The 52,889-nt window shown below is 66.4% G+C and carries 51 protein-coding genes (1 of these 51 cut by a window edge); 33 read left to right on the top strand and 18 right to left on the bottom strand.

Annotated features, from left to right (window positions below):
* Positions 1-108: 108 nt before the first annotated feature.
* Both ACT6UX_RS12155 and atzF read right to left on the bottom strand, forming a co-directional pair.
* Positions 109-861 carry an SDR family oxidoreductase gene (locus tag ACT6UX_RS12155; protein WP_444775408.1) on the bottom strand — a complete coding sequence of 251 codons (753 nt, stop codon included), beginning with the start codon at positions 859-861 and terminating at the stop codon, positions 109-111.
* Positions 862-928: 67 nt separating this feature from the next.
* Complete coding sequence (gene atzF / locus ACT6UX_RS12150) at positions 929-2,704, bottom strand: allophanate hydrolase (protein WP_444775407.1); 1,776 nt, start codon at positions 2,702-2,704, stop codon at positions 929-931.
* Between the two features lie 281 nt (positions 2,705-2,985).
* On the opposite strand from atzF, the gene ACT6UX_RS12145 reads away from it, so the two are divergent.
* From ACT6UX_RS12145 to ACT6UX_RS12120, 6 genes are all read left to right on the top strand, one after another.
* Positions 2,986-3,174: an AtzG-like protein gene (locus ACT6UX_RS12145; RefSeq protein ID WP_444775406.1), complete on the top strand. Its 189-nt coding sequence runs from the start codon at positions 2,986-2,988 to the stop codon at positions 3,172-3,174.
* Positions 3,171-4,553: an AtzE family amidohydrolase gene (locus ACT6UX_RS12140; RefSeq protein WP_444775405.1), complete on the top strand. Its 1,383-nt coding sequence runs from the start codon at positions 3,171-3,173 to the stop codon at positions 4,551-4,553. Before ACT6UX_RS12145 ends, ACT6UX_RS12140 begins: the two co-directional genes overlap by 4 nt.
* Before the next feature lie 9 nt (positions 4,554-4,562).
* A complete protein-coding gene (gene hpxZ / locus ACT6UX_RS12135) occupies positions 4,563-4,961 on the top strand; it encodes an oxalurate catabolism protein HpxZ (protein ID WP_444775404.1) in 399 nt (132 codons plus the stop codon).
* A gap of 87 nt (positions 4,962-5,048) precedes the next feature.
* Entirely contained in the window at positions 5,049-6,143 is a 1,095-nt protein-coding gene (locus ACT6UX_RS12130) for a tetratricopeptide repeat protein (RefSeq protein ID WP_444775403.1), read from the top strand.
* Between the two features lie 14 nt (positions 6,144-6,157).
* Complete coding sequence (locus tag ACT6UX_RS12125; protein ID WP_444775402.1) at positions 6,158-7,138, top strand: NAD(P)-dependent oxidoreductase; 981 nt, start codon at positions 6,158-6,160, stop codon at positions 7,136-7,138.
* A gap of 31 nt (positions 7,139-7,169) precedes the next feature.
* The gene (locus ACT6UX_RS12120) at positions 7,170-7,352 is read left to right on the top strand and encodes a hypothetical protein (protein ID WP_444775401.1); all 183 of its coding nucleotides are present in this window, start codon (positions 7,170-7,172) and stop codon (positions 7,350-7,352) included.
* A gap of 26 nt (positions 7,353-7,378) precedes the next feature.
* Here ACT6UX_RS12120 and ACT6UX_RS12115 read toward each other — a convergent pair whose 3' ends face one another.
* Positions 7,379-8,410: a C-terminal binding protein gene (locus tag ACT6UX_RS12115; RefSeq protein WP_444775400.1), complete on the bottom strand. Its 1,032-nt coding sequence runs from the start codon at positions 8,408-8,410 to the stop codon at positions 7,379-7,381.
* A gap of 71 nt (positions 8,411-8,481) precedes the next feature.
* On the opposite strand from ACT6UX_RS12115, the gene ACT6UX_RS12110 reads away from it, so the two are divergent.
* The 5 genes from ACT6UX_RS12110 to ACT6UX_RS12090 all read left to right on the top strand — a co-directional run bounded on the left by ACT6UX_RS12110 (position 8,482) and on the right by ACT6UX_RS12090 (position 14,262).
* Positions 8,482-10,014 carry an alkaline phosphatase family protein gene (locus tag ACT6UX_RS12110; RefSeq protein ID WP_444775399.1) on the top strand — a complete coding sequence of 511 codons (1,533 nt, stop codon included), beginning with the start codon at positions 8,482-8,484 and terminating at the stop codon, positions 10,012-10,014.
* A gap of 21 nt (positions 10,015-10,035) precedes the next feature.
* Positions 10,036-10,737 (top strand): protocatechuate 3,4-dioxygenase subunit beta, encoded by a 702-nt coding sequence (pcaH, locus tag ACT6UX_RS12105; RefSeq protein ID WP_444775398.1) that lies wholly within the window; start codon positions 10,036-10,038, stop codon positions 10,735-10,737.
* Entirely contained in the window at positions 10,734-11,297 is a 564-nt protein-coding gene (gene pcaG, locus ACT6UX_RS12100; RefSeq protein ID WP_444775397.1) for a protocatechuate 3,4-dioxygenase subunit alpha, read from the top strand. Before pcaH ends, pcaG begins: the two co-directional genes overlap by 4 nt.
* 4 nt (positions 11,298-11,301) lie before the next feature.
* Positions 11,302-12,603: a 3-carboxy-cis,cis-muconate cycloisomerase gene (pcaB, locus tag ACT6UX_RS12095; protein ID WP_444775396.1), complete on the top strand. Its 1,302-nt coding sequence runs from the start codon at positions 11,302-11,304 to the stop codon at positions 12,601-12,603.
* A gap of 75 nt (positions 12,604-12,678) precedes the next feature.
* Positions 12,679-14,262 carry an ABC transporter substrate-binding protein gene (locus ACT6UX_RS12090; protein WP_444775395.1) on the top strand — a complete coding sequence of 528 codons (1,584 nt, stop codon included), beginning with the start codon at positions 12,679-12,681 and terminating at the stop codon, positions 14,260-14,262.
* Positions 14,263-14,398: 136 nt separating this feature from the next.
* Here the strand turns inward: ACT6UX_RS12090 and greB are convergent, their stop codons facing one another.
* Positions 14,399-14,950, bottom strand: coding sequence for a transcription elongation factor GreB (greB, locus tag ACT6UX_RS12085; RefSeq protein ID WP_444775394.1), 552 nt, complete (start codon positions 14,948-14,950; stop codon positions 14,399-14,401).
* Between the two features lie 30 nt (positions 14,951-14,980).
* Between greB and ACT6UX_RS12080 the strand changes: the two genes are divergently transcribed.
* From ACT6UX_RS12080 to urtE, 13 genes are all read left to right on the top strand, one after another.
* Positions 14,981-15,799, top strand: coding sequence for an urease accessory protein UreD (locus tag ACT6UX_RS12080; RefSeq protein WP_444775393.1), 819 nt, complete (start codon positions 14,981-14,983; stop codon positions 15,797-15,799).
* Positions 15,800-15,851: 52 nt separating this feature from the next.
* Positions 15,852-16,154, top strand: coding sequence for an urease subunit gamma (locus ACT6UX_RS12075; RefSeq protein ID WP_444775392.1), 303 nt, complete (start codon positions 15,852-15,854; stop codon positions 16,152-16,154).
* Positions 16,155-16,166: 12 nt separating this feature from the next.
* Positions 16,167-18,212: an urease subunit alpha gene (gene ureC, locus ACT6UX_RS12070; protein ID WP_444775391.1), complete on the top strand. Its 2,046-nt coding sequence runs from the start codon at positions 16,167-16,169 to the stop codon at positions 18,210-18,212.
* 2 nt (positions 18,213-18,214) lie between these two features.
* Positions 18,215-18,703 carry an urease accessory protein UreE gene (locus ACT6UX_RS12065; RefSeq protein ID WP_444775390.1) on the top strand — a complete coding sequence of 163 codons (489 nt, stop codon included), beginning with the start codon at positions 18,215-18,217 and terminating at the stop codon, positions 18,701-18,703.
* Entirely contained in the window at positions 18,696-19,379 is a 684-nt protein-coding gene (locus ACT6UX_RS12060) for an urease accessory protein UreF (RefSeq protein ID WP_444775389.1), read from the top strand. The genes ACT6UX_RS12065 and ACT6UX_RS12060 overlap by 8 nt, the downstream gene beginning before the upstream one ends.
* A gap of 8 nt (positions 19,380-19,387) precedes the next feature.
* Positions 19,388-19,804 carry a DUF3995 domain-containing protein gene (locus ACT6UX_RS12055; RefSeq protein WP_444775388.1) on the top strand — a complete coding sequence of 139 codons (417 nt, stop codon included), beginning with the start codon at positions 19,388-19,390 and terminating at the stop codon, positions 19,802-19,804.
* Positions 19,801-20,445 carry an urease accessory protein UreG gene (ureG, locus tag ACT6UX_RS12050; RefSeq protein ID WP_444775387.1) on the top strand — a complete coding sequence of 215 codons (645 nt, stop codon included), beginning with the start codon at positions 19,801-19,803 and terminating at the stop codon, positions 20,443-20,445. Before ACT6UX_RS12055 ends, ureG begins: the two co-directional genes overlap by 4 nt.
* Positions 20,442-21,014, top strand: a complete 573-nt coding sequence (locus ACT6UX_RS12045; RefSeq protein ID WP_444775386.1) for a HupE/UreJ family protein — start codon at positions 20,442-20,444, stop codon at positions 21,012-21,014. The genes ureG and ACT6UX_RS12045 overlap by 4 nt, the downstream gene beginning before the upstream one ends.
* 141 nt (positions 21,015-21,155) lie before the next feature.
* Positions 21,156-22,412 (top strand): urea ABC transporter substrate-binding protein, encoded by a 1,257-nt coding sequence (gene urtA / locus ACT6UX_RS12040; protein WP_444775482.1) that lies wholly within the window; start codon positions 21,156-21,158, stop codon positions 22,410-22,412.
* 76 nt (positions 22,413-22,488) lie between these two features.
* Positions 22,489-24,102: an urea ABC transporter permease subunit UrtB gene (gene urtB, locus ACT6UX_RS12035; protein WP_444775385.1), complete on the top strand. Its 1,614-nt coding sequence runs from the start codon at positions 22,489-22,491 to the stop codon at positions 24,100-24,102.
* Positions 24,099-25,217: an urea ABC transporter permease subunit UrtC gene (urtC, locus tag ACT6UX_RS12030; protein ID WP_444775384.1), complete on the top strand. Its 1,119-nt coding sequence runs from the start codon at positions 24,099-24,101 to the stop codon at positions 25,215-25,217. The genes urtB and urtC overlap by 4 nt, the downstream gene beginning before the upstream one ends.
* Positions 25,218-25,228: 11 nt before the next feature.
* Positions 25,229-25,975 carry an urea ABC transporter ATP-binding protein UrtD gene (gene urtD / locus ACT6UX_RS12025; protein ID WP_444775481.1) on the top strand — a complete coding sequence of 249 codons (747 nt, stop codon included), beginning with the start codon at positions 25,229-25,231 and terminating at the stop codon, positions 25,973-25,975.
* A gap of 2 nt (positions 25,976-25,977) precedes the next feature.
* The gene (urtE, locus tag ACT6UX_RS12020) at positions 25,978-26,673 is read left to right on the top strand and encodes an urea ABC transporter ATP-binding subunit UrtE (protein ID WP_444775383.1); all 696 of its coding nucleotides are present in this window, start codon (positions 25,978-25,980) and stop codon (positions 26,671-26,673) included.
* Positions 26,674-26,730: 57 nt separating this feature from the next.
* On the opposite strand, the gene ACT6UX_RS12015 is transcribed toward urtE, so the two are convergent.
* On the bottom strand, positions 26,731-28,437 hold the full coding sequence (locus ACT6UX_RS12015; protein WP_444775382.1) for an N-acyl-D-amino-acid deacylase family protein: 1,707 nt from the start codon (positions 28,435-28,437) through the stop codon (positions 26,731-26,733).
* 79 nt (positions 28,438-28,516) lie between these two features.
* Between ACT6UX_RS12015 and ACT6UX_RS12010 the strand changes: the two genes are divergently transcribed.
* From ACT6UX_RS12010 to ACT6UX_RS11995, 4 genes are read left to right on the top strand one after another with little or no spacing between them, the layout of a single operon-like run.
* Positions 28,517-29,638: an NADH:flavin oxidoreductase/NADH oxidase gene (locus tag ACT6UX_RS12010; RefSeq protein WP_444775381.1), complete on the top strand. Its 1,122-nt coding sequence runs from the start codon at positions 28,517-28,519 to the stop codon at positions 29,636-29,638.
* A gap of 30 nt (positions 29,639-29,668) precedes the next feature.
* Positions 29,669-30,883, top strand: a complete 1,215-nt coding sequence (locus ACT6UX_RS12005) for a CoA transferase (RefSeq protein ID WP_444775380.1) — start codon at positions 29,669-29,671, stop codon at positions 30,881-30,883.
* The gene (locus ACT6UX_RS12000; RefSeq protein ID WP_444775379.1) at positions 30,870-32,048 is read left to right on the top strand and encodes a 3-hydroxybenzoate 6-monooxygenase; all 1,179 of its coding nucleotides are present in this window, start codon (positions 30,870-30,872) and stop codon (positions 32,046-32,048) included. Before ACT6UX_RS12005 ends, ACT6UX_RS12000 begins: the two co-directional genes overlap by 14 nt.
* Before the next feature lie 39 nt (positions 32,049-32,087).
* Complete coding sequence (locus ACT6UX_RS11995; RefSeq protein WP_444775378.1) at positions 32,088-32,597, top strand: anthrone oxygenase family protein; 510 nt, start codon at positions 32,088-32,090, stop codon at positions 32,595-32,597.
* A 25-nt stretch (positions 32,598-32,622) separates the two neighbouring features.
* On the opposite strand, the gene alsS is transcribed toward ACT6UX_RS11995, so the two are convergent.
* Positions 32,623-34,281, bottom strand: coding sequence for an acetolactate synthase AlsS (gene alsS / locus ACT6UX_RS11990; RefSeq protein WP_444775377.1), 1,659 nt, complete (start codon positions 34,279-34,281; stop codon positions 32,623-32,625).
* A gap of 87 nt (positions 34,282-34,368) precedes the next feature.
* Here alsS and budA point away from each other — a divergent pair, with 87 nt between their 5' ends.
* Positions 34,369-35,205, top strand: a complete 837-nt coding sequence (budA, locus tag ACT6UX_RS11985; RefSeq protein ID WP_444775376.1) for an acetolactate decarboxylase — start codon at positions 34,369-34,371, stop codon at positions 35,203-35,205.
* Positions 35,206-35,286: 81 nt separating this feature from the next.
* A complete protein-coding gene (gene panE / locus ACT6UX_RS11980) occupies positions 35,287-36,219 on the top strand; it encodes a 2-dehydropantoate 2-reductase (RefSeq protein WP_444775375.1) in 933 nt (310 codons plus the stop codon).
* 37 nt (positions 36,220-36,256) lie between these two features.
* On the opposite strand, the gene ACT6UX_RS11975 is transcribed toward panE, so the two are convergent.
* The gene (locus ACT6UX_RS11975; protein ID WP_444775374.1) at positions 36,257-36,619 is read right to left on the bottom strand and encodes a hypothetical protein; all 363 of its coding nucleotides are present in this window, start codon (positions 36,617-36,619) and stop codon (positions 36,257-36,259) included.
* 262 nt (positions 36,620-36,881) lie between these two features.
* Between ACT6UX_RS11975 and ACT6UX_RS11970 the strand changes: the two genes are divergently transcribed.
* Positions 36,882-37,601, top strand: coding sequence for a retropepsin-like aspartic protease family protein (locus ACT6UX_RS11970; protein ID WP_444775373.1), 720 nt, complete (start codon positions 36,882-36,884; stop codon positions 37,599-37,601).
* 18 nt (positions 37,602-37,619) lie between these two features.
* On the opposite strand, the gene ACT6UX_RS11965 is transcribed toward ACT6UX_RS11970, so the two are convergent.
* The 5 genes from ACT6UX_RS11965 to ACT6UX_RS11945 form a co-directional block, all read right to left on the bottom strand.
* Positions 37,620-38,582, bottom strand: a complete 963-nt coding sequence (locus ACT6UX_RS11965) for a Bug family tripartite tricarboxylate transporter substrate binding protein (RefSeq protein WP_444775372.1) — start codon at positions 38,580-38,582, stop codon at positions 37,620-37,622.
* A gap of 115 nt (positions 38,583-38,697) precedes the next feature.
* Entirely contained in the window at positions 38,698-40,434 is a 1,737-nt protein-coding gene (locus ACT6UX_RS11960) for a hydantoinase B/oxoprolinase family protein (RefSeq protein ID WP_444775371.1), read from the bottom strand.
* Positions 40,431-42,521: a hydantoinase/oxoprolinase family protein gene (locus ACT6UX_RS11955; protein WP_444775370.1), complete on the bottom strand. Its 2,091-nt coding sequence runs from the start codon at positions 42,519-42,521 to the stop codon at positions 40,431-40,433. Before ACT6UX_RS11955 ends, ACT6UX_RS11960 begins: the two co-directional genes overlap by 4 nt.
* Positions 42,518-43,657 carry a CaiB/BaiF CoA transferase family protein gene (locus ACT6UX_RS11950; protein ID WP_444775369.1) on the bottom strand — a complete coding sequence of 380 codons (1,140 nt, stop codon included), beginning with the start codon at positions 43,655-43,657 and terminating at the stop codon, positions 42,518-42,520. The genes ACT6UX_RS11955 and ACT6UX_RS11950 overlap by 4 nt, the downstream gene beginning before the upstream one ends.
* 103 nt (positions 43,658-43,760) lie before the next feature.
* Positions 43,761-44,531, bottom strand: a complete 771-nt coding sequence (locus tag ACT6UX_RS11945) for a ferredoxin--NADP reductase (protein ID WP_444775368.1) — start codon at positions 44,529-44,531, stop codon at positions 43,761-43,763.
* 183 nt (positions 44,532-44,714) lie between these two features.
* On the opposite strand from ACT6UX_RS11945, the gene ACT6UX_RS11940 reads away from it, so the two are divergent.
* Positions 44,715-45,449 carry a DUF1194 domain-containing protein gene (locus ACT6UX_RS11940; RefSeq protein WP_444775367.1) on the top strand — a complete coding sequence of 245 codons (735 nt, stop codon included), beginning with the start codon at positions 44,715-44,717 and terminating at the stop codon, positions 45,447-45,449.
* Here the strand turns inward: ACT6UX_RS11940 and ACT6UX_RS11935 are convergent, their stop codons facing one another.
* The 6 genes from ACT6UX_RS11935 to psrA all read right to left on the bottom strand — a co-directional run bounded on the left by ACT6UX_RS11935 (position 45,450) and on the right by psrA (position 51,975).
* Entirely contained in the window at positions 45,450-46,451 is a 1,002-nt protein-coding gene (locus ACT6UX_RS11935) for a Bug family tripartite tricarboxylate transporter substrate binding protein (RefSeq protein WP_444775366.1), read from the bottom strand.
* Between the two features lie 150 nt (positions 46,452-46,601).
* Positions 46,602-48,194, bottom strand: coding sequence for an ABC transporter substrate-binding protein (locus tag ACT6UX_RS11930; protein ID WP_444775365.1), 1,593 nt, complete (start codon positions 48,192-48,194; stop codon positions 46,602-46,604).
* Positions 48,195-48,281: 87 nt separating this feature from the next.
* Positions 48,282-49,076, bottom strand: coding sequence for a phosphonate ABC transporter, permease protein PhnE (gene phnE / locus ACT6UX_RS11925; RefSeq protein WP_444775364.1), 795 nt, complete (start codon positions 49,074-49,076; stop codon positions 48,282-48,284).
* Positions 49,077-49,079: 3 nt separating this feature from the next.
* On the bottom strand, positions 49,080-49,907 hold the full coding sequence (gene phnC, locus ACT6UX_RS11920) for a phosphonate ABC transporter ATP-binding protein (RefSeq protein ID WP_444775363.1): 828 nt from the start codon (positions 49,905-49,907) through the stop codon (positions 49,080-49,082).
* A gap of 30 nt (positions 49,908-49,937) precedes the next feature.
* On the bottom strand, positions 49,938-50,828 hold the full coding sequence (gene phnD / locus ACT6UX_RS11915) for a phosphonate ABC transporter substrate-binding protein (protein WP_444775362.1): 891 nt from the start codon (positions 50,826-50,828) through the stop codon (positions 49,938-49,940).
* A gap of 34 nt (positions 50,829-50,862) precedes the next feature.
* Complete coding sequence (psrA, locus tag ACT6UX_RS11910; RefSeq protein ID WP_444775361.1) at positions 50,863-51,975, bottom strand: iron-containing alcohol dehydrogenase PsrA; 1,113 nt, start codon at positions 51,973-51,975, stop codon at positions 50,863-50,865.
* Between the two features lie 117 nt (positions 51,976-52,092).
* Between psrA and ACT6UX_RS11905 the strand changes: the two genes are divergently transcribed.
* Positions 52,093-52,889, top strand: the 5' portion of a protein-coding gene (locus tag ACT6UX_RS11905) for a LysR substrate-binding domain-containing protein (protein WP_444775360.1). It continues 115 nt past the right edge of the window; the window shows 797 of its 912 coding nt (coding positions 1-797); it begins with the start codon at positions 52,093-52,095; its stop codon lies beyond the right edge, outside the window.

Raw genomic sequence — 52,889 nt, 5'->3', positions numbered from 1 at the left:
TGGGTAACAAAGCCCTCTTCTATCTATATTTGGCGCGCGCAACTCCTGTGGCTCTATTTTGCTTTTCCGCACCTGGTGTGCCGCGCTCCGTTGAAAAATTCTCGCGACTTAACCTCTTCCTACAAACGGCATCTTCGTGGCCATCACGGTCATGAACTGCACGTTGGCGTCGAGCGGCAGGCTGTCCATGTAGACGATGGCGTTGGCCACCGCGGAGACGTCCATGCGCGGCTCGGCGATGGTCGTGCCGTTGGGCTGCAGCACGCCCTTGGTCATGCGGTCGGTCATCGGCGATACGGCGTTGCCGATGTCGATCTGACCGCAGGCGATGTCGTAGGCGCGGCCGTCGAGCGACGTCGACTTGGTGAGGCCGGTGATGGCGTGCTTGGTCGACGTATAGGCCACCGAGAAGGGCCGTGGCGCGTGCGCCGAGATCGAGCCGTTGTTGATGATGCGGCCGCCGCGTGGCGTCTGGTCCTTCATGATCTTGATGGCTTCCTGGGTGCACAGGAACGGTCCGGTCAGGTTCGCCGCCAGGACGTTCAACCACGTCTCGTAGGGCAGCTCTTCGAGCGGCACGGGCGGGGCGCCGCCACCGGCATTGTTGAACACGAGATCGAGACGTCCCCAGGTCGCTTTCACCCTGGCGAACAGCGCCACGATGTCGTCGCGCTTGCTGACGTCGGTCGGCACGGCGAGCGCGTTCGGCGCATTGTTGCCGGCCATCGAGGCCGTCTCGTCCAGCGCATCCTTGCGGCGGCCCGCCAGCGCGACCTTGTAGCCGTTGTTTAGCAGGGCGAGCGCAGAGGCGCGGCCGATGCCGCTGCCCGCGCCGGTGACGACTGCGATTTTTCCACTCATGGGTTCGTTTCCTCCTCGAAGGAGCGGACCCTAGCAGACCGGCGCCCCGCTATTGAAGCGCGGTACGTTACGGCAGCGTCTGGATGTAGGCCCGCCAGCCGCCCAGCGACGTGATGTCCTTCGCGCCCTGCGTTGCGTGCGCCTCGCAGAGGAATCCGAGAACGTCAGTGCCGTCGGCCAGGCTCACCGTGCCGAGGCCGAGCGGGGCGGGGATGCGGCGCAGCAGGTCGCCGATCCGCTCGGCCGGCAGGCTCCAGACCTCCAGTTCGATCGCACCGCCGCCGTCGCTGACGCGCACCAGTCCTGGACGGTGGGGCGGGCCGCCCGGCAGGGCATAGAAGCGATAGGCCGGGGCGGTCCTGCCGGCACTCTGCAGGCGCCCGCCCAGTTCCAGAAGCTGGCGGTTCAGCGGAAGGCCGCTCATATGCGCACCGACCACGGCGATCGGGATACGATCCTCCGCAACGACGGGATCCTTCTCGGGCTGGGGCAGCCGGCTCATCGTCTTGCCGAGCGGCAAGGGCACCGTGCGTTGCCAGCGGGCGCCGAAGGCCAGCAGGGCGCGCTCGGCATTCGCAGGGGCGATCAGGGTGATGCCGAACGGCATGCCGTCGGGCCGGGAGCCCGCCGGCACGGCGAGCGCCGACAGGCCGAAGAAGTTCACGAAGTTGGTGTAGTGGCCGAGATGCGAGTTGTAGAGCACCGGCTCGCGTTCGAGGTCGGCCAGCGTGTAGACCGTGCCGGCGGTGGGCACGACGAGGAAATCGAGGTCTTTCATTTGCGCGAAGGCGCGCGCCTTGAGGTCGGCGAGGCGGTACTGGCCTTCGAAGGCATCGACGGCGCTGTACTCGAGGCCGCTGAGCACGATCTGTCGTGTCGTCGGCCAGACGCCCGCCGTGTCGTCGGCGCCCTCCATGAAGGCACCGACCGCCGCGGTGCGCTCGGCGACCCAGGGGCCGTTGTAAAGAAGCTGTGCGGCATCGCGGAACGGGGCGTAGTCGATCTCGACCGGCGTGCCGCCCAGTCCCTTCAGCCGCTCGATCGATTGTGCGTAGAGCGCGGCGTAGGCGGTATCGCCGAAGAACTCCGCGTCCTTCGGGGCAAGGATGCCGAAGCGGAAGGTCCGCCCGATGGCCGGTGTGATCCTCGGCTCGGCAACGACCGCGAGCACGGCGTCGGCATCGGCACACGAGAGCGCGAATACCGAGGTGCAGTCGAGCGAGCGGCAGGCCGGCACCATGCCTTCGTTGCTGAGCAGGCCCGGCGTCGGCTTGAGCCCGACGATGTTGTTGAAGCCGGCCGGCACGCGGCCCGATCCCGCCGTGTCGGTGCCCAGCGAGAAGCTGACGAGGCCGGACGAGACCGCAACCGCCGATCCCGAACTCGATCCGCCCGGGACGTACGAGGCGTCGAAGGGATTGCGCGGTACGCCATAGGGCGAGCGCACGCCCACCAGGCCGGTGGCGAACTGATCGAGGTTGGTCTTGCCGATCACGATCGCGCCGGCGTCGACGAGGCGCCGCACGACTTCGGCCGAGGTCTTGGCTTCGTAGGCAAAGCCCGGACAGGCCGCCGTCGTCACCATGCCGGCCACATCGAGATTGTCCTTCACCGCGAAGGGCACGCCATAGAGCGGCAGCTGCTCGATCTCGTCGCGCCGCGCGTCGAGCGCGGCAGCTTGTGCGCGCAGGTCGGCGTCGGAAGCGCGCGAGATCCAGACCTTGTCGTCGCCTGCCTTGGCGATGCGGTTCAGCACCTCGTCGATGGTCTGCCGTACGTCGAGCGTACCGGCGCGATAAGCGCCGAGCAGCGCGTGAACCCCGAGGTCGAGAAAAGCTGTCATGTGAGGGTTTTAGACAACCCATGCATTGAATGCAGCCTCCAGATTCGCGCAGGCATTGGCACGGTCCTTGCCTCCTTGGCCGAGCGGGAAACACGGAGGCGAGGGGGTGCCATGAAGCGTCGCTTGGCTGAAACGGTGGCCGGGCTGGCAATCCTGCAGGTTCTTCGGCAACTTCGGGCGGAACTGGGCGCGAGCTACCGGCTCATGCGCCGCGATCTCCATGTCCTCTGAAGAATGTCCTCTGAAGACCGTCATCCCGGTTGAATGAAAGAAGGAAGCGCATGGCCGAAGAGAAGCGTGACGTGGCGCGCATGGTCGAGGAGGGCGCGAAGACCGCAGGCCTCACGATCGCGCCCGAGTACCTCCCCAACGTGATCCTGAACGTCGAGCGTTCGCTGATGATCGCGCGACCGTTGCTCGACCTGGACCTCGAGGACGATCTGATGTCGGCGCCGGTGTTCCGGCCATGACCGATCCCCTGTCGAAGACCGCGACCGCGACGGAGATCGCGGGCGCCGTGATGAGCGGCAAGGTCAAGGCCGCTGCCGTGATCGACGCGACCCTGAAGCGCATCGAGGCGGCCGAGCCCACGATCAACGCCTTCACCGATGTGGTCGCCGCGCGGGCCCGCCAGCGTGCGGCGGAGATCGACGCCGGCCTGCATCGCGGGCCGCTGATCGGCGTGCCCTTCGCGGTGAAGAACCTGTTCGACATTGCCGGCCTGCCGACGCGCGCCGGCTCGAAGATCAACATCGACGGCCTCAAGGCCGCGCGCGATGGCGCGCTGGTGCGCAAGCTCGAAGCGGCCGGCGCGATCCTGGTCGGCGGCCTCAACATGGGTGAGTACGCCTACGACTTCACCGGCGAGAATGCCCACTACGGGCCGTCGCGCAATCCGCACGACCCGACGCGCATGTCGGGTGGCTCTTCCGGCGGCTCGGGAGCGGCGGTGGCGGCCGGAGAAGTCCCGCTGGCGCTGGGCTCCGACACCAACGGCTCGATCCGGGTTCCGTCCTCGCTGTGCGGCCTGTTCGGGCTGAAGCCGACCTATGGAAGGTTGAGCCGCGCCGGGTCCTTCCCCTTCGTGGATTCCTTCGACCATCTCGGTCCGATCGCTCGTTCGGCGGAGGACCTGGCACTTTCCTTCGACGCCATGCAGGGCTGGGATTCGGACGACCCGGTCTGCACAGACCGGGCAGTCGATCCGACCCTGCCGCGCCTGATCGAAGGCGTCGACGGGCTGCGCATCGCCATTGCCGGCGACTATTTCGCCAAAGGTGGCGAGCCCGAGGCGTTCGAGGCCGTGGCGACTGTTGCCAAGGCGCTGGGCGCAACAAGGACCGTCGTGCTGCCGCAGGCGGCCGCGGCGCGCGCGGCGGCGTATGTGATCACTGCCATCGAAGGCGCGCAGCTCCACCTGCCGCGGCTGCGGACGCGGCCGCAGGATTTCGATCCCGACACGCGCGAGCGCTTCATGGCCGGCGCCCTGCTGCCCGGCGCCTGGTACGTGAAGGCCCAGCGCTTCCGCCGCCAGTATCGCGCCCACGTGCTCAAGCTGTTCGAAGAGGTCGACGTGATTCTGGCGCCCGCGACGCCCTGCACGGCGCCGAAGCTCGGCCAGACGATGATGACGCTGGACGGCGTCGAGCTGGCCGTGCGGGCCAATCTCGGCATCTACACCCAGCCGATCTCCTTCATCGGCCTGCCGGTCGCCGTGGCCCCCTTGCAACGGCCCGGTAGCCTGCCGATCGGCGTGCAGCTGATCGCAAAGCCCTACAACGAACAGGCCGCGTTGCGCGTGGCCGCCCATTTGCAGAAGCTCGGCGTCGCCGCCGCGCCGCCTGCGTAAGGAGTATTCATGGAAATCAACATCCCGGAAGTCGTCGCCGAGGTGACGGCCGCGTTCAATCGCTACGAGGCGGCGCTGAACAGCAACGACGTGGAAGTGTTGGACGAGCTCTTCTGGAAGAGCCCGCACACGCTGCGCTACGGCGTCGGCGAGCAGCTCTATGGCCACGACCAGATCGCCGCCTTCCGCTCGGGCCGCAACCCGCAGTTCGTGCCGAACCGCGACCTGCTGAAACTCTGGATCGTCACCTACGGTCGCGACTTCGGCACGGCCAACTGCGAGTTCCAGCGCCACGGCGCGGCCAAGCCCGGCCGCCAGAGCCACACCTGGATGCGCACCCCCGAGGGCTGGCGCATCGTCGCCGCGCATGTCTCGCTGGTGGGCGAAGCGACCCCGATGAAGAGCTGATCGCGACAGTCGCAAGCTTGCCTTTCCAGGGCGCTTTGCTGTTACTTTCGTAGCGTGCCTTCGACAACGTCCCTGTTCGCGCGGCGATTGAGCCTGGTCGCGGCTGTTTTTGCTATGTCCGGCGCCGGGATGGCATGGGCTCAGACGTCGATACCCGAGGGCGGCGGTCGGCCGGAAGAGCAGTGGAAGGAGCACAATGTTCGGGGGCGTGGACCTGGGCATCCCGCCGATCGGCTGATCGAAAATCAGAAGGCGCTTGAGATTGCGAGACGAGGCCTCGAGCGGGAACCCGCGAGCATCGCCTGGTTAAATGCACTGTGGGTATCCTGCCTGGCCGTCGGCGAAGCGCAGGAAATGGTGGGCGAGCGGTCGGACGCCCTTGTGTCGTTGAACGAAGGAAAGGCGGTCGTAGAGCGTTTGGTCGAGATCGAGCCGGCGAACATACGTTGGCAGGAAGCGATGGCGATGTTCTGGTCGGCGATCGGCCTGGCCAGCATCCCCGACGAACAAGGGGAGGCAGCCTTGTCTGCGTTTGATGCCGAGCTGGCGATTCGCAGGCATCTCGCCGAGGCGGCGCCGTCAGACGCTCGCGCTCGGACCAATCTGATGTATTCACTGCATAATCTCGGCTCTGCGCAGATGAAGCGCGGCCGTTTCGCCGATGCGGAAGCTTCGTACCGAGAAGCCTTGGCGATTGCGGAGGAAGTGGGTGCGAAGGGCAATGCGCACCGGCAAGGGGACCTTTCTGCGATGTATGCTCGTGTCGGCGCGGCATTGTTGGCGCAGGGTGACGTGCAGGCGGCCCGGGAGTATTTCGACAAGAGTTTGATGATTGCAGAGCGGTTGGTGAGGGAAGACCAGAAAGATATTGGTCGGCTTCTCGCGCTTGGCGAAGTACAGGATTTCCTAGGGCGTACCTCTCTTCGCTGGGGCAATCTGGAGCAGGCCGTTCAGTCCTTCCGTGCCGCGCTTGCCACTCAGCAGCGCGTGCTCGCGTTGCATCCGCAGGATCCCGCGTGGCAGATGCGCGTCTCTAACAGTTTGCTTGCGCTGGGGATGGTGTTAGCGCGCCAAGGGCTTGCGGAGGAGGCGCGTGATGCGCTCAGGAGGGGCCGAGGCATCGTAGTTGAATTAGGCGCCTCGCCTGATTGGTTCGACGAGCAATTGTCGAAGTTGAACTGAAGGAAGTAACCTCTGTGCTCCGTCTTCTCCTGACCCACGCTCCGCTCGCGCGGCGGCAGTACTACGGGACCCGCGCCCTCACACGGCTGCAGGGGCTGGTCGAGGTCGTGCTGCATGAGGGCGAGGCGCCTCTCGATCCTCAGGGCGTGATCGGGATGGCGCGCGGTGTCGACTTCATCGTTGCCGATCGGGCGACGGCGATACCGGCGGTCGTGTTCGAGAGCCTGCCGGGACTTCGCGCGGTGATGCGCAGCGCCATCGACATTCGCAACATCGACGTGGACGCAGCGACGAAGGCGGGCGTGCTGGTGAATCACGCCGAGGCGGGCTTCGTCCCGTCTGTGGTCGAACTCACGCTGGGATTCCTGATCGATCTGTCGCGCGGAGTCACGCGAGCGGCGACGGCCTACCACGAGGGTGCGAAGCCCGAGATCAGGGTTGGCCGGCAGCTTGGCGGCGCCACCGTGGGTCTCATCGGCTACGGCCGGATCTCGCGCGCGCTGGCGCCGCTGCTGGCCCAGCTCGGCATGACGGTGCTGGTATCGGATCCCTATGCCCAGGTCGACGATCCGCGCTTCGTGAAGCTGCCGATGGAGGAGCTGCTTGCCAGGGCCGACTATGTAATCTGCCTCGCCATCGCCAGCGAAGAAACCGAGAACCTGCTCGATGCGGCGGCCTTCGCCCGCATGAAGCCGGCCGCCTTCTTCATCAACATGTCGCGCGGCAACCTGGTCGACGAGGGAGCGCTCGCGAAGGTCCTGACCGAGGGCCGCATTGCCGGTGCGGCCATGGATGTCGGCCGCGCGCCCGACCAGATGCCGTCGCCCGAGCTGGCATGCCTGCCCAACGTCATCGCCACGCCGCATATCGGCGGGTTGACGCCGCCCGCCAGCGAGAGCCAGGCGATGGACACGGTCCGCCAGGTCGAGGCGCTGGTGAAGGGCGAGGTGCCGCCCAGCGCGGTCAATCTTTCGAGCTGGACCCGTCGGGGTTGAAATGCCCTGTCGGGGGGCGCATGTGCTGTGAATGCGCACCCCGAAGGATCTGATCGCCGTCCATGTCCCGTCCGAGGATCTGGGGGACTACAACCTCACCCAGACCGGCTGGTATGCGATGGATGACGGCGGCCACGTCATCCTCGGCCCCTTCGAGAGCCTTGCCCAATGCGACGGGGCGATCCGCGACCGGCTGCAGCAACAGAAGTTGTGAGCCGCCGCGGATGGGCGGGCGCGGGCTCAGTTGCCCGGCCCGCGCTCCATCGAGAAGGGCTGCCAGCGCTGCAGCTGGGACTTCTCCAGCACCATCGGATTGACGCAGGCGCGCGGCCACCTGCCGCCCAGCACCAGAGCAAGCTCGGCGCCGACGCGACGCTTGCGTGCGGGATCGAAACGGCTCGAGGCCGAGGCGACGTGCGCCGTCAGGATGACATTGTCCATGCCGAGCAGCGGATTGTTGTGGCCGACCGGCTCGGTCTCCAGGACGTCGAGGCCGGCGCCGGCGATCCAGCCTTCCTGCAGCGCCTTGATCATCGCTGGTTCGTCCACGGTGGAACCACGGCCGGTGTTCACGAACAGCGCGGTCTTCTTCATCTGGCGGAAATGCTGTTCCTTCATCAGGTGATGGGCGTCCTTGGTCCCGGGCGCGTGCATGCTGACGATGTCGGAACGCTGCAGCAGCTCGTCGTAGCTGACCGGCTGGACGCCGTAGTCGGACATCACCAGCTCCTCGATATACGGATCGTAGGCCAGCATCTGGAAGCCGAACGGCGCGGCCCGCTTGGCGACGGCGCGAGCGACATGGCCGAATGAGATGAAGCCCAGGGTCATGCCCATGAGGCGCGGGAACTGGTAGAGATGCGGGCGGCCCTTGGCCCATTCGCCCTTGCGCACCATCTGGTCCTGCACCACCAGGCGACGCCAGCTCGCGAGGATCAGCGTCATGGCATGGTCGGCCACTTCCTCGATGAAGGTGTCGGGCACATTGGTGACCGGGATGCCGAGCTGGGTAGCCGCGTCCACATCGACTGAATCGACGCCGACGCTGCCCAGCGACACGACTTTCAGTTTCTTGCCCGCCTCGATCACCTTGGCGGTGATGCGCGGGCGACCCTTGCCGTAGATGGCGTCGGCATCGGCGACCGCCTTGATGAGCTCAGCCTCATCCCCCGAAACCTCGACGATTTCCGCGCCGATCGGGCCCAGTGTCTCCATTTCCAGCGAATGATCGGTTTTTCCCGGTCCCGTCGTCACGATCTTGAAACGCGCCACGTGTTGTCTCCTCCGTCGATTTGGCGGCACTCTATCGCAATCCAGCCGCCGTCCAACCTCGGTGAATGAACATGCCTGCGTCCAAGAATGTCCTGTTGATCGTCGTCGACCAGTGGCGCGGGCTGATGCTGCCCAAGCTCGGGGCGGACTATCTGAAGCTGCCCAATCTCGACCGGCTGTGTGCCGAAGGCGTCACCTTCCGCAATCATTTCACCCAGGCCGTGCCCTGCGGCCCGGCGCGCGCCAGCCTGCTGACGGGCCAGTACATGATGAATCACCGCGCGGTGCAGAACACGATTCCGCTGTCCTCGCGCTTCACCAACCTGGCGCACGAGCTGCGCCGCGGCGGCTACGATCCCGCGCTCGTTGGCTACACGACCACGACCCCCGATCCGCGTCAGACCGCACCCAACGATCCGCGCTTCTTCGTGCTGGGCGACATCATGGAGGGCTTCCATTCGGTTGGGGCGTTCGAGAACCGCGATGCTTATTTCGGCTGGGTCGCCAGCCGGGGCTTCGAGCTGCCGAAGACCCGCGAGGACATCTGGCTGCCGCAAGGCGCGCCAGGGGCCGGCGCGACGGGGCGACCGGCGGTCATTCCGAAGGAACTGTCGGATACGGCGTGGTTTACCGAGCGTGGGCTCGACTATCTGCGCGGCCGCGGCGGCAAGCCGTGGTTCCTGCATCTCGGCTACTATCGGCCGCATCCGCCCTTCATCGCGCCCGAGCCCTACAACAGCATGTATCGCCCAGAGGACATGCCGAAGCCGGTCCGTGCTTCGTCCGCGGTGGAAGAGGGCAAGCAGAACGAGCTGCTCGATTACTATGTGCGCAACATCAAGCAGGCGAGCTTCTTCCAGGACGGTCAGGCGCTCGGGTCGGACATGACCGAGGCCGAGGTGGCGCAGATGCGCGCCACCTATTGCGGCCTGATGACCGAGATCGACGATCATCTCGGCCGTGTCTTCGACTATCTGAAGGAGACCGGGCAGTGGGACGACACGTTGATCGTCTTCACCTGCGACCACGGCGAGCAGGGCGGTGACCATCACCTGCTGGGCAAGATCGGCTACTTCGACGAATCCTATCGCATCCCGATGGTCATCCGCGATCCGCGCGCCGAGGCAAACGGTACGCGTGGCACGATCGTCGATCGCTTCACCGAGACCATCGATACGATGCCGACCCTTCTCGAATGGATGGGGCTGCCGGTGCCGCGCCAGTGCGACGGGCGCTCGTTGCTGTCCTTCTGCGAAGGCGTCGTGCCGGACGACTGGCGGACGGAGGTCCACTACGAGTTCGACTTCCGCGACCTCCATTACACCAAGCCTGAATCGGCGCTGGGTGTGCCGATGGATAAATGCTCGCTGGCCGTCGTGCAGGACGAAAAGTTCAAGTACGTGCACTTCGCCGCACTGCCGCCGCTGCTGTTCGACCTCGCGAAGGACCCCGGCCAGTTCGTCAATTGCGCCGCCGATCCGGCCTATGCCGCGACGGTCGCCGACTATGCCCGCAAGATGCTGGACTGGCGGCTGGGCTATGCCGAGCGCACCCTCACCGGCTATCGCGCCACGCCGCAGGGGCTGGAGGTGCGCGCGGCCTGAGCCGGCGCTAAGCTCGGCGGTATGAAAGAGGAAACGTACCGCCGTCCTGCCGCGGGGCATCACCCGCCCAATCTCTCGCCGGCCTACAAGTCGACGGTCAGCCGATCGCCCTCGAAGCCGGCGATCGTGCTGCCGCACACTCTGTCGGAGATCACCGGGCCGCTGCTGAAGGAGGAGCGGCTCGATGCGGGCGAGAACGATCTCACGCGCCGGCGCATGGGCGAGCCCCTGGGCGAGCGCATAATCGTGCAGGGCCGCGTCCTCGACGAGGAGGGCCGGCCAGTGCCCGAGGCCCTGGTCGAGATCTGGCAGTGCAATGCCGCCGGCCGCTACCACCATCCCGGCGACCAGCACGACGCGCCGCTCGATCCGAATTTCTATGGCGGCGGTCGCGCCCGCGCCGATGCCGACGGCAACTACAGGTTCATCACCATCAAGCCCGGCGCCTATCCGTGGGGCAATCACCACAATGCCTGGCGGCCGGCGCATATCCATTTCTCGCTGTTCGGGCCGGCCTTCGCCACGCGCCTGATCACGCAGATGTATTTTCCGAACGATCCGCTGCTGGCCTTCGATCCGATCTACAACTCGGTGCCCGAAGGCGCCCGGGAGCGGCTGCAGGCTGCCTTCGACATGGATGCGACGCAGCCGGCCTGGGCGCTCGCCTATCGCTTCGACATCGTGCTGCGCGGCCGTGACGCTACGCCGATGGAGAACCCATGAGCCGCGCGCTGACGCCGTCGCAGACGATCGGTCCGTTCTATTTCGGCACGGTCACCAATGCCTATCGCCAGGACCTGGCGGGGCCCGGCGTTGCGGGGGAGAAGATCGCGATCGCGCTCACTCTCCACGATGCCGAGGGCGCAATCGTGCCGGACGGCCTGCTCGAGATCTGGCAGGCCAACAGCCACGGCCGCTACAATCACCCGGAGGATCGCCGCAACCTGCCCCTGAATGCCGGCTTCGAAGGTTTTGGTCGCGCGTCGACCGACACGACGGGCTGCGCGCGCTTCGGCACGGTGAAGCCCGGTCGCGTGCCGTGGCCGGCGGGCGGCCTGCAGGCGGCGCACATCAACGTCTCGGTGTTCGCGCGCGGTGTCCTCAATCGCCTCGCGACTCGGCTCTATTTCGAAGGCGATCCAGCGCTGGGCGAAGACCCGGTTCTCGCATTGGTCGAGCCGGCGCGTCGCGCAACGCTGATCGCGACCCGCGATGATGCAGGTGTCTGGCGACTGCCCCTCTATCTGGGTGGCGCACACGAAACCGTCTTCTTCGACTGCTGAGCGCATGGCTGGCCGTCTCGTCAATGCATTGGGCTCGTCATCTGCGACGGCGGAAGCCTTTTCCGACACAGCCACCCTGCGCCACATGCTGCGCTTCGAAGCGGCGCTTGCCATGGCAACGGCGGCGGCCGGTCTGATCCCGAAGCGTGCGGCCTCCGTGATCGTGACGGCGTGCGACGCCTCGCTTTACGATCCGGCACCGCTCGGCGAGGCGGCGCGCAGGACGGCGACGCTGACCGTGCCTCTGGTGAAGGCGTTGACCCAGGAAGTCGCGCGGCGTGACCCCAAGGCCGCGGACTATGTCCATTGGGGCGCGACCAGCCAGGATGTCCTCGACACCGCGATGGTGCTGCAACTCGGCGAGGCGGTGCCGCCGCTCCTGAAGGCGCTCGACGGCATCGTCTCGGCCTTTGCGCGTCTGGCCAGGAAACATCGTACAACGCCGATGCTGGGCCGCACCTTGCTGCAGCCGGCGACGCCACTGGCTCTTGGGCAGAAGATCTCCGGCTGGGCCTCCGACATCGACCGCGCTCGGCGGCGCCTCGGCGAGAGTTTCGGTGAAACGCAGATCGTGCAATTCGGCGGCGCCTCGGGAAGTTTGACGGCGCTGGGACCGGAGGCCGAGCCGGTCATGAAGGTGCTGGCCAAACAGCTGAAGCTCGCGCTGCCGCCGGGCCCGTGGTTTACGCAGCGCGTCCGTGTTGCGGCCTTCGCGCAGGATTGCGCCCTGGTCGTCGGGGCGCTGGCCAAGGCCTCGCGCGACATCGCGCTGATGATGCAGTTCGAAGTCGGCGAGGCTTCCGAGCCATCGGGGCCCGGCCGCGGCAGTTCCTCGACCATGCCGCACAAGCGCAATCCGGTCGGCGCAGCCCTCGTGCTCTCGGCCGCGACGCGGGCGCCGATGCTGGCGGCAACCATCGTCTCGGCAATGCCTCAGGAACACGAGCGTGCACTGGGCGGCTGGCAGGCTGAATGGCCGACGCTCGCGTCGCTCGTCGAAGCATTGGGATCGGCCGTCGAGGTGATGGCAGAGGTCGCGTCGGGCCTCACCATCGATTCCGACGCTCTGCTGGCCAACATGGACGCCGCCGAGGCCGCCGTCCTGGCCGAGCGCGCGACGTTCCTGCTCGCCCGAACGATGGGCAAGCGGGAGGCGCATGCCCTGGTCGAGCAGGCGCTCGCCAAGGGCGGATCCTTCGCCCAGGCGCTCGGTCGGCTCGAAACCGAGCTGGCCGACCGGGCGGCTCTCCTCGGCTACTCGCCTGAATTCGTCGATCGACTGCTGGCGGACCTGAAGCGGAGGTAACGGCCGGGCGGTGCTGCCCACTCTGGCACGGGAGTCGCATGCCCATGGCAGGCATTTCCCCGTCAGGAGGCGACCATGAAGCTCTCGCGCCGTTCGTTGTTGGCTGGAACGACAGCGCTTTCCCTGCCACGGGTTGCCTGGGCGCAGGAAAGGGTCGTTCGCTACGGCATCCCGATGACCGACATCCCGCTCACCACGGGGCAGCCGGATCGCGGCGCCAACGCGTATCAGTATACCGGTCTCACCCTCTACGACCCGTTGATCGCCTGGGAACTCGACGTGTCGGACCGGCCGGGCAAGATGATCCCGGGCCTCGCGACCGAGTGGAAGGTCAGCGACGCCGACAAGACACTGTGGCTCTTCAAGCTGCGGGAAGGCGTGAAATTCCATGACGGATCGCCCTTCGATGCAGATGCCGTGATCTGGAACTTCGAGAAGATATTCAACAAGGAGGCGCCGCAGTTCGACCAGCGCCAGGCTGCCCAGGTGCGCCCGCGCCTGCCCAGCATGGCCAGCTATCGCAAGACCGGCCCAATGGAAGTCGAGATCAAGACCAAGTCCGTCGACTCGCTCTTCCCCTATCAATTGCTGTGGTTCCTGGTCTCCAGCCCGGCCCAGTGGGAGAGCGTCGGCCGGGACTGGAACAAGTTCGCCTCTGCGCCCGCGGGCACCGGTCCCTTCAAGCTCGCCCGGCTGGTGCCGCGGGAGCGGGCCGAACTCGTGAAGAACGAGGGGCACTGGAACCCCAAGCGTCAGCCCAAGGTCGATCGCATCGTCCTGATCTGCGCGCCCGAGGATTCCGGCCGAAGCGCGGCGCTTCTATCGGGTGCCTTCGACATGATCGATGCGCCAGGGCCCGACATGATCGACCGCCTGAAGCAGAGCGGCGCGCGCATCAGCACCAACGTCACGCCGCATGTCTTCAACTACCATCCGTCGCTGGTCGAGGGCTCGCCCTGGACAGACGTCAGGGTGCGCAAGGCGGCCAATCTCGCGATCGACCGCGACGCGATCGTGAAGCTGCTCAACGGGCTCGTGCAGCCGGCCTATGGCGAGGTCGACCGGACGAGCCCGTGGTTCGGCAAGCCCGGCTTCGAGATCAAGTATGCGCCCGATGCGGCGCGCAAGCTGATGACCGAGGCGGGCTACGGCAAGGCCAATCCGATGAAGGCCAGGATCACCATCCAGGCGGGTGGCACCAACCAGATGGTGAACGAGGCCATCCAGGAGATGATGAAGGAGAGCTTTATCGCTATCGACTTCAAGCCGGTCGAACTCGAAGCGCTGATGACTGGCTGGCGCAGCGGTGCCAAGGCGGACGTGAACAAGGACGTGACGGCAATCAACGTCACCCACGTCACCTCCGATCCCTTCTATGCGGTGAATCGCTTCTTCGCGTCCGACCAGGTGGCACCGGTCGGCGTCAACTGGAGCAGCTACAAGAATGCGGACGTCGACCGGCTGGTCGTCGAACTTCAGAACACGTTCGACACCGCAAAGCAGGACGCCCTGGCCGCCCAGATCCATGCCAAGGCCGTGGACGATGCCGTGATGATCTGGGTCTATCACGACAGGACACCGCGCGCCCTGTCGTCCCGGATCAAGTCGTACACCCAGGCGCAAAGCTGGTTCCAGGACCTGGCGTTGGTGGCGATGTAACGATTGCAAAGGCCCGTCGTCTCGACCGGAGCACCGAAGGTGCGGAGCGGAGAGACCTTCGCGCCACCAAAAGCTGGCAATTCGTGGAGAGAAGATCTCTCCACTCCGCGCTCCGGTCGAGATGACGGAGATTTTGTTAGACGTACACCACCTTCAGGATCTCGATCTCTTCCTCGCCACCGGGCGTGTTCATGCGGACGGCGTCGCCCTCGTGGGCGCGCATGACGGCACGGGCGATGGGCGAAATCCAGCTGACATGGCCGCGGCCGGGATCGACCTCGTCGACGCCGACGATCTTGACCGTGCGTTCCTCGTCCTTCGAATTGACGTAGGTCACGGTGGCGCCGAAGAATACCTGGTCAGTCTTGGGCCGCTTGGCTGGATCGACGACTTCGGAGCGTTCCAGCCGCTTGCTGAGGAAGCGGATGCGGCGGTCGATCTCGCGCAGCCGCTTCTTGCCGTAGAGATAGTCGCCGTTCTCCGAGCGGTCGCCGTTGGCGGCGGCCCACGACACGACCTGCACGACCTCGGGTCGCTCCTTGCGCATGAGCGTCATCAGCTCCTCGCGCATGCGCTCGAAGCCCTGCGGGGTCATGTAGTTCTTGGCGCCGGGAGGCAAGCCGCCGACATCGTCGGGCAGGTCGTCCTCGTCGCCGTCGTCGCTTTCCTTGGTGAAGGCCTTGCTCATTTCAATCCTTAATCTATCAAGTCGGGGCCGATGACCACCAGTCTCTCCCCCCGCATGCAGCGCGCCTCCGGCGAAAGCCGGGTCACCTTCGACCTGCGGGATGGCAAGACACGCCTGGGCGATCTCTATCAACGCGACCCCTGCCGGGTTTTGTTCCCGAAACCCGAGCCGGGCGAACCGCCGCAGGCCGTGATGATCACGACGTCGGGCGGCGTGACGGGCGGCGATGCCCTCAGGATGTCGGTCGAGATCGGACCCGGAGCGGAGGCGCTCGCGACCACGCAGGCGGCCGAGAAGATCTATCGGGCCTCGCGGGGTAGCGCTCCGTGCACGATCGACGTCGACGTGCGGGTGGCCGAGGGCGCGGCGCTCGATTGGCTGCCGCAGGAGACCATCGTTTTCGAGGGCGCGCGCTTGAAGCGCCGGACGGTGGCCGAAGTGGTCGAGGGCGGTTCGCTGCTCGCCTGCGAGATGGTGGTCCTTGGCCGCGGCGCCTCGGGCGAACGCTTCACCTCGGGCCTGCTGCTCGACGCCTGGTCGGTGCGCCGCCCCGGTCGTCTGATCTGGACCGATACGCTGCGCGTCGAAGGCGAGACACCGGACGGCGCTGGTTTCGGAACCGCCAATGCGCTGGCCACCGTGATCGGCGTGTGGGATGCGCCCCAACCGCATTTCGAGAAGGCGCGCGCCCTGCTCGACGCTGCAGTTGAGGTGCGGGCCGGCGTCACCGTGGTGAACGGCATCCTGGTCGCGCGCGTGCTGGGCGAGGCGACCGCGGTGCGCCATGCGACGATCCGGTTTCTGACCGAGTTTCGCGGCCGTCGCCTGCCGCGTGTTTGGCATGTTTGATGCAAATCCGGTCGCGCTATAGTCGGGACCAACCGGCAGGGGGAAACGGTCGATGAATCTGACGCCGCGCGAGAAGGACAAGCTTCTGGTGGCCATGGCCGCCATCGTGGCGCGCCGGCGCCTTGAGCGCGGCGTGAAGCTCAACTTTCCCGAGGCCGTGGCGCTGATCACCGACTTCGTCGTCGAGGGCGCGCGCGACGGCCGCTCGGTCGCCGACCTGATGCGCGACGGGGCACACGTGATCTCGCGCGCCCAGGTCATGGACGGCATCGCCGACATGCTGGCCGAGATTCAGGTTGAGGCGACCTTTCCGGACGGCACCAAGCTCGTCACCGTCCACGCGCCGATTCGCTGAGGAGAAGACGCCATGATTCCAGGTGAGATCCTCCCGGCCGACGGCGAGCTCGAACTCAATAAGGGCCGCAACCCGATCACGGTCGAGGTCGCCAATACCGGCGACCGGCCCATCCAGGTCGGCAGCCACTATCATTTCTTCGAGACCAACGACGCGCTGAAGTTCGACCGCAAGCGGACCAAAGGCATGCGGCTCGACATTGCTGCCGGTACCGCCGTGCGCTTCGAGCCCGGCCAGTCGCGCACCGTGCGGCTGACGCCCTACATGGGCGGCCGCGAGAGCCATGGTTTCCAGGGACGGGTTGGCGGCAAGCTGGGGCCCATCGCCAAGGTCGGTCCGTCCAACGAAGGGCCGACCCGCATCTCGCGCTCGGCCTATGTCCACATGTTCGGTCCGACCGTCGGGGACAAGGTCCGGCTAGCCGATACCGAACTCTTCATCGAGGTCGAGAAGGACCACACGATCTACGGCGAGGAGGTGAAGTTCGGCGGCGGCAAGGTGATCCGCGACGGCATGGGCCAGAGCCAGAAGACGCGGGCCCAGGGCGCGGTCGACACGGTCATCACCAACGCCCTGATCGTCGATCACTGGGGGATCGTGAAGGCCGATATCGGCCTCAAGGACGGGGTGATCGTCGCCATCGGCAAGGCCGGCAATCCCGACGTCCAGCCGGGCGTCGACATCGTCATCGGTCCCGGCACCGAGGCGATCGCGGCCGAGGGCAAGATCATTACCGCGGGCGGTATCGACTGCCATATCCACTTCATCTGCCCGCAGCAGATCGACGACGCGCTCTACAGCGGCGTCACGACGATGATGGGCGGCGGCACCGGCCCGGCCCACGGCACGCTTGCCACGACGGTCACGCCCGGCCCCTGGCACATGGGCCGCATGCTGCAGGCCGCCGAAGGCCTGCCGATGAATCTCGGCTTCTTCGGCAAGGGCAACACCAGCAAGCCGGCCGGCCTCAAGGAGCAGATCGAGGGCGGCGCCTGCGGGCTCAAGCTGCACGAGGACTGGGGCACCACGCCGGCGGCCATCGACAACTGCCTGAGCGTCGCCGACCGCTACGACGTCCAGGTCGCGATCCATACCGATACGCTGAACGAGTCGGGCTTCGTCGAGACGACGCGCGCCGCCTTCAAGGGCCGCACCATCGCGACCTTCCACACGGAAGGCGCCGGTGGCGGCCATGCGCCCGACATCATCCGGCTCGCGGGCGAGAAGAACGTCCTGCCCAGCTCGACCAATCCGACGATGCCCTACACGGTGAACACCGTGGACGAGCATCTCGACATGCTGATGGTCTGCCATCATCTCGATGCCGCTATCCCCGAGGACGTGGCCTTTGCGGAGAGCCGCATCCGCAAGGAGACCATCGCTGCGGAGGACATCCTCCACGACATCGGCGCCTTCTCCATGATGTCGTCGGACAGCCAGGCGATGGGCCGGGTCGGCGAGGTCGTGATCCGCACCTGGCAGACCGCCGACAAGATGAAGAAGCAGCGTGGCCGCCTGAAGGAAGAGACCGGCGACAACGACAATTTCCGCGTCAAGCGCTACGTCGCCAAGTACACGATCAACCCGGCCATCACCCACGGCATTGCCAAGCATGTCGGTTCGGTCGAGGTCGGCAAGCGCGCCGATCTCGTGATGTGGTCGCCGGCCTTCTTCGGCGCCAAGCCCGACATGGTGCTGATCGGCGGCTCCATCATCGCTGCCCCCATGGGCGATCCCAATGCGTCGATCCCGACGCCGCAGCCGGTTCACTACCGGCCGATGTTCGGTGCCTTTGGCCGCAGCCTGGTGACCAGCCCGGTGCTGTTCGTATCCCAGGCCGCCATCAGGAAGGGTATCGCCGAGAAGTGGGGCCTCACCCGCTCGCTGCTGCCGGTAAAGGGCACGCGCAAGATCGGCAAGAAGAACATGATCCACAACTCGACCTGCCCGAAGATCGACGTCGATCCCGAAACCTACGAGGTGCGGGCCGATGGCGAACTCCTGACCTGCGAGCCCGCTACGTCGCTGCCGATGGCGCAGCGCTACTTCCTGTTCTGACCATGAAGCGCGCCATCGAAGTCGTGCGTGCCGGCAGCTGGCCGGCCTCCGAGCGCACCGACACCGTCACCCTGCTGTTTGACGATCGCTACCGCCGCCGCCTGCGCATGCTGGGCGACGAGGGGCTCGACTTCCTGCTCGATCTGGTCGAACCCGTCGTGCTGCATACCGGCGATGGGCTCAGGCTCGAGGAGGGCGGCTTCGTCGAGGTCAAGGCGGCCGACGAGGACCTCGTCGAAGTGCGCGGCCGCGACGCCGCATCCTTCGCGCGGCTGGCCTGGCATCTCGGCAATCGCCACCTGCCGACCCAGATCGACAGCGATCGCATCCTGATCCGCGACGATCACGTCATCGTCGACATGCTGAAAGGCCTCGGCGCCGACGTGCGCAAGGTCCGCGCGCCTTTCGATCCGGAAGGCGGCGCCTACGGGCAGCACAATCACGATACCGGCCACCGGCACGGCGAGCTCCATGCGGAGCGTCATGGCTAGTGACCCGCTGTACCGTTTGCTTGCTTGGCTTTCGCCGGCCTATCCGGTCGGCGCTTTCAGCTACAGTCATGGCGTCGAGACGGCGGTGGAGGAGGGTCTGATCCGGGACCGAACCTCCCTGGTCGCCTGGCTCGACAGCGTCTTGCGGCGCGGCACCGGCGCCGTCGATGGGGCTCTGTTCGCGGCGGGCTGGCGGGCAGCCGGCGAGGTCGACTGGCCCGCATTCGAGGCCATTGCCCAGCGCGCCGCGGCCTGGCGCGGCACCTCGGAAATGGCGCTGGAATCGCGCCAGCAGGGCGGCTCGTTCCTTTCCATCACCCGCACGGCCTGGCCGCATCCCCGCCTCGATGAGGCGCACCGGCGCCTCGATGGCGAACTAGCCCTGCCGGTCGCCGTGGCGCTCGCCGCCGCGGCCCACGGCATCGCGCTCGAACAGGCGCTGGCGGGCTATCTCCACGCCTTCACGGCCAACCTGATTTCGGCCGCGCTGCGCGCCGTGCCGCTCGGCCAGACCGACGGCCAGATCGCCTTGGCCGCGCTCGAAGCTTCGGTTAACGATGCCACCGAGGCCGCCATCGCGGTCGAATCTTTGGACGATGTCGGGACGGCGACGCCGCTCCTCGACTGGTGCTCGCTCCGTCACGAAACCCAGTACACACGGCTCTTCCGCTCATGACCGCCCTGATGGCTATCCTCCTGACGATCGGCGTCGGCGCCATCGCCGTGATCCATGTGATGTGGGGCCTCGGCAGCCACTGGCCGGAAGCCAGCGAGGAAGCGCTGGCCCGGAGCGTCGTCGGCGATGGGCGCCGCCGCATGCCGCCTTCCTGGCAGTGCTTCCTGGTGGCGCTGGTTCTTGCCGTGATGGCACTATGGCCCTGGTACGTGCTGGGTCGTATCGATCAACCCGCGGTGCTGGCCGGCACCTACATGATCGCCGGTATCTTCGTCGCACGTGGGATCGCAGGCTTCAGCCATCGCTGGCGTGCACATTTCACGATAGAACCGTTCGCCACCCGCAACAGGCGCTACTATTCGCCTTACTGCCTGTTGCTCGGCGTGGGATATATCGCCCTGGTGGCGGGAGAAATGGACATATGAGCCTGCGTGGTCCGCTGAGAGTGGGGGTCGGCGGCCCCGTCGGATCCGGCAAGACGGCCCTCGTCGAACGCCTTTGCAAGCGCATGCGCGATCTCTACGACATCGCGGTCGTCACCAACGACATCTACACGAAGGAAGATGCCGAGTTCCTGACGCGCGCGGGCGCGCTGGCCCCCGAGCGCATCGTGGGCGTCGAGACCGGCGGCTGCCCGCACACGGCCATCCGCGAGGATGCCTCGATCAATCTCGCGGCCGTCTCCGACATCGTGCGCAAATGGCCGGACCTCGAGGTCATCTTCGTCGAATCCGGCGGCGACAATCTCGCCGCGACCTTCTCGCCGGAACTGGCCGACCTCACGATCTACGTGATCGACGTCTCGGCGGGCGAGAAGATCCCGCGCAAGGGCGGTCCGGGCATAACGCGGTCGGATCTGCTGGTAATCAACAAGATCGACCTTGCGCCGCTGGTCGGCGCAAACCTCGACGTCATGGACCGCGACGCCCGCCGGATGCGAGGCCAGCGGCCTTTTCTTTTCTCCAATCTCAAGGAGAATAAGGGTGTCGAAGACATCGCGGCCTTCATCGTGCGGCAAGGCGGCCTGCCGTCGCGGCTGAACCAGAGTACAGGAGCACTTACATGAACATTCGGACCATCCGCCTGGCGGCTTTGCTCGTTATGGTGGCAAGCCCCGTACTGGCCCACCCCGGACACGAGACTTCGGGTTTCGGCCATCCTTTCACCGGGCTCGATCACCTGCTGGCCATGGTCGGCGTGGGTGTCTGGGCTTCACTGCTGGCGGTGAAGCGCCCAGCCGCCGCCTATCTCGTGCCGGCTTCCTTTATCGCCATGATGCTTGTCGGAGCAGCTGCCGGATTCGCGGGCATTAAACTGCCTATGGTGGAGGCGGGGATCGTCGCATCGGTGCTGCTGTTAGGCGCACTCATCATAGCTGCAGTGCGTCTGCCGTCTGGGGTGGCCATGGCGATCGTTGGCCTATTTGCCGTGTTCCACGGCTACGCTCACGCCATCGAAGCGCCGACCAGTGGGACCGGCCTCTACATCCTGGGCTTCGTCGCCGCGACGGCATTGCTGCACGCTGCCGGTCTAGGGCTCGGATGGGTTGCACGCCGAGCCGTCGGCGACCTGGGATTGCGGGCCCTGGGCGGCGCGGTCATGGCCGGGGGCGCGCTCGTCCTGATCGCCAACTAATCCTTATCCCAAGGGTATTGGGGCAATTTGGCACGACTTTCGCATTCCTTGAATTTCGGCGGGGAGAGTCCGTCGAAAGACAAGGAGAGCGGGATGAAATTGGGAACACTCATGCGGACGGGCCTCGTCGCCGCCGGCCTGATGGCCAGCGCGGCGACCAGCGCGTTTGCGCAGGCGGGGGACACGATCAAGGTCGGCATCCTCCATTCACTGTCGGGCACGATGGCGATCAGCGAGACGACCCTGAAGGACGTCGTGCTGATGCTGGTCGAAGAGCAGAACAAGAAGGGCGGCCTGCTGGGCAAGAAGCTGGAGCCCGTCGTGGTCGATCCGGCGTCGAACTGGCCGCTGTTCGCCGAGAAGGCGCGCGAGCTGCTGCAGAAGGAAAAGGTCGCCGTGGTGTTCGGCTGCTGGACCTCTGTCAGCCGCAAGTCGGTGCTGCCGGTGTTCGAGGAGCTGAACGGCATCCTGTTCTACCCGGTCCAGTACGAGGGACAGGAGAGCCAGCGTAACGTGTTCTACACCGGCGCCGCGCCGAACCAGCAGGCGATTCCGGCGGTCGACTACCTGATGAGCAAGGACGGCGGCAATGTGAAGCGCTGGGTCCTGGCCGGTACCGACTACGTCTATCCGCGCACGACCAACAAGATCCTCGAAGCGTACCTGCTCCAGAAGGGCGTTCCGAAGGAAGACATCATGATCAACTACACGCCGTTCGGTCATTCCGACTGGCAGTCGATCGTGGCCGACATCAAGAAGTTCGGCTCGACCGGCAAGAAGACCGCCGTCGTCTCGACGATCAACGGCGACGCCAACGTTCCATTCTACAAGGAGCTCGGCAACCAGGGCATCAAGGCCAAGGACATCCCGGTCGTGGCCTTCTCGGTGGGTGAGGAAGAGCTCGCCGGCATCGACACCAAGCCGCTGGTCGGCCATCTGGCGGCCTGGAACTATTTCCAGTCGGTCAAGGATCCGACGAATGCGGAGTTCATCAAGACCTGGCAGGCCTTCACCAAGAACCCGAAGCGCGTGACCAACGATCCGATGGAAGCTTCCGTGATCGGCTTCCGGATGTGGGTCGAAGCGGTCAAGAAGGCCGGCACGACAGACCCCGACAAGGTGATCGACGCGCTCGTCGGCATCAAGGTCCCGAACCTGACGGGCGGAATCTCCGAGATGCTGCCGAACCATCACATCACCAAGCCGGTGCTGATCGGCGAGATCGAGGGCAATGGTCAGTTCGACGTGGTCTGGAAGACCCCTGGCCTCGTCGCGGGTGAGGCCTGGTCGCCGATCCTCGACGACTCGAAGAACCTGAAGGCCGATTGGACGAAGCCCATGAACTGCGGAAACTACGACACCGTTGCCAAGAAGTGCATCGGCAAGGCGGCGAAGTAGCCGACACGCAGGACTCAAACGGACGGGGCGGCTGGAAGGTCGCCCCGTTTCCATCTCCCGGATCAAGTCACAGCCCATGCCTCTTCTTCGACCGGTTTCGGTCCTGCTCTCGGTGCTCGCGTCGCTGGCGCTCGCCGGAGCGGCCTTCGCCGCCGACCTCGCCGCCCTCGTGGGCAACCTCACGTCCGGCGGCCTGAGCGAGCGCGAGGCCTCGATCACCGCACTGGCAGCCTCCGGTGAGGAGCGTGCCGCGCCGATCCTTGAGGCCCTGGCGGCCGGGCAACTCTATATTCGCACGTCAGACAAGCTGGCTGTCATCGCCACGGCCGACGGCAACAGGCTGGCGTTGACCGATGCGGTCACCGGCAGTCCGGCCGGCACGGCTGCCGAAGCCGACCTCGAAAGGGTGCGGGTCAATAACCGCCTGCGCGGCACCATCGAAGCCGCCGTCGGTTCGCTCACGCTGATGAGTCCCAATGCCCGGGTCCGGCTGAATGCCGCCGATTCCCTCTTCAAGCGCCGCGACGCGTCGGCGCTGGCGGCTCTCGACCAGGCGCTCGCCGTCGAAAAGGATGCGCGCATCAAGCGCGCCATGAGCGAGGCGCGGGCCGCCATCATCCTCGCGACGCCCGATTCTCCTGCAGCGCAGAAGCTCGCCGCGATCGCCGTGGTCCGCGACCGGGCGGACCGCGATTCGCTGGGCGTGCTGAACACCGTTGCCGCCGGCTCCGACGGCGAGGTCAAGGCGGCCGCCTTGGCCGCCGCCGCCTCGATCGAGCAGACACTGGCTGCCTGGCAGATGGCACAGAATGTCTGGTACGGGATCTCGCTCGGCTCCGTGCTGCTGCTGGCCGCCATCGGCCTCGCCATCACCTTCGGCACCATGGGCGTGATCAACATGGCGCATGGCGAGATGGTCATGCTGGGAGCCTACACGACGTTCGTCGTCCAGGAGATCATCCGCACCTCGGCGCCGCATCTGTTCGACGTTTCGCTGGTCATCGCCCTGCCGCTCGCCTTCCTCGTCTCGGGCGCGATCGGCATCGTGATCGAGCGCACGATCATTCGTTTCCTCTACGGTCGCCCACTCGACACGCTGCTCGCGACCTGGGGATTGTCGCTCGTGCTGCAGCAGGCGGTGCGCTCGATCTTCGGCTCGTCCAACCGCGAAGTCGGGGCGCCGTCCTGGATGTCGGGCGCCTTCCAACTCGGCCAGCTCAGTATCACCTATGGCCGGCTCTGGATCGTGGTGTTTGCGTTGGTCGTCTTTGCCTCGCTGATCCTGCTCCTGCGCAAGACGCCGATGGGTCTCTATATGCGTGCCGTCACGCAGAACCGCCCGATGGCCTCGGCCGTCGGCATCCGCACCCCGCGGGTCGACGCGCTGACTTTCGGCTTGGGCTCGGGCATCGCTGGCCTGGCTGGCGTCGCGCTCAGCCAGATCGACAATGTCAGCCCCAATCTCGGCCAGGGCTACATCATCGACTCCTTCATGGTCGTGGTGTTCGGAGGCGTCGGGAACCTGTTCGGCACCTTGATCGGCGCCCTCACGCTCGGCGTCGTGAACAAATTCCTGGAACCCTATGCCGGCGCCGTGCTGGGCAAGATCCTCGTCCTCGTCTTCATCATCATGTTCATCCAGCGACGCCCCCGCGGCCTGTTCGCATTGAAGGGGCGGTCCGTCGAATGATCACGCGCTTTCTCTGGCAGGGCATGGACCGCAACTTGCGCCTGTGCGTCCTGCTGATCCTGGCCGGCGGCATCGCGCTGCCGCTGGCCAACCTGATCCTGGCCGCGACCAATCCGGCGCATGTGCCGTCGTGGGTGCTGCAGCTCTTCGGCAAGTATCTCTGCTATGCTCTGCTCGCGTTGGCGGTCGATCTGGTCTGGGGCTTCTGCGGCATCCTCTCGCTGGGCCATGGCGCCTTCTTCGCGCTGGGCGGCTACTGCATGGGCATGTATCTCATGCGCCAGATCGGCACCCGCGGTGTCTATGGCAATCCGATCCTGCCCGACTTCATGGTGTTCCTGAACTACAAGGAGCTTCCCTGGTTCTGGCACGGCTTCGACCATTTCTGGTTCGCGGCCATCATGGTCGTGCTGGTGCCCAGCGTGCTCGCCTTTGCGCTCGGCTGGTTCGCCTTCCGCAGCCGTGTGACCGGCGTCTATCTCTCGATCATCACCCAGGCGATGACCTTCGCGCTGATGCTGGCCTTCTTCCGCAACGACATGGGGCTGGGCGGCAACAACGGCCTGACCGACTTCAAGGACATCCTCGGCTATTCGGTCCAGGCGAATGAGACGCGCGCCGTTCTGTTCTTCGCCTCGGCCGTCGCGCTCGCCGTCGGTCTCATCATTTCGGCCGCGGTCGTCAGCTCGCGCTTCGGCAAGGCGTTGACGGCGGTGCGCGACGCGGAGAGCCGCATGCGTTTCCTCGGCTACCGGGTCGAGGGCTTCAAGCTCTTCGTGTTCGTGCTGTCGGCCGCCATGGCGGGCGTCGCGGGCGCGCTCTACGTGCCGCAGGTCGGCATCATCAATCCGAGCGAGTTCGCGCCGGGCAACTCCATCGAAGCCGTACTGTGGGTGGCGGTCGGCGGTCGCGGCACGCTGGTCGGCCCGATCATCGGCGCGATCCTGGTCAACTTCGGCAAGACCTGGCTGACCGGCGCCCTGCCGGAAGTCTGGCTGTTCGCGCTGGGCGCGCTTTTCATCGTCGTGACGCTGCTGCTGCCCAAGGGCATCGTGGGTCTGTGGGGCCAGATGAAGAACCGGGCACACGCCCGCAAGGCGAGGGTGCCGGCATGAACACCCCGACCATGCGAAGCACGTCCGCGCTGCTTTACGTCAGTGGTGTCACCGTCTCGTTCGACGGCTTCCGTGCGTTGAACAACCTGTCGCTGCTGATCGAGCCCGGCGAGATGCGCGCCATCATCGGTCCCAACGGCGCCGGCAAGACCACCATGATGGACGTGGTCACCGGCAAGACCCGGCCCGACACCGGCGAGGTCGTGTTCGACGGGACGGCCGATCTCACCAAGCTCGACGAGGCCAGCATCGCCACCTTGGGGATCGGCCGGAAGTTCCAGAAGCCGACCGTGTTCGAGAGCCACACGGTGCGCGACAACCTCCTGCTGGCACTGGCCGGCTTGCGCAGCTGGTACAAGCTGCTGCTCGCCACACCGACGCGGGAGGAGGACCAGCGCCTCGACGAGATCCTGTCGATCATCCGAATGGAGGCGCAGCAGCACATGCCGGCGGCCCGTCTCAGCCACGGCCAGAAGCAATGGCTGGAAATCGGCATGCTGCTCGCCCAGAATCCCAAGCTATTGCTGGTCGACGAGCCGGTCGCGGGCATGACCGACGTCGAGACCGAGACCACCGCGCAGGTGCTGCGCGAGATCAACAAGACGCGCTCGGTCGTCGTGGTCGAGCACGATATGAGCTTCGTGCGCGCGCTCGACGTCAAGGTGACGGTGTTGCACGAAGGATCGATGCTGGCCGAGGGAACCCTCGACCAGGTGAGCGCCGATCCGCGCGTCGTGGAAGTGTATCTCGGGCGATGACGATGCTTTCAGTCCAGAACGTCAATCTCTACTACGGTGCCGCGCAGGCGCTGCGCAGCGTATCGCTATCGGCGGCGATCGGCCGCGTGACCTGCCTGCTGGGCCGCAACGGGGTCGGCAAGACCAGTCTGCTGCGCGCCATCTCCGGCCTGCAGTCCGTCGCCTCGGGCACGATCTCGGTCGACGGTCGGGAAGTCTCGAAGCTGCCACCCTACGAGCGCGCGCGCCGCGGCGTGGCGTTGGTGCCGCAGGGTCGCGAAATCTTCCCGCTGCTGACGGTGAAGGAGAATCTCGAGACCGGCTTCGCGCCGGTCAGCCGCGAGCACAAGAAGGTGCCGGACGAGGTATTCGAACTCTTCCCGGTGCTGCAGTCGATGCTGAAGCGGCGCGGCGGCGATCTCTCGGGTGGCCAGCAGCAGCAGCTCGCGATCGGCCGCGCGCTCACGATGCGGCCCAAGCTGCTGCTGCTCGACGAACCGACCGAAGGCATCCAGCCCTCGGTCATCAAGGATATCGGCCGTGCCATCGTCTACCTGCGGCAGCGCGGCGACATGGCGATCGTGCTGGTCGAACAGTATCTCGACTTCGCCCACGAACTCGCCGACGACTTCGCCGTCATGGACCGCGGCGAAGTCGTGATGTCCGGCACCCGTGAGACCTTCGACGTCGAGGCCGTGCGCAAGCACATGACGGTGTAGAAATCCCGTCGTCTCGTCCGGAGCCCCGAAGGGGAGGAGTGGAGAGACGTCGGGGGATTATTGCGCCGTCTGCGCGCCCCGCACGAGCCGGCCCGGGCGTTCGCCGGTCAGCTCGTCGTTCTGCAGCGTCTCGACGCCGGCGTTGAACGTGTGCTTGTAGCCTGAGGCGCGCTGGATCAGGCGGCGGCCGCCGGTCGGCAGGTCGTAGGCCACCTCCGGGCGCTTCAGGGTGAGGTTGTCGAAGTCGATGATGTTGATGTCGGCCTTGTGACCCGGCGCGAGCAGGCCGCGGTCCGTCAGCCCATAGGCTTCGGCAGTGCCGCGCGTCTGCTTGGCGATCAGGAATTCGAGGTCGAGCTTCGGTCCGCGGGTGCGGTCGCGGCCCCACAGGGTCAGCAGGGAGGTCGGCGAGGAGGCGTCGCAGATCACACCGACATGGGCGCCGCCATCGGCGATGCCCAGCACGGATGCGGGGTCGGTGATCATCTCATGCACCACGTCGAGGCTGCCATAGGCATAGTTCTCGAACGGCAGCATGAGCAGGCCCTTGCCGCCGCGCGACATCATCTCCTCGAGCGCCACCGCCTGCGGCGTGCGGCCCGTGCGCTGCGCGATCGCCGCGATCGAATCCTTGCTGTCCGGCTCGTAGTCGGGCCGTTCGCCGATCGGGAACATCCGATGGAAGGCTTCTGCCATGAAGGCGCGCGGGTTGGGCTCCTGCTGCGTGTCGGTGAGCGCCTTGCGCAGTTCGGCGTCGGCGATGAGCCGCTGGTAGCGCTCCTCGGGCGACAGTTTGCGCATGTCGAGCCAGGCGCGATGGCCGGCGAACGGATGAGCCGTCGTCTCGAGGCCCATGATGACGCCGATCGGCCGGGAGCCCACCTGCGCGTTGGCCACGCGACCCGAACGGCGCACGGCGTTGATCTGATCGAGTGTCTCGCGCCACAGCCTGGGCTGGGCGTCGACCTGCACCAGCAGGCAGGAGAGGGGACGGCCCGCCAGCTTCGCGGCCGCGTCCAGCGCTTCGAATTCGCCCGGCCCGAAATCGGAGTTAACTTGCAGTACGCCGCGGCCGGCGCGCTTCATGCCCTGGGCGATGCCGAGAAGCTCGGCTTCGCGGGCGCTCAGCGTCGGCGTGAACCGGCCGTCACGAGCCTTGTGCTTGGTGGTGCGTGAGGTCGTGAAGCCCATGGCGCCGGCATGCAGCGCTTCCTCCGTGAGGCGGGCCATTTCCTCGATCTCGCGCTCGGTCGGGACTTCGGCGTGTTCGGCGCCGCGATCGCCCATCACGTAGAAGCGCAGCGCACCGTGCGGCAGTTGCGCCGCCACGTCGACCGCGCGGTCCATCGAGGCCAGCGCGTCGAGATAGTCGGGGAAGGACTCCCAGTTGAACTTCACGCCCTCGCTGAGGACGGTACCTGGAATATCCTCGACGCCTTCCATCAGGTTGATGAGGTAACCCGAGGCGCCGGGCCGCACCGGCGCGAAGCCGACGCCGCAATTGCCGAACACCGTGGTCGTGACGCCATGCCAGGAGGACGGCGTGACGAACGGGTCCCAGGTCGCTTGGCCATCATAATGCGTGTGGATGTCGACGAAGCCCGGGGCGACGATGAGCCCCTCGGCATCGATCTCGCGCTTGGCCTGTCCCAGCTTGGGGCCAACGGCCGCGACGCGATTACCTTGCACTGCAACATCGGCGATCTGGCGCGGGGCGCCCGAGCCGTCGATCACGGTTCCGTTTCGGATGACGAGGTCAAACATGGCCAGGAGGATAGGCCGGGCTGGCCGCCCCGGTCTATGTTCGGTCGCCTGATAGCCATCCCGTCCGGGGGACCGACCTTTGCAGAAACCGCTTCTCTTCACGCCACTCCAGATGCGCGGCGTCACCGCACCCAACCGCTGCGTCGTTTCCCCCATGGTCCAGTTCCGCGCGACGGACGGGCTGGTGAACGATTTCCACCTTGTCCACCTCGGCAAGTTCGCGCTGGGCCGGTTCGGCACCGTGTTCACCGAGAACTGTGCCGTGGAACCGCGCGGCCGCGTCACCCAGGGCGATCTCGGCCTGTGGGACGACGGTCAGATCGCGAGCCACAAGCGGCTGACCGATTTCATTCGCGGCGAGGGCGTGCTCTCGGCCACGCAGATCACCCACTCCGGCCGCAAGGGCTCGACGCCGCGCACCTTCGACAAGCGTGGCCAGTTCGGGCCGGAAGGCGCCGGCTGGCAGAAATGGGAAGTGGTCGGCCCGACTGATCTTGCCGCGGCTGAAGGCTGGCTGAAGCCGCGCGCCCTGTCGGTCGACGAGATCGAGGAGTTGGTGCAGAAGTTCGCGGCCGCGGCCAAGCGGGCCGATGCGGCGGGCTACGACGTGCTCGAGGTCCATGGCGCGCATGGTTACCTGCTCGCGCAGTTCCTCTCGCCGATCAGCAACACGCGCAACGATCAGTATGGTGGCGACCGCGCCGGCCGCATGCGCTTCCCGCTCGACGTGGCGCGGGCCGTGCGCCAGGCATGGCCCGAGAACAAGCCGCTGTTCATGCGAGTCTCGGCCGTCGATGGCGGCGGCGGCTGGGACGTCGACGACACGGTGGCGTTCGCCCAGGAGCTGAAGGCGATCGGGGTCGATGTGATCGACTGCTCCTCCGGTGGAATCGCCGGTGCCGCGACCGCAGCCGGCGTCAAGCGTGGCCTCGGCTTCCAGGTGCCGTTCGCTTCGGCCGTGAAGAAGCAGGCAGGCATCGCGACGATGGCGGTCGGCCTGATCCTCGACGGGCCGCAGGCCGAGGCGATCCTGCAGGCCGGCGATGCCGACCTGATCGCGATCGGCCGCCAGGCGCTCTACGAGCCCTTCTGGCCGCTGCACGCCGCTCAGGCGCTGGGCTGCGATCCCGACTTCGATCTATGGACGCCGGAATACGGCTGGTGGCTGGAGAAGCGCGAGCACACGCTTGGCCGAAAGTAACAAGATAAACAACAGACACGGGAAACGTTCATGACAGGCATTCTCGCGGGCCTCCGCATCGTCGAGGGCTCGGCGTTCATCGCTGCGCCGCTGGGCGGCATGACGCTCGCCCAGATGGGCGCTGACGTGATCCGCTTCGACGATATCAAGGGCGGCCTCGACAACGAGCGCTGGCCGGTCACGGAAGAGGGCCTCTCGATCTACTGGGCCGGCCTCAACAAGGGCAAACGCTCGATCGCCGTCGACCTGCGCAATCCCAAGGGGCGCGAGCTGCTCACGGCGCTGATCACCGCGCCGGGCGAGGGCGCGGGCATCTTCACTACCAACATGCCGGCGCGCGGCTGGCTGGCCTACGAGGAGCTGGCGAAGAAGCGTGCCGACCTGATCGCGCTGAACATCATCGGTGCGCGCGACGGTTCGGCCCATGTCGACTACACGGTGAACGCCATTACCGGCTTTCCGATGGTCACCGGTCCGGTCGGCCATGAGGGACCGGTGAATGCGGTCTGCCCGCCCTGGGATCTCGCCGCCGCCTATGCCGGCGCGCTCTCGCTTCTGGCCGCCGAGCGCCATCGCCGGATGACAGGGCAGGGGCAGAAGATCGTTCTGCCATTGCAGGACATGGCGCTCGCGACCACCTCGGCGCTGGGCTACATCGGCGAAGCGGTCGTGAACGACGTCGACCGGCCGCGCTTCGGCAACGAAATCTTCGGCACTTTCGGCCGGGACTTCCGTACGAAGGACGGCCGCTTCGTGATGATCTGCATCTTTTCGGATCGCCATGTCGACGCGTTGGCGGCGGCGGGGGGATTCGTGGACGCCTTCAGGAAGATCGAGGCCGAGACGGGCGTCGACCTCAAGAGCGATGCCGGCCGCTGGGATGCGCGTCAGCAGCTCATCGCCGTGATCGAGCCGTGGGTCGCGGCCCACGATGCGGCGGATGTGTCGGCGGCTCTGAAGAAGGCCGGTGCCCTGTGGGCGCCCTACCAGACGTTCCGCGAACTCGCGGCCGACAAGGCGAACGTGCTCGACAATCCGATGTTCACGATCCTCGACCAGCCTGGCATCGGCCGGTACCCGGTGGCCGCCTCGCCGATGCAATTCGGCGCCGTGCCGCGCCAGCCGCCGCAACCGGCGCCGGTGCTGGGGCAGCATACCGACGAGATCCTTTCAGGTATCCTTGGCCTGCCCGGGCACGAGATCGCCCGGTTGCACGACGACAAGGTTATCGGTGGCCCCAGATAGGATCCTCATCGCCGGCGGCGGCATCGGCGGACTGGCGACGGCTCTGGCGCTCGCCCAGAAGGGCATCGCCTCGCAGGTGCTGGAGAAAGCCAGCCGCCTGGGCGAGATCGGCGCGGGGATCCAGCTCGGCCCCAACGCCTTCCACTGCTTCGACCGGCTCGGTGTCGGCGAGGCGGCGCGCGGCATGGCGGTCTATATCGACCAGCTGCGTCTGATGGATGCGCAGGCCGACGGCGAGATCTGCCATATCGATCTCGGCGACAGGTTCCGCGCGCGCTTCGGCAATCCCTACGCCGTCGTCCATCGCGGCGACCTTCATGGCGTGCTGCTGAAAGGGTGCGAGGACCATCCGCTGATCGCGTTGCGCACCAGCGCCGAAGTCACCGGCTACGATCAGGATGGCACCTCGGTGGTCGCCCGGCTCCGCAACGGCGAGAGGGTCACGGGCCGCGCTCTGATCGGGGCCGACGGGTTGTGGTCGAACGTGCGGGCGCAGGTGACCCACGACGGCCCGCCACGCGTGTCGGGACATACCACCTATCGCTCGGTGATCCCGACCGAGCAGATGCCCGAGGATCTGCGCTGGAATGCCGCCACCCTGTGGGCCGGGCCGAAGTGTCACATCGTCCACTATCCGCTCTCGGGGTGGAAGCTCTTCAACCTGGTCGTGACCTATCATAACCATGCGCCCGAACCCGTGGCCGGCAGGCCCGTCGATACGGATGAGGTGAGCAAGGGCTTTGCGCATGTCTGCGAACGGGCGCAGAACATCATAGGCCGTGGCCGGAACTGGCACATGTGGGTTCTCTGTGACCGTGAGCCGGTCGACCGGTGGGTCGATGGGCGGGTGGCGCTGCTGGGAGACGCTGCACACCCTATGCTGCAGTACATGTCACAGGGAGGCTGCATGGCGATGGAGGATGCCGTCTGCCTCGCCGATTCGCTGTCCCGCTGCGATTCCGTCGAGAGCGGCCTCGTCACCTATCGTGACCGCCGCGTCCTGCGCACGGCCAGAACGCAGCTGATGTCCCGCGCCATGGGCGATCACGTCTATCATCCGGCGGGCCCGCACGCGGCATTGCGCAACGCGATGATGGGCGCCCGGACGCAGGATCAGTGGCTCGACTCTCTGGAGTGGCTTTACGGCGGCAACGGCCTCGGCTAGGGCTGCAGCTTCGTAGGGTGGGTCAGCGGAGTTTCAAGGATGCGCCACGTCTTCTTCGTCCTCGCCTTGCTGTGCACCGCGCTGAGCGCGGGCATATTCTATTCCTTCTCGACCATCGTCATGCCGGGCCTCGATCTCGGCGGGGCCATGTCGGCCGTGAATTCGATGCACGGCATCAACACCATCGTGCGCAGCCCCGTGTTCGCCATCGTCTTCTTCGGCGCCCTGATCCTGCCGCTGCTGGCGGCGCTGGGCGCCCGCTCGGCCGGGCATCGCAATGCGGCGCGGCTCGCCGCCCTTGCCGCGCTGATCCATGCGGCCGCGGTGATCGGCGTTACCCTGCAGGTCAACGTACCCTTGAACGAGACGCTCGCCACCGTGGCCGGCGCCGATGCCAACGCCGCGAGCTATTGGAAGGACTTCTCCGTGCCGTGGGCGTCGTGGAACCACGTTCGCGCGCTCGGTGCGATCCTGGCTTTCCTCTGCCTGCTCGGCGCCTGGGCGGTCGATCTCACGTCGGCCGGCCGCCGGTCCTACGGTCTGCGCTGATTGCAGCCCGTGACGCAAGGGGACGTCAGATGATGACGTCCTCGTGCATCGCGGCCATCAGGCTGGGATTGTCGCGATAGTCGACATGGACGCCGACCAGGACGGGGCCTTCCATCGCCATCGCCCTGCGCAGCGTCGGCCCGACATCGTCGGCGTCCTTGATCATGAGGCCCTGCGCGCCCATCGACTCGGCAAACTTCACCAGGTCGACGGGCCCGAAATGCACGCCTGAATCGCGGCCGTAAGCCGCGACCTGCTGGATGCCGACCATGTTGTAGCTGCCGTCGATCCAGACGACATGCACGAAGTTGCACTTGAGTCGGACCGCCGTCTCGAGTTCGACGGCGGAAAACAGGAAGCCGCCGTCGCCAGAGATGGAGATGACCTTGCGACCGGGCTCGGCCAGGCAGGCCGCGATGCCCCAGGGCAGGGCGACACCCAAGGTCTGCTGCCCGTTGCTGATCAGGATCTGCCGCGGCCGATGGCTGATGAGATGCCGCGCCATCCAGATATGGAAGGAGCCCATATCGGAGCAGAGCGTCACATCCTCGTCGATCAGCTTCTGGAGTTCGTGCACCAGTCGCAGCGGATGGACCGGGCTACCCGTGCGTTTGGCGGCCTCGGCGGCGACGGTCCCTCGCTCACGCTGGATCTCGGCCAGCAGTTCCGATTGCGTCGGTCGGTCCTTCGGCTGCAGGAGCGCCGACAGGGCGCGCAGGGTGGCGGCGCTGTCGCCCATCAGCTCGATGTCCGGCCGATAGTATCGGTCGTAGTCCGCCGGAATGCAGTCGATGTGGACCAGCTTGCGCGTGCGACCGGCATTCCAGAGGGCGGGGTCGTATTCGACGGGGTCGAAGCCCACCGTGATCACGAGATCGGCTTCGTCGAGCAGGCGGTCGGCCGGCTGGTTGTGGAACAGGCCGACCCGTCCGCCGAAACAGTCGAGCCTGTCGTGCGGCACGACGCCCGCGGCCTGATAGGTGCCGGCGACGGCGAGCCTCGTTCGGGCCAACAGCGCACGCACGGCCTGCGCCACAGGGCCCTGGCTCGCCAGCATGCCGAGCAGCATCACCGGCCGTTGCGCCGCCCCGATCATGGCGGCGGCGGCCGCGATCGCTTCGGTTGCGGCTGCGCCCATCATCGGGACGGTCGCCGGAGTCAGCACGGGGCCGGGCGCAGGCGCCTTCATGACGTCCTTGGGCAGGCCGAGAAAGGCCGTGCCCGGCCGGCCGGATTCGGCCGCACGGAACGCGGCGGCAGTCGCTTCGGAGATCGCCGACGGCGAATCGATCTCGGCGGCGTATTTAGTGATGGGGCGCAGCAGCGCCACTGTATCCATGCTCTGGTGCGCCTGCTTCAGCCGGTCGGCGATGGGCACGGCGCCGCCCAGCGCCACCACGGGATCGCCTTCGGTGTTGGCGGTGGCAAGGCCGGTGGCGAGGTTCGACACGCCGGGACCCGAGGTCACGAGGACGACGCCGGCCTTGCCAGTCAGCCGGCCGAGGCCCCCGGCGATGAAGGTCGCGTTCTGCTCGTGCCGGCAGACGACCAGCTTGATCTTCGAATCGGCAAGCGCATCGAAGACCGGGTCGATCTTGGCGCCGGGAATGCCGAATATGTACTCGACGCCCTGGGCTTCGAGGTTGCGCACCAGAAGGTGTGCGCCGTTCTTCGGATCGTTCATCGTTGCTCCGCTCTCGATTCCGGGCCGCGTCCGGGCGATCATGCACGTCCGGGCAACCCTTGTCGCCCGCGACGAAAGGATGGCGCAATGCCGAGGCTGACGACCGAAGTGTATCAATCGCTCATGGATGCGCTTATGGCGCACTGCGAGAAGACCGGTGAACCGTTGCGCCATTTCGTGTCCCGGGCGCTGTCGGAGGCACTGGGCCTCGACCATTCGACCCTGTTTCAGGTTTCGACGACGGGCGCGCTGGTGCAGGGCGTCTACAACGAGGCCGTCACGGTGGGCGGGCTCAGGCCGCACGGCGACTTCGGCCTCGGCACGTTCGAGGGGCTGGACGGCGAGATGGTCGTGCTCGACGGCAAGTTCTACCAGGCCCATGCCGACGGCCGCATAACCTTGCCCTCCGACAACGCGTCCGTGCCGTTCGCGACCCTCACCAACTTCCATCCGCAGCATCGCGGCAAGATCGAGAACATCGAATCCATGTCGTCGCTCATCGCCGCGCTCGACGGGCTGCGGCGGTCGGACAATCTCTTCTTCGCGGTGCGCATAGACGGTCATTTCGACGAGGTCTACTGGCGGGTTGCCTGCAAGGTCGAGGCGGGCGTGCATCTCGACAAGGCGACCGATGCCCAGGCCGAGTTCCGGCAGAAGGACGTCAGGGGCACGATGCTGGGCTTCTGGACGCCGGCCTATTCGCGAACGATCGGCGTCGCGGGATGGCATCTGCATTTCCTCACCGAAGATCGCAAGAGCGGCGGTCACGTGCTGGGGGTCAAGGCGGTGTCGCTCGACGTCCAGGTCCACGACCTCGACAATCTCCACCTCGCGATCCCGGAAACACGGGAATTCCTGCACGCCGACCTGACGCAGGACCCGGCGGCGGCGCTCGAAAAGGCCGAGATGGCAAAAGATCGCTAGGCCAGTGCCGAGGAATTGTCGCGCGAAGCCAGGTCGCGCCTTCCCTAAGGTCAGGCGCATCGAAGCCTGAGGGATCTGGACATGCGTGTTCTCGTGGTCGGCGCCGGCGCGATCGGCGGCTATTTCGGCGCGCGGCTGCTGGCGGCGGGGCGCGACGTCACCTTCCTGGTGCGGCCGGGCCGGGCGGCGCAGCTCGCCGGGACCGGCTTGGTGGTGAAGAGCAGGCTGGGCGATCTCGACCTTCCGCCGCCGCCAACGGTTACAGCCGACAAGTTGGCCGGGCCCTACGATCTCATCCTGCTGAGCTGCAAGGCCTTCGATCTCGACACTGCGATGGATTCATTTGCGCCGGCCGTTGGGCCGGACACGGCGATCCTGCCGCTGTTGAACGGCATGAGCCATCTCGATTCGCTGGTGGCGCGCTTCGGCGAGCGCGCCGTGCTGGGCGGTCAGTGTGCGATCTCGCTGGTGCTAGATCCCGAGGGGCGGGTGCTGCACCTGAACGATGGCGGCACGATCTCCTTCGGCGAGCGCTCCGGTTTGCGGACCGAACGCATCGATGCGGTCGCAGAGGTCTTCGCCGCCGCCCAGGTCCAAGGCGGCACCAGTGAAACCATCCTCCAGGAGATGTGGGAGAAGTGGGTGTTCATCTCCACGGCTGCCGGCATCACCTGCCTGATGCGCGCCGCAGTGGGGGATATCGTGGCGGCGGGAGCCGCCGACAGCACGCTGGCCTTGTTCGACGAGATCTCGTCGATCGCCGCGTCACAGGGCTTCGCGCCAAGGCCGGCTTCCGCGCAGCGCGCCAGGGCGATGCTCACGACCGCTGGTTCGCCGTTCACCGCGTCGATGTTGCGCGACGTCGAAAGCGGCCGGCCCGTCGAAGTCGATCACATGTTTGGCGACCTGCTGAAGCGCAGCGGCACGGCGGACGGTTTGCCTATGCTGCGGTTGGCTTACGCTCATCTCAAAGCCTATGAGGCCCGCCGGGCCCGCACGCAGAGAAAATCGTAGGAGAGACGCCGGCCCGCGGGACCGGCGTCCTCATCGTTCAGGTCTTGGGCGTCGGCGGGTTTGCCAGGATTTCGGCGCAGGCGCGCGCCACGTCGGAATCGGCATCCTTGGCACCGGGCATGGTGGCAAAGCCGCTCTTGGCGATCACGTTGCCGCGGTCCCAGGTGCTGGCCTTGCTGAGCTCGGTGATCTTCGTTGCCGCGTCGGGCTGCCGGTTGAAGCGGTCGACACAGATCGGCGCCAGGGCAACGACGACCGCGTCGCGGGCGGCCGCGGCAGACTCCTTGCTCGCCGTTCCGCCAGTGACCCAGCCGCCCCAGGTGAATCCGACGACCGCGCAGAGCACGGCGCCGCCGACAGCGGTCCAGATCAGTGTGGAGATGTTCTTTGGCATTTCCATGGGAATGTCCTTCCGGGGCCATGCGGCCCTTGTCAGCTCGGCGCGCGCGGGATTGCACAGCCGGCGTTCGACAGAACGAGGAAGCTCTAGAGCGAGACCGGCAACTCGGGCCGGTCTAGATGCGGTCGCCTCGGTTCACGGGCGGGAGCACATGCATCTCTCAGCCATCGCAGGCCGACCATTTGGTGAGCGATGGTATAGACTTCGTACAGGTTGAGCGCGGGAGTGTCCAACCGGCTGCAATAGTGATCGGATGGAAACGATGAGACAGACACTCTTCCTGGCGACGCTTGCTGTGACGCTGTTCTTCGAAGCCGGAGCACTGCAGGCGCAGCCACAGGAGGCGGCGCAGTTCATCGCGCAGTGGCAGAGCAGCAATGCCACCTGCCGCGCGCCGGCCACACCCGCCCTTGAATCGATTGCCGCCTGCGAGCAGCGCGACACCTATTCGAAGCTGCTGTCGGCCTCGAACTATTGCTATGGCCCGGGCGAAGGGGCGGCCCCGGCGGGCTGGACGCCGTGCGGCGGTGACCCCGCGTCGGGCAAGCCGAGCACCAAGGCGCTCGAGGACGCGGCGCTGGCGCGGGCGACGCAACAGTTCCAGAGGATGGGCGGCGTGTTCGTTCTGCCGGCGACGGTGAACGGCACTTCGACTGCGTACTTCATCGTCGATTCCGGCGCGGCCAACGTCCAGATCCCGGAGGAACTCGCCGAGGAACTGAAGCGCAACGGCACGCTCACCGAGGCCGATTCGCTGGGCCAGCGTCGCTTTACGCTAGCTGATGGCAGCGGCCTTCAGCAGCGCATCGTGCGGCTGCGCTCGATTCGGATCGGCGAGCGCACGATGGAGAACGTCATGGCCTCGGTGAGTCCGGCGCGCAGCCGGGCCCTGCTGGGGCAGAGCTTCCTGCGCCGCCTCAGCTCGTGGAAGATCGACAATGTGAGGAACTCGATCGAGTTCGAGTTCACCGGGTCGTTTTAAGCCGTAAGGTCCCGCCGCTCAGGTCGGCGCCGGGATTTTCGCGTCCTTGATGACCTTGCGCCAGCGCACGGTCTCGTCCGCCAGTCGCTTGGCGTAGGCTTCCGGCGTGCCGCCGGTCGGGATGAAGCCGAGTGACGTCAGCCGCTCGCGTACCGCCTCGGCCTTCAGCGCGGCATTCACCGCGGCGTTGATCTCCTGGATCGTCTCGCGTGGCGTGCCCGCCGTCGTCGCTACGCCGAAATAGACCGCAGCTTCGAGTTCCGGCATGCCCAGTTCGCTCGCCACCGGCACGGTCGGGATGTTGGCGACGCGGCTCTTGGCGCCACAGATCAGGCCGCGCATCGTGCCGGCCCGGATCTGCCCGTCGACCGGGGTGGTGACGTCGACGAAGGCGGGAACGTGGCCGGCGACCGCGTCGCGCAGCGCCTCGGCCGCCGCCTTGTAGGGGATGTGCTGGAGTTTGCCGTTGGTGCGCGTGGAGATCACCTCGCCCCAGAGATGAGGCAGGCCGCCGGAGCTCGAGGTCGAGTAGTGCACGGGGCCAGGCTGCGCTTTCACCCACTCGATGAACTCGGCGAAGGTCTTGGCCGGGTTGTTGGCATTGACCGCGAGCACGCAGGGAATGTCGGCGAGCTGCGCCACCATCGCCAGGTCCTTCTGCGGGTCGATCGGCATCGGGATGTCGAAAGCCGGCTGCAGGGCCGCCGTGGTCGTCAGGATCATCAGGCTGGTGCCGTCGGGCTTGCTCTTGGCGACGTTCACCATGCCGACCATCGTGCCGCCGCCGGGCCGGTTCTCGACCACGATGTTCTTTCCGGTGTCGGCCGACATGCGCTCGGCCAGGACGCGGCCGGCCGTGTCGGTCGAGCCGCCGGGACCATAGGGCACGACGAGGCGGATCTGGCCGCTCTGCCCGAAGGCGATCGAGGGCAGGGTGAGGGCGGCGGCGGTGCCGGCCACGAAACTACGGCGCTGGATCATGTGAAGTCCTTCCCTGATTGTTTTCATTATCGGGGAGGAAACTAGGTCGGGAGTTCGCTTCGCGGCAAGACGAGTGCGATGCCTCCGACCGCCAGCCGAACGGCAGATGGCGGTTTCAGGGCAGGGTCGTGCGCAACTTCGCCGTGCGTGCGGCATCGACGCTGCGGCCATTCGCAGCGATCGCGACGGCATAATCCTTTTCCGCGCTCTCGACGCTCACGATGCCGTCGCGGACGTCGCGCAGCACACGGTCCGGATCGCGCGCCGTGGGGTCGCCATAGCCGCCGCCGCCGGGCGAGAGCGCGCGGTAGCTTCCGGCGCCATGCCGTTCCACGCCGTATTTCGGTGCCTGGATGCGCGTGCCGTCGGCGAGGGTGAGAATGACCTTGCCGCCTGCACCTGCCCGTCCGCCCGCGACGCCGAAGCTCGACGGCGCGCCGGCACCCTCGCCGCGAAAGGCATAGTCGGCCGGGGTGAAGATCTCGACCTCGTAATCGCAGCCGGCGCCGCCGCGGAAGCGGCCGGCACCCGCGGTGTCGCAGCGCAGCTCCTGACGGCGGAAACGTGCCGGGTAGAGCTGCTCGTAAGTCTCGAGATTGGGCAGGGTGAGGCCGCCCAGTGTGATGAGGTGGCCGATCAGGTGGAAGCCGTCGCGGCCCTCGACGCCGCCGCCGGCCGGTGCACCGGCCCACTGATACATGACGTAGCGCCCACCATCCTCGCGCAGGCCCGCCGTGACGGCATGCACGGCCTTCGACCAGCCGGCCGAGGCGCGCTCGGGCAGGGCCTGGGCCAGCGCCTTCCACATCGCGTGGATGATCTCGTGCGCCACGAACACCGTGTTCATGGTCATGGGGGCCGGCATGCGCGCATTCACCAGAGTGCCTTCCGGCAGCCTGATCTCGACGCTGCGGAAGGCGCCTTCGTTTTTCGGCAGGTCGGGCTCGAAGAAGGAGGCCAGAGACATGAAGACCGCAGAGGTCGAGTTGGCGATCGAACTGTTCTTGAAGCCACGCACCTGCGGCGAGGTGCCGGCGAAATCCACGACCAGCTTGCGGTCCTTCACCGTGATGGCGACGGCGATCTTCGCGTCGATCGGCTCGAAGCAGTCATTGTCGACCGGCTCTTCGCCCTTCCACACACCCTGTTGCAGGCGATCGATGCAGGTCTGGAACCGCCGGTCTGCATGATCGAGCACACCTTCGAAGAATTCGTCGGCGCGGTCGACGCCCAGCTCCTCGACCAGCAAGGCCAGGCGCTCGGCGCCGATGCGCGTCGAGCCGATCATGGCGCGGAGGTCGCCGTCGAGCGCGTCGGGCAGGCGGGTGTTCAGCATCAGCAGGCGCCAGAGATCGTCGCGCACCTTGCCCGCTTCGATCAGCTTCAGCACCGGCAGGCGGATGCCTTCATGGAATATCTCGGTCGCCGCCGAATTGTAGGTACCGGCCGCGCCGCCGCCGATATCGGCCTGGTGGGCGCGGTTGCAGGCGAAGGCCACCAGCTTGTCGCCGACGAACACCGGCCGCGTGATCACCCAGTCAGGCAGGTGGTTGCCGCCCGCCGTGTAGGGATCGTTCAGCAGGAATACATCCTCGGGGGCGATGGCATCCTTGAAGTCGCGCAGGATGGCGCGCACGGCGAAGCCGCCGCCGCCGGTGTGGATCGGGATACCGTCGGCCTGGCTGATCAGCGTGCCGCGCGCGTCGGCGATGAAGCAGGAAAAATCGTGGCTCTGGCTGAAGATCGGCGACCGCGCGGTCCGCGTCATCACCCAACCCATCTGGTGCGAAATATGGTCGAGCCGGTTCTGCACCAGCGCCAGGGTGACGGGATCGAGAGAGGCGGCGCTCATGCGAGGGCTCCGACATGCACCAGGAAATCGTCGCGCTCGTCGACTTCGAGCACGTCGCGGGGGCCGACGAACGCCGTCGTCGTGCGCTCCTCGACCAGCAGCGGGCCGTCGAGACGGCAGCCCGGCCGCAGGTCGGCGCCGTCGTAGATCGGTACGTCGCGCCAGCCGGTCGCCGGATCGATCCAGACCTTGCGGGTCTCGCGCGGCTTGGGCGTATCGGTCTGAGGCGAGCGCGCCGCGGGCGGCGTCCAGTCGAGGCGGCCGCGGCCCACGACGCGCAATGCGGTGATGTCGATGCGTCCGCCCGGCTGGATGTGACCGAACAGCCGCTGATGCTCGGTTTCGAAAGCCTTGCGTGCGGCGGCGGCATCGAAGCCCGAGGCGGAAAGCGGCGCACGGACCGGCCATTGCTGGCCGTCATAGCGGAGGTCCAGCTGACGTTCGATCGCGACCTCGTCGGCGCCGAAGCCGTCGCGGGCCAGCGCCTCGCGGGCGCGCGCTTCGAGTTGGGCAAAGCCTGCTTCGAGTGCGGCGGTCTCGACCTTGTCGAGATCGGCCAGGAAGACCTGCAGGTAATCCTGCCGCACGTCTGACTGCAGCATGCCCATGGCGCAGAAGGCACCGGCGGCGCGCGGCAGCAGCGCGCGGCGGCTGCCCAGCGCGCGCGCGACGGCGGTGCCGTGCATCGGTCCGGCGCCGCCTGCGGCGACCAAAGTGAAGGTCGCGGGATTGTGGCCTCGCTCGATGCTGAGTCGCTCGACGGCGTGCAGCAGGTTCTGCTCGAGCAGCCGGATGACGCCCGCCGCCGCGTCCTCGACCGAGAGGCCGAGCGGCTTGGCGAGCTTTGTCTCGATGGCCTTGCGGGCAAGCTCGGCGTCGAGCGTGACGGCGCCACCGGCCAGCGGGCCCGGGCGCAGGCGGCCCAGCACGAGCTGTGCGTCGGTGACGGTCGGGTTCTCGCCGCCCAGCCCATAGGCTGCGGGGCCGGGGCGGGCGCCGGCGCCCTGCGGTCCGGCATGCAGCAGGCCGGCATCGTCGACCCAGGCGATCGTGCCGCCGCCGGCGCCGACCGTGTGGATCTCGACCGACGGCGTGGTGAGGTGATAGCCGTCGATGGTGAGTTCGTCGGTGACTGGCACGTCGCCGCGCGCCATGACCATCACGTCGCAACTCGTGCCCCCGATCTCCATCGAGATCAGATTGGCCTTCTCGCCGGGCGCGGCGCAGCCCTTCAGCGCGCCGACACCGGCCGCCGGGCCCGACAGGACCAGCATCACCGGCCGCGTCGCAACCTGGTCGACGGAGACGGCGCCGCCATTGCTCTGCAGCAGCAGCAGGGAGCGAGGCAGGCCGAACTGGCGCAACTGTTCGTCGAGCGCGCGGAGGTAGCTCGTCACCTTGGGCGCCACATAGGCGTTCACGACGGCGGTCGAGCCGCGCTCGTATTCGCCCATGGTCGGCATGACCTCGCTCGACAGCGAGACCCACTTGCCGTTCCAGGATTTTGCGAGCTGGCCGCCCACGGCGCGTTCATGGGCGCCATCGAGGAAGGAATTGAACAGGCAGACCGCGACCGACTCGACGCCTTCCTCGGCGAAGACCTTGGCCGCGGCATCGACATCCTCGACCTCGAGCGCCGCAAGCTCGGCGCCGTCGGCGGCGATGCGACCACGCACGGGCAGGCGCAGATAGCGCGGCACCAGCACCTGCGGGAAGGGCGCACGATGGTCCCACTGATTTTCGCGGATGCCACGACGGATCTCCAGCGAATCGCGGAAGCCTTCGGTCGTCAGCATGCCGACCTTGGCGCCCTTCTTTTCGAGGATCGTGTTGGTTGCCACTGTCGAGCCGTGCACGAACAGCGCGCAGTCGCGCAGCAGCGCGGTGAGGGTGATGTCGAGTTGCTGCGCAGCCAGCCGCAGCACACCCAGCACGCCCTCGCTGGGATCGGCCGGAACCGAGGGCGATTTGAAGATGCGCACGGCGCCGGCGGCGTCGCGCAGCACCATGTCGGTGAAGGTGCCGCCCACATCGACGCCGATGCGCCAGGGGGCGAGAAGGGCGGGAGGCGAGGCGGGAGCCGTCACTTCAGGAGGCTTCCCAGCACTTCGTCGGTGTGCTCGCCCAAGGTCGGCGCCGATCGCGGCGAATGCGGCCGCACATGGTCGAACGCGATCGGCAGGCCGACCACCTTCGGGCCGCCCGGCAACTGCTGGATGAGCTTCGATGCTTCCATCTGCTCCGTGCGAGCCAGCTCGCCGATGTCGTTCACCGCGGCGCAGGGCACGCCGGCCTTCTCCATGGCGTCCAGCCACTCCGCGCGCGGCCTGGCCTTGAGCGCCTCGGCGATCATCGGCAGCAACTCGGCCTTGTGGGCGACCCGCTGCGCGCTCTTCGCGAACTTTGGATCCTTGGCCCACTCGTCATGGCCCAGCACCTTGGCGCAGCGTGCCCACAGACGGTCGTTGCCGGGAGCGAGGCAGATCGGATGGTCGGCCGTGTCGAAGGTCTGGTAAGGCACGATCACCGGGCTGCCGGTGCCGTGCCGCTGGGAAACGGTGCCGTTGGCGATGTAGCTGTTCACTTGGCCCTCGACCCAGTGCACCGCCGAGTCGAACAGGGACGTATCGACCAGGCAGCCCTTGCCGGTCTTGTCGCGCAGGCGCAGGGCGGCCAGGGCGCCGATGGTGCAGAACATGCCGGTCGCCTTGTCGTTGATCGAGGCGCCGCAGAAGGTCGGCGGATCCTCCGGCCGGCCGGTCACGCTCATCATGCCGCCATAGGCCTGCAGCAGCGGATCGAAGGCCGGCTTCATGCGCAGCGGCCCCTGGTAGCCGAAGGCCCAGATCGAGCAGTAGATCAGGCGCGGATGGCGCGCGAGCATGGTCTCGGGACCAATGCCGACCTCATCGACCACCCCGGGGCGCAGGTTCTGGATCAGGATGTCGGCCGTCTCGCAGAGCTTATGGAGCTTGTCGACGTCTTCGGCGAGCTTGAGGTCGAGCACGACCGAGCGCTTGTTGCGGTTCTGCGAGTAGAAGTAGAGCGAGGTCTTGCCGTCCGGGCCGAACGGAGGGCCCCAGATGCGGGCATCGTCGCCGCCATCGGGCTTCTCGATCTTGATCACGTCGGCGCCCATGTCGGCCAGAATCACCCCGGCCAGCGGACCGGCCAGCGCCTGGCCCACCTCAATGACGCGAACTCCCTCGAGCGGTAGTGTCACTTGCAATCCTCTTCCCGAGCCTGACGGCATGCGTTCGTCGCCGGCATCCTAGCCGCCGACGCCCGTCGCACGCTACTTGAAGAGGCTCGCGAAGCGGAACCGTCTACTCGACGAAGGCCTTTTCGACGACGAACTCGCCGGGCGTCGTGGTGCTTCCCTCAGCAAGTCCCATGCCTTCGAGCAGGGCGCGGATGTCGGCCAGCATCTGGACCGAACCGCAGAGCATGAACCGGTCATTCTCGCGCGACAGCGGCGGCAGGCCGACATCCTTCGCCAGCGTGCCGTTCTCGATCAGGTGCGAGATACGACCGCGATACTTGAACGGCTCGCGGGTCACGGTCGGGTAGTAGACGAGCTTGTCGCGCACCATGTCGCCCAGGATCTCGTCGGCCGGCAGCTCGTCGGCCAGGGTGGACCGGTAGGCGAGGTCGCGGACATGGCGGCAGCCGTGGACCAGGATGACCTTCTCGAAGCGCTCGTACACGTCGGGATCGCGCACGATCGACAGGAAGGGGGCGAGGCCCGTTCCGGTGCCCAGCAGATAGAGGTTGCGGCCCGGAGTCAGGCTGTCGAGCAGCAGCGTGCCGACCGCCTTGGCACCCACCAGCACCGGATCTCCCGGCGTCAGGTTCTTGAGATGCGCGGTGAGCTTGCCGTCCGGCACCTTGATGGAGAAGAACTCCAGCTCGTCCACATAGTGCGGGCTGGCGATCGAGTAGGCCCGGAGCACCGGCTTGCCCTCGACCTTCAGGCCGATCATCGTGAACTGGCCGCTGGCGAAGCGGAATCCCTTGTCGCGGGTGGTCCGGAAGCTGAACAACTCGTCGGTCCAGTGATGCACCGACAAAACGGTCTCGTTCCTCAACGCGCTCACGCTAAACGCTCCTACGCAACGGGCCGGCCAGACGCCGGATGCGACTGGATATAGTGCAGTGCAGCAAAAATAGCCAGATGCGCGAGTAATTCGCAATAGCAGAAATGTCGCGTGCCAGCGGTCGCTCGCGGGTTGGTGCGGGAGCCCTATACTCGGGCGAACCGGTGAGAGAGGTCTCGGGCGATGAGGCTCATTGTTGCGCTGCTGGGGACGATGCTGACCTTACTGCCGTCGGCGCTTCGGGCCGCGGAGCCGGTCGACATGCTGCTGGTGCTGGCCGCCGACGTGTCGCGCAGCGTGACCGATCCCAAGTTCAGGCTACAGCGTGAAGGCGCGGCGGCCGCCATCACCCATCCCGAAGTCGTCCGAGCTATCACGTCGGGGCCTCATCGACGCATCGCCGTGTGCTTCGTCGAATGGGCGTCGGCCAACATGCAGAACGTCGTCATCGACTGGGTCGCAATCGGCGACGGCGCCTCGGCCCGTCGGTTCGGCGACCGGCTGATCGAATCTCCCCGCTCCTTCGCTGGCAGCACTTCGATCAGCGCCGCGATCGACTTCGCCGTGAGTCAATTCGAGCGCGCGCCCTTCGCCTCCGACCGGCGGGTGATCGACGTCTCCGGTGACGGCAACAACATCGCGGGGCGGCTGGTGACCGACGCGCGTGACGATGCACTGGCGAAGAACGTCACGATCAACGCGCTGGTCATCCTGACGCCCATCGAGGAGGCATTCCGTCCCGAACACACCAACCCGCCGGGCGGCCTGGAGAAGTACTTTCAGGAAAATGTCATTGGCGGCCCCGGCGCCTTCACCATCGTCGCCGAGAACCACGGAGCCTTCGGCCGGTCGATGACGAAGAAGCTGATCCAGGAGATTGCGGGCTTGCCTCGCAACGAGTTGGCGGCGGGGGACTGACTACTCCGCCGTCGCGCCCGACGCCTTGATGATCGGCAGCCACAGCGCCTGATCGTCGGCGATCAGCTTGCGGGCGGCAGCCGGCGTGTCGGGCGGCAGCACCTCGAAGCCCTGAACCAGGAGCTTCTCCTTGACCTCCGGCATCTGGGCGATGCGGCCGATCTCGGTATTGAGGCGGGCCACGATCGGCGCGGGCGTGCCGGCCGGTACCGCGAAGCCCAGCCAGGTGGCGACCACGTAGTCCGGGATGCCCGTCTCCATCATGGTCGGCACGTCGGGCAGGATAACCGAGCGATCCTTCGTGGTGACGGCTAGCGCCTTCAGCTTGCCGGCCTTGATCTGGCTCACCACGGTTGGCGCATTGAAGAAGCCCGTCGTTACCTCGCCATTGATCACGGCGAGGACGGCGGCCGGCGCGCCACGATAGGGCACGTGCTGCAGCTTCACGCCGGTGCGCTGCTCCAGGATGACGCCCGACATGTGCAGGCTGCTGCCGACGCCGCTCGACCCGTAGGTGAGTTCGCCCGGCTTGGCGCGCGCCTGTGCGATCACGTCGGCGACGGTCTTGGCGGGGTTTGCGGTCGAGACGACCATGACGTTGGTGAGGATGCCGGTCGTCGCGATCGGAATGAGATCCTTCAGGGGATCGTAGCCCGGCGCCTTGTAGAGACCCATGTTGAAGACGGTGGCGCCCTGCGAGGTAAGCAGCAGCGTGTAGCCGTCGGCCGGAGCCCGCGCGCCTTCGGCGGTGCCCAGCAGGCCGCCGGCGCCACCCTTATTGTCGATGACGACCGGCTGGCCGAGCGCCTTCGCGAGCTGCTCACCGAACGTCCGGCCGACCGTATCGGCACCGGAGCCCGCGGCGAAGGGGATGATCAGCCGGATTGGGCGGTCCGGCCATTCTGCCGCCATCGCCGTGCCGGTTGCGAGCATCGTCGAGCCGAGGAGCAGCGTCCCCGCGAGGGCGTGCCGGCGTGTCAGAATCTGGCGTGATGATTTCATGTATGTCCCTCCCGGGAATCCACGGGGCGGCGTTGCTCGCAGCCTCCATTCGTCTCGACAGTACCCTCAAGGCCGCTTCGCTGTCAGGTCCCATCGCACGAAAGCCGCGCACGGGGCGCGGCTTTCGGCAGTTCTGCGGCTTTGCGTCGGCTACTTGTCGAGCCAGACGTCCTCGAAGCGTGAGCCGTTGTAGAGGCTGTTCACCATCGGGCGGAAGCCCTTCACGTGGGGATGCCAGCAGGTGCCCGAGGCATTCCACATGATGATGGGACGGAAGCCCTCCTCGAGGATCTGTTTATCGATCTCCCAGACCAGCTTCTTACGCTTCTCGATGTCGCGCTCGGCCGACTGGATCGGGAAGAGCTTCTCGATCTCGGGATTGCAGTAGCCGACATAGTTGCGCTCCGACTTGCAAGCATAGTGCTCGAAGTAGGTCTGGTCGGGATCGTCGACGCCGTTTCCGGTCGTGTTGAGGCCGACCGAGTAGTCCTTGCGCGCGACCTTGTTGAACCACAGGGCGGTGTCGACCAGGTCGAGTTCGCCGTCGATGTAGATCTCCTTGAGCTGGTCGATCAGGATCACCGCCGGGTCGCGATAGAGCAGATGGTTGCGGGTCGAGACCTTGAGCTTGAGCCTGTTGTCGGGCCCGTAACCCAGCTTCTTCATAATCGCCTGCGCTTCGGCCCGGTTCTTGGCGACGTCGGGTCCATAGCCCTCCACCTTGTCGAACAGCTCCTTCGGCATGCCCCAGACGCCGCCCGGCGCGGGCTCCATGACACCGCCAGCTTCGCCGGCGCCCTGGGCGAGGATGTCGATAAACGACTTGCGGTCGATGGTGAGGAGCATCGCGCGGCGGATGTCGGGGTTGTCGAATGGCGGCGCTGCGCTGTTCACGATCAGGTTGGTACTGTTGTTCATCGGCGCGACCTCGCAGACGGCGCTTGAGGCCTGGGCCTTGATGTCCTTGAGCAGCGGGATGGTGACGGCGTAGGGCGCCGTCATGTCGTAGCGGCCCGACACGAAGCCCAGCATGGCGGTGCCGCGGGCCGGCACGATCGGCATATCGATGCCATCGAGATAGGGCTTGCCCTTCTTGAAGTAGTCCGGGTTGCGGACGAGCTTGACGATTTCCTTCTGCTTGAACTCGCCGAGCTTGAAGGGACCGGTGCCGATCGGCTTGGTGCGCATCTGCGCCGTCGGCACGTGGCAGGAATAGACGGGGCTGTAGCCCGAGGCGAGCAGGATCAGCAGCGAGGGCTGCGGCTGGCCGAGATGGAAGGTCACCTCGCGGTCGCCGTTGGTCGTGACCTCCTTCAGGTTCCAGTACCAGGAGGTGCGCGGATTCTTGCGCAGCTTCTGGGTCTCACTCTTGCCCGTCAGCATGTCCCAGGTGCACTTAACGTCGGCCGAAGTAAACGGCTTGCCGTCATGCCACTTGGCATTGCCCACCAGCTTGAAGGTCAGCTTCTTGCCGTCCTCGCTCCACGACCAGCTTTCGGCCAGGTCGGGACGGATCGACTCGAGGCTGTTTTGCGGAATCTGCTGATCGAAGACGACGAGGTTGTTGTAGAGCCCCATGAAGGGAACGACCGTCGAGGTCGTCGCTTCCTCGTGGATCGAGGTACTCGGCGGATTGTCCGCAATGTACATCTTCAAAGTGCCACCGCTCTTCTGCGCGAGCGCCGGCGCGGCCGACAGGCCGAGCGCCGCCACCACACCGAGGAATCCGATCGATAAACGCATGAACCCAATCCTCCCAAACCCAATTGCAGAGAGGATGGCGTGGTGTGGCTTCCGCGTCGAGAGCGCCCGTCCGGCTAGCGAATTGTCTTATCGGATCATGGCACGCAGCTTCGATGACATCAGGTCGGCGGCGAGCACGAGGATGAGGATCACGATGACGCAGGCCGCCGTGTCCTCGTAGGCGAAGAGCTTCATCGAGCTGATCAGCTCGAAACCGATGCCGCCCGCACCGACCATCCCCAGCACCGTCGACACGCGGATGTTGGTTTCGAATCGATAGAGCACGACGCCGATCCAGGCGGGCAGGACCTGGGGCAGCACGCCGAACACGATGCGCTGCAGGGTGCCTGCGCCGGCCGCGCGCAACGCATCGAGCGGACCCTCGTCGATCTCCTCGATCGCCTCGGCGAAGAACTTGCCCAGCATGCCGGCGCCGTGCAGAGCGATGGCGAGCACGCCTGCGAAGGGACCGAGGCCGACTGCGGCGACGAAGATCAGGGCCAGGATGATCTCGTTGATGCCGCGCATCACGTTCAGCACTTGACGCAGTCCGTGGAAGACCCAGGCGTAGGGCGAGAGGTTGCGCGCCGCGAAGAAGCAGACGGGCAGTGCCAGCACGATGCCGAGCAGGGTGCCCCACAACGCGATCTGGACTGTCTCGATCGCGGGCTTCACCAGCTTCTCCATGAAGGCGAAGTTGGGCGGCAGCATGCGGCCGACGAAGTCGGCGATCCACGGCAGCCCATCGATGAAGCCGGATATGCTGAGATGCGTGCCGACGGCCGACCACCAGAGGGCGGCGACCGTGGCACCGAGAATTGGAACCATGATCCACCAGCCGAGCGGACCGCGTGGTTTGTTGACGACGAATTGCAGGGACATTTTTCAAGCCCTCCCTTCGAGAGCGAGGACGGCCTCGGCTTCCGCTGCGGCGCGGCGGCGCTCGGTGAGCCGCTGGGCGGCGTCGAGGACGTTGGGGTCGTCGAGGCCAGGATAGATGCTGCGGATGACGTCGCCGCTCACGCCTGCCGGCGCACCGTCATAGACGACGCGGCCGGCCGAGAGACCCACGACCCGCTCGGCGAATTCGAGTGCATAGTCGATCTGGTGAAGATTGCAGAGGACAGCGATGTTCGATTCCTTGCAGCTCTTCTTGAGGTAATTGAGCACGGTGCGCGAGGTCTTTGGATCGAGGCTTGCGACCGGTTCGTCGGCCAGCATGAACTTGGGCTGCTGCGCCAGCGCGCGGGCGATGCCGACCCGCTGCTGTTCGCCGCCCGAGAGAGCATCGGCACGGTTGCGGGCCTTATGGGACATCGCGACCTGCTCGAGGCAATGCAGGGCGATCTTCACGTCGGCCTCGGGGAAGAGCTGCAGGCTGCTGAGGATCGGCGAGAGGTCGGCCATGCGGCCGACCAGCACGTTCTTCAGCACGCTGAGGCGTTTCACCAGATTGTGCTGCTGGAAGATCATGGCGACGTTGCGCCGGAGCAGGCGCAGGTCGCGGCGGTTGGACGACAGCGACGTGCCGTCGACCACGATGTCACCGGCCGTCGGCTCGATGAGCCGGTTGATGCAGCGCAAGAGCGTCGACTTGCCGGCGCCCGACGGTCCCAGCACGACGACGAACTCGCCGGGCCGGATCGATAGGCTGACATCCTGGAGCGCCTGGTGGTCGCCATAGGATTTGGCGAGGCCGCGGATTTCGATCATCGGTCGATCTCCCTGAGAGCAGGCGTGGGGCTACTTCTGCTTCTTGAGATCGATATTCGCGAGCTTCGCTGTCTCGCGAACGATGTCGTAGGCCTGGTCGTTGGTTTCCTTGAAGCCGTTGAGCTTGCCCTGGTCGGACCAGTTGAGATTCTTGATCGAGAGGAAGGCGGCCTTCACCTTGGCCTTCGTCTCGGGCGACAGGTCCTTGCGCCACACCATCGGCGATTCCGGGATCGGCGGCGATTCCCACACGACCTGGATCTGGTCGGCCTTGATGTGGCCTTTGGCGATGGCGGCATCGAGGATGCGGTCGGCAATGGTGGCGGCATCGACCTTGCCGTTGGCGACGGCCAGCGCGTTGGCGTCGTGCGCGCCGGTGAACAGTACGGTCTTGAAGTCGCGCTTGGGTTCGATGCCGGCCTTGAGCAGGCCCGCCAGCGGGAAGGCGTAGCCGGAGGTCGAGGCGGGATCGACGAAGGCGAAGTTCTTGCCCTTGAGGTCCTCGAGCGTTTTGATGCCGCTCGACTTCAGGGCGATGATCTTGGAATGATAGTAGGTGCGGCCGGCCTTGGCGGTCTCGGCGATCGCGAAGGCCTCGACCGGGGTCACGGTGGTGGCCAGCACGTAGGAGAAGGGCCCGAGATAGGCGATGTCGAGATGCTTGGCGCGCAGTGCCTCGATGACGCCGTTATAGTCGGTGGCCACGAAGCCCTGGACCTTCATCCCGGAGTTCTTCTCGACCGCGTCGAGAATGTCCTTGCTCTGGGCGAGCATCGCCCGCGAATCCTCGGAGGGAATCAGTCCGACCTTGAGCACCTGCTGGGCCTGCGCGTGAGCCGCGCCCCAGCTGCCGACGGTTCCTCCCGCCAGCAGCGAGCCGGCGGTCAAAATCCCGAAATCGCGACGCGTCATCCTGGTCATCTTTGTTTCCTCCGTTGTTTCTTTTCTTTGACGTCTAAGCGGCCATTTCGGCCAACAGCGCCTCCCGGCGTCCGATGAAGTTGCGTCCGCGGTCGCCTGCCAGCGCGTCGTCGACGAGGCGCGCCCAGTCGCGGGCGGCGATGCCGTGATCGGTGGCATCGGGCGAGATGCCGAGTTTCGTCAGGAAGGCCTCGAGGCGCGCGGCGCCCGCCAGCAGGTCGTTGCCGAAGATGCGTCGCAGCGAGGCGTCGCAGGCGGCGTCGCAGCCGGCCACGGCCCGCATCACCATGGGCAGGCTGAACGAGCAGGCGATGCCGTGCGGGACACCATGATGCAGGGTGAGGTGATAGGACAGCGAATGGGCGAGTGCCGTACGCGTGTTGGAGAAAGCGAGGCCCGCGAAGAGGCTGGCGCGCGCCAGGCGCGTGCGCAGCGCCTCGTTCCTCAAATCGTCGGCGAGCAGCGGCAAGGCCTCGATCACCTCACGCGCGGCGACCTCGGCCAGCGAACCAGACACCGGGTTGGCGTTGACGTTCCAGATGCTTTCCAGCGCATGGCTGAGCGCATCAAGGCCGGTGCTGATCGTGATGGCGCGCGGCAGACCGAGCGTCAGCAGCGGATCGACCAGCGCCGCTTCGGGGTAAAGCGTCTCGCGGGCCAGTGAGTATTTCTTCATTGCCACGGTGTCCCAGACCGTGGCCCATGACGTGACTTCGCTGCCGGTTCCTGCCGTCGTGGGAATGGCGATGATCGGCGTGCGACCGAGGGTATCGCCGCCCTTGCCGGTTTCGAGATGGCGCCTGACCCTTTCGAAATCGCCCGAGGCCGCGGCCAGAACCTTGGCGGCGTCCATCACCGAGCCGCCGCCCAGCGCCACGATGGCCTCGACGGACCGTGGGGCCGTCGCATAGGTGCGGCAGGACTCGGTGAGTCCCACGAAGTCAGGGTTGGGACCGATGTTGCTCACCGTCACCGCCGGCGCGCCGGCCTGGGCGACGACGCGCCGCGCGAGGTCGGCGAAGACACCACCGCCATTGGCGTCGTCGTAGGTCACGAGGCAATAGGCCCGGCCGGCCAATATCTTGCCCAGCGTCTCGAAGACGCCGGCACCGAACTTCACGTCGACCGGATTACGGTAGCGCCACATCCGCGCGTTACTCCCATGGCTCACTGGCTTGGACTTGTCGTCCTTTTGACAATCTTCCGGCCGCTTCTCACATTTAACCAATTCAAACATTCTCGAAGTGACATTGAGAAAATCAATATGAGGCATACGCAGCTCCGCTCCTTCCACGCGGTTGCGCAACGATCGAGCTTCACCGCCGCCGCGCGAGAGCTGGGCGTCAGCCAGCCCACCATCACCACACAGGTGAAGTCGCTGGAGCTGGAATTCGGCGTCGAGCTGTTCGTGCGTCGCGGCCGCCGCATCGAACTGACCGAGACCGGCAGCGGCCTTCTGGAGATCACACGCCGGCTTTTTGCCGATGAGAAGGAAGCGGCCGACTATCTCAACGAAACGCGGGGCCTCAAGACCGGCCACCTGCGCGTTGGTGCCGTCGGTCCCTATCATGTCACCGACATGCTGGCGGCTTTCAACGCGCGCCATCCCGGCCTCTACGTCTCGGTCACCGTCGGCAATTCGCGCGACACGCTACGCGACCTCCTGGACTACCGGACAGACGTGGCGGTGCTGGCCCATGTCGATCCCGATCCGCGACTGGTCGCCATTCCCTATCGCCGCCACCGGGTCATCGCCTTCTGCCCCGCCGACCATCCGTTCGCGCAGCGCCGCAGTATCCGCGCGCGCGACATGGAGGGGCAGCGGCTGATCGTTCGCGAGGCGGGCTCGACGACGCGCCGTGCCTTCGACCAGGCGATGCGGGAGGCCGATGTACGGCCCAAGGTCGTGATGGAGATCGGCAGCCGCGAATCGATCCGCGAGGCGGTGGCCAAGGGGATCGGCATGGGCGTGGTGTCGGAGGCGGAGTTCATCCCCGATCCGCGCATCCGGAAGCTGCCGATCGCGGATGCCGAGATCTATACCTACGCCCATGTCGTTCA

Source organism: Reyranella sp. (genome assembly GCF_052439685.1).
In the GTDB taxonomy this organism is placed as follows: Bacteria; Pseudomonadota; Alphaproteobacteria; order Reyranellales; family Reyranellaceae; genus Reyranella.
The sequence above is the reverse complement of the archived record's forward strand: the minus strand, read 5'-3'. Positions and strand labels throughout refer to the sequence as shown.

Bases quoted from the DNA above. Each gene is read 5' to 3' on its own strand.
- ACT6UX_RS12155 (WP_444775408.1), bottom strand. From the start codon at position 861: ATGAGTGGAAAAATCGCAGTCGTCACCGGCGCGGGCAGCGGCATCGGC.
- atzF (WP_444775407.1), bottom strand. From the start codon at position 2,704: ATGACAGCTTTTCTCGACCTCGGGGTTCACGCGCTGCTCGGCGCTTAT.
- ACT6UX_RS12145 (WP_444775406.1), top strand. From the start codon at position 2,986: ATGGCCGAAGAGAAGCGTGACGTGGCGCGCATGGTCGAGGAGGGCGCG.
- ACT6UX_RS12140 (WP_444775405.1), top strand. From the start codon at position 3,171: ATGACCGATCCCCTGTCGAAGACCGCGACCGCGACGGAGATCGCGGGC.
- hpxZ (WP_444775404.1), top strand. From the start codon at position 4,563: ATGGAAATCAACATCCCGGAAGTCGTCGCCGAGGTGACGGCCGCGTTC.
- ACT6UX_RS12120 (WP_444775401.1), top strand. From the start codon at position 7,170: ATGCGCACCCCGAAGGATCTGATCGCCGTCCATGTCCCGTCCGAGGAT.
- ACT6UX_RS12110 (WP_444775399.1), top strand. From the start codon at position 8,482: ATGCCTGCGTCCAAGAATGTCCTGTTGATCGTCGTCGACCAGTGGCGC.
- pcaH (WP_444775398.1), top strand. From the start codon at position 10,036: ATGAAAGAGGAAACGTACCGCCGTCCTGCCGCGGGGCATCACCCGCCC.
- pcaG (WP_444775397.1), top strand. From the start codon at position 10,734: ATGAGCCGCGCGCTGACGCCGTCGCAGACGATCGGTCCGTTCTATTTC.
- pcaB (WP_444775396.1), top strand. From the start codon at position 11,302: ATGGCTGGCCGTCTCGTCAATGCATTGGGCTCGTCATCTGCGACGGCG.
- ACT6UX_RS12090 (WP_444775395.1), top strand. From the start codon at position 12,679: ATGAAGCTCTCGCGCCGTTCGTTGTTGGCTGGAACGACAGCGCTTTCC.
- greB (WP_444775394.1), bottom strand. From the start codon at position 14,950: ATGAGCAAGGCCTTCACCAAGGAAAGCGACGACGGCGACGAGGACGAC.
- ACT6UX_RS12080 (WP_444775393.1), top strand. From the start codon at position 14,981: ATGACCACCAGTCTCTCCCCCCGCATGCAGCGCGCCTCCGGCGAAAGC.
- ACT6UX_RS12075 (WP_444775392.1), top strand. From the start codon at position 15,852: ATGAATCTGACGCCGCGCGAGAAGGACAAGCTTCTGGTGGCCATGGCC.
- ureC (WP_444775391.1), top strand. From the start codon at position 16,167: ATGATTCCAGGTGAGATCCTCCCGGCCGACGGCGAGCTCGAACTCAAT.
- ACT6UX_RS12065 (WP_444775390.1), top strand. From the start codon at position 18,215: ATGAAGCGCGCCATCGAAGTCGTGCGTGCCGGCAGCTGGCCGGCCTCC.
- ACT6UX_RS12060 (WP_444775389.1), top strand. From the start codon at position 18,696: ATGGCTAGTGACCCGCTGTACCGTTTGCTTGCTTGGCTTTCGCCGGCC.
- ACT6UX_RS12055 (WP_444775388.1), top strand. From the start codon at position 19,388: ATGGCTATCCTCCTGACGATCGGCGTCGGCGCCATCGCCGTGATCCAT.
- ureG (WP_444775387.1), top strand. From the start codon at position 19,801: ATGAGCCTGCGTGGTCCGCTGAGAGTGGGGGTCGGCGGCCCCGTCGGA.
- ACT6UX_RS12045 (WP_444775386.1), top strand. From the start codon at position 20,442: ATGAACATTCGGACCATCCGCCTGGCGGCTTTGCTCGTTATGGTGGCA.
- urtA (WP_444775482.1), top strand. From the start codon at position 21,156: ATGGCCAGCGCGGCGACCAGCGCGTTTGCGCAGGCGGGGGACACGATC.
- urtB (WP_444775385.1), top strand. From the start codon at position 22,489: ATGCCTCTTCTTCGACCGGTTTCGGTCCTGCTCTCGGTGCTCGCGTCG.
- urtC (WP_444775384.1), top strand. From the start codon at position 24,099: ATGATCACGCGCTTTCTCTGGCAGGGCATGGACCGCAACTTGCGCCTG.
- urtD (WP_444775481.1), top strand. From the start codon at position 25,229: ATGCGAAGCACGTCCGCGCTGCTTTACGTCAGTGGTGTCACCGTCTCG.
- urtE (WP_444775383.1), top strand. From the start codon at position 25,978: ATGCTTTCAGTCCAGAACGTCAATCTCTACTACGGTGCCGCGCAGGCG.
- ACT6UX_RS12015 (WP_444775382.1), bottom strand. From the start codon at position 28,437: ATGTTTGACCTCGTCATCCGAAACGGAACCGTGATCGACGGCTCGGGC.
- ACT6UX_RS12005 (WP_444775380.1), top strand. From the start codon at position 29,669: ATGACAGGCATTCTCGCGGGCCTCCGCATCGTCGAGGGCTCGGCGTTC.
- ACT6UX_RS11995 (WP_444775378.1), top strand. From the start codon at position 32,088: ATGCGCCACGTCTTCTTCGTCCTCGCCTTGCTGTGCACCGCGCTGAGC.
- alsS (WP_444775377.1), bottom strand. From the start codon at position 34,281: ATGAACGATCCGAAGAACGGCGCACACCTTCTGGTGCGCAACCTCGAA.
- budA (WP_444775376.1), top strand. From the start codon at position 34,369: ATGCCGAGGCTGACGACCGAAGTGTATCAATCGCTCATGGATGCGCTT.
- panE (WP_444775375.1), top strand. From the start codon at position 35,287: ATGCGTGTTCTCGTGGTCGGCGCCGGCGCGATCGGCGGCTATTTCGGC.
- ACT6UX_RS11975 (WP_444775374.1), bottom strand. From the start codon at position 36,619: ATGGAAATGCCAAAGAACATCTCCACACTGATCTGGACCGCTGTCGGC.
- ACT6UX_RS11970 (WP_444775373.1), top strand. From the start codon at position 36,882: ATGAGACAGACACTCTTCCTGGCGACGCTTGCTGTGACGCTGTTCTTC.
- ACT6UX_RS11965 (WP_444775372.1), bottom strand. From the start codon at position 38,582: ATGATCCAGCGCCGTAGTTTCGTGGCCGGCACCGCCGCCGCCCTCACC.
- ACT6UX_RS11960 (WP_444775371.1), bottom strand. From the start codon at position 40,434: ATGAGCGCCGCCTCTCTCGATCCCGTCACCCTGGCGCTGGTGCAGAAC.
- ACT6UX_RS11940 (WP_444775367.1), top strand. From the start codon at position 44,715: ATGAGGCTCATTGTTGCGCTGCTGGGGACGATGCTGACCTTACTGCCG.
- ACT6UX_RS11935 (WP_444775366.1), bottom strand. From the start codon at position 46,451: ATGAAATCATCACGCCAGATTCTGACACGCCGGCACGCCCTCGCGGGG.
- ACT6UX_RS11930 (WP_444775365.1), bottom strand. From the start codon at position 48,194: ATGCGTTTATCGATCGGATTCCTCGGTGTGGTGGCGGCGCTCGGCCTG.
- phnE (WP_444775364.1), bottom strand. From the start codon at position 49,076: ATGTCCCTGCAATTCGTCGTCAACAAACCACGCGGTCCGCTCGGCTGG.
- phnC (WP_444775363.1), bottom strand. From the start codon at position 49,907: ATGATCGAAATCCGCGGCCTCGCCAAATCCTATGGCGACCACCAGGCG.
- phnD (WP_444775362.1), bottom strand. From the start codon at position 50,828: ATGACCAGGATGACGCGTCGCGATTTCGGGATTTTGACCGCCGGCTCG.
- psrA (WP_444775361.1), bottom strand. From the start codon at position 51,975: ATGTGGCGCTACCGTAATCCGGTCGACGTGAAGTTCGGTGCCGGCGTC.